Annotated in this window: 44 protein-coding genes, 1 tRNA gene and 3 pseudogenes (1 of these 48 running past the window's edge); 26 read left to right on the top strand and 22 right to left on the bottom strand. The window is 72.0% G+C overall.

Features of this window, described 5'->3' with window-relative positions; translation table 11 throughout:
- Positions 1-2 precede the first annotated feature (2 nt).
- The 12 genes and pseudogenes from prmC to ACFU95_RS03865 form a co-directional block, all read right to left on the bottom strand.
- Complete coding sequence (prmC, locus tag ACFU95_RS03920) at positions 3-842, bottom strand: peptide chain release factor N(5)-glutamine methyltransferase (protein ID WP_383821421.1); 840 nt, start codon at positions 840-842, stop codon at positions 3-5.
- A gap of 89 nt (positions 843-931) precedes the next feature.
- Positions 932-2,008 carry a peptide chain release factor 1 gene (prfA, locus tag ACFU95_RS03915; protein WP_383821257.1) on the bottom strand — a complete coding sequence of 359 codons (1,077 nt, stop codon included), beginning with the start codon at positions 2,006-2,008 and terminating at the stop codon, positions 932-934.
- Between the two features lie 108 nt (positions 2,009-2,116).
- Entirely contained in the window at positions 2,117-2,335 is a 219-nt protein-coding gene (rpmE, locus tag ACFU95_RS03910; protein ID WP_126274372.1) for a 50S ribosomal protein L31, read from the bottom strand.
- Positions 2,336-2,471: 136 nt separating this feature from the next.
- Positions 2,472-3,608, bottom strand: a complete 1,137-nt coding sequence (locus tag ACFU95_RS03905) for an LCP family protein (RefSeq protein ID WP_383821254.1) — start codon at positions 3,606-3,608, stop codon at positions 2,472-2,474.
- Positions 3,609-3,827: 219 nt separating this feature from the next.
- Positions 3,828-4,416 (bottom strand): annotated as a pseudogene (locus ACFU95_RS03900) (trypsin-like serine protease); the annotation flags it as partial.
- Between the two features lie 139 nt (positions 4,417-4,555).
- Positions 4,556-6,610: a transcription termination factor Rho gene (rho, locus tag ACFU95_RS03895; protein WP_383821251.1), complete on the bottom strand. Its 2,055-nt coding sequence runs from the start codon at positions 6,608-6,610 to the stop codon at positions 4,556-4,558.
- Positions 6,611-7,030: 420 nt separating this feature from the next.
- A complete protein-coding gene (thrB, locus tag ACFU95_RS03890) occupies positions 7,031-7,951 on the bottom strand; it encodes a homoserine kinase (RefSeq protein ID WP_383821249.1) in 921 nt (306 codons plus the stop codon).
- 316 nt (positions 7,952-8,267) lie between these two features.
- Entirely contained in the window at positions 8,268-9,326 is a 1,059-nt protein-coding gene (gene thrC, locus ACFU95_RS03885) for a threonine synthase (protein ID WP_383821247.1), read from the bottom strand.
- A 6-nt stretch (positions 9,327-9,332) separates the two neighbouring features.
- On the bottom strand, positions 9,333-10,631 hold the full coding sequence (locus ACFU95_RS03880) for a homoserine dehydrogenase (protein ID WP_383821418.1): 1,299 nt from the start codon (positions 10,629-10,631) through the stop codon (positions 9,333-9,335).
- Between the two features lie 152 nt (positions 10,632-10,783).
- The gene (gene lysA / locus ACFU95_RS03875) at positions 10,784-12,175 is read right to left on the bottom strand and encodes a diaminopimelate decarboxylase (protein WP_383821245.1); all 1,392 of its coding nucleotides are present in this window, start codon (positions 12,173-12,175) and stop codon (positions 10,784-10,786) included.
- Between the two features lie 17 nt (positions 12,176-12,192).
- Positions 12,193-13,296 carry an ArgS-related anticodon-binding protein NrtL gene (gene nrtL, locus ACFU95_RS03870; protein WP_383821242.1) on the bottom strand — a complete coding sequence of 368 codons (1,104 nt, stop codon included), beginning with the start codon at positions 13,294-13,296 and terminating at the stop codon, positions 12,193-12,195.
- Positions 13,297-13,453: 157 nt separating this feature from the next.
- Complete coding sequence (locus tag ACFU95_RS03865; RefSeq protein ID WP_383821239.1) at positions 13,454-14,014, bottom strand: response regulator; 561 nt, start codon at positions 14,012-14,014, stop codon at positions 13,454-13,456.
- A gap of 174 nt (positions 14,015-14,188) precedes the next feature.
- On the opposite strand from ACFU95_RS03865, the gene ACFU95_RS03860 reads away from it, so the two are divergent.
- From ACFU95_RS03860 to ACFU95_RS03850, 3 genes and pseudogenes are all read left to right on the top strand, one after another.
- Positions 14,189-14,260, top strand: a tRNA-Arg gene (locus ACFU95_RS03860).
- 375 nt (positions 14,261-14,635) lie between these two features.
- A pseudogene (locus ACFU95_RS03855) lies at positions 14,636-14,764 on the top strand (DUF664 domain-containing protein); the annotation flags it as partial.
- 187 nt (positions 14,765-14,951) lie between these two features.
- Positions 14,952-15,332, top strand: coding sequence for a VOC family protein (locus tag ACFU95_RS03850; RefSeq protein ID WP_383821237.1), 381 nt, complete (start codon positions 14,952-14,954; stop codon positions 15,330-15,332).
- Between the two features lie 72 nt (positions 15,333-15,404).
- On the opposite strand, the gene ACFU95_RS03845 is transcribed toward ACFU95_RS03850, so the two are convergent.
- The 3 genes from ACFU95_RS03845 to ACFU95_RS03835 form a co-directional block, all read right to left on the bottom strand.
- Complete coding sequence (locus ACFU95_RS03845) at positions 15,405-15,599, bottom strand: hypothetical protein (protein WP_383821234.1); 195 nt, start codon at positions 15,597-15,599, stop codon at positions 15,405-15,407.
- A gap of 29 nt (positions 15,600-15,628) precedes the next feature.
- On the bottom strand, positions 15,629-15,979 hold the full coding sequence (locus ACFU95_RS03840; protein ID WP_383821231.1) for a hypothetical protein: 351 nt from the start codon (positions 15,977-15,979) through the stop codon (positions 15,629-15,631).
- A 237-nt stretch (positions 15,980-16,216) separates the two neighbouring features.
- Positions 16,217-16,780, bottom strand: coding sequence for an ATP-binding protein (locus ACFU95_RS03835; protein WP_383821228.1), 564 nt, complete (start codon positions 16,778-16,780; stop codon positions 16,217-16,219).
- A 196-nt stretch (positions 16,781-16,976) separates the two neighbouring features.
- On the opposite strand from ACFU95_RS03835, the gene ACFU95_RS03830 reads away from it, so the two are divergent.
- Both ACFU95_RS03830 and ACFU95_RS03825 read left to right on the top strand, forming a co-directional pair.
- Entirely contained in the window at positions 16,977-17,207 is a 231-nt protein-coding gene (locus ACFU95_RS03830) for a DUF397 domain-containing protein (protein ID WP_383821225.1), read from the top strand.
- A gap of 186 nt (positions 17,208-17,393) precedes the next feature.
- Complete coding sequence (locus tag ACFU95_RS03825) at positions 17,394-18,314, top strand: helix-turn-helix domain-containing protein (protein WP_383821222.1); 921 nt, start codon at positions 17,394-17,396, stop codon at positions 18,312-18,314.
- Positions 18,315-18,320: 6 nt separating this feature from the next.
- On the opposite strand, the gene ACFU95_RS03820 is transcribed toward ACFU95_RS03825, so the two are convergent.
- Positions 18,321-19,139, bottom strand: a complete 819-nt coding sequence (locus ACFU95_RS03820; RefSeq protein ID WP_383821220.1) for an SAM-dependent methyltransferase — start codon at positions 19,137-19,139, stop codon at positions 18,321-18,323.
- A 247-nt stretch (positions 19,140-19,386) separates the two neighbouring features.
- Here ACFU95_RS03820 and ACFU95_RS03815 point away from each other — a divergent pair, with 247 nt between their 5' ends.
- The 10 genes and pseudogenes from ACFU95_RS03815 to ACFU95_RS03770 all read left to right on the top strand — a co-directional run.
- Positions 19,387-20,868: an MFS transporter gene (locus tag ACFU95_RS03815; RefSeq protein WP_383821217.1), complete on the top strand. Its 1,482-nt coding sequence runs from the start codon at positions 19,387-19,389 to the stop codon at positions 20,866-20,868.
- Positions 20,869-20,870: 2 nt separating this feature from the next.
- Complete coding sequence (locus tag ACFU95_RS03810) at positions 20,871-21,077, top strand: MbtH family protein (RefSeq protein ID WP_383821214.1); 207 nt, start codon at positions 20,871-20,873, stop codon at positions 21,075-21,077.
- A gap of 28 nt (positions 21,078-21,105) precedes the next feature.
- Positions 21,106-24,669 (top strand): amino acid adenylation domain-containing protein, encoded by a 3,564-nt coding sequence (locus tag ACFU95_RS03805; protein ID WP_383821415.1) that lies wholly within the window; start codon positions 21,106-21,108, stop codon positions 24,667-24,669.
- Positions 24,660-25,730: a MupA/Atu3671 family FMN-dependent luciferase-like monooxygenase gene (locus ACFU95_RS03800; RefSeq protein ID WP_383821212.1), complete on the top strand. Its 1,071-nt coding sequence runs from the start codon at positions 24,660-24,662 to the stop codon at positions 25,728-25,730. Before ACFU95_RS03805 ends, ACFU95_RS03800 begins: the two co-directional genes overlap by 10 nt.
- The gene (locus tag ACFU95_RS03795) at positions 25,727-30,424 is read left to right on the top strand and encodes an amino acid adenylation domain-containing protein (protein ID WP_383821209.1); all 4,698 of its coding nucleotides are present in this window, start codon (positions 25,727-25,729) and stop codon (positions 30,422-30,424) included. The genes ACFU95_RS03800 and ACFU95_RS03795 overlap by 4 nt, the downstream gene beginning before the upstream one ends.
- Positions 30,424-34,314 (top strand): amino acid adenylation domain-containing protein, encoded by a 3,891-nt coding sequence (locus tag ACFU95_RS03790; RefSeq protein ID WP_383821206.1) that lies wholly within the window; start codon positions 30,424-30,426, stop codon positions 34,312-34,314. Before ACFU95_RS03795 ends, ACFU95_RS03790 begins: the two co-directional genes overlap by 1 nt.
- The gene (locus ACFU95_RS03785) at positions 34,298-37,594 is read left to right on the top strand and encodes an amino acid adenylation domain-containing protein (protein ID WP_383821203.1); all 3,297 of its coding nucleotides are present in this window, start codon (positions 34,298-34,300) and stop codon (positions 37,592-37,594) included. Before ACFU95_RS03790 ends, ACFU95_RS03785 begins: the two co-directional genes overlap by 17 nt.
- Positions 37,591-39,663, top strand: a complete 2,073-nt coding sequence (locus ACFU95_RS03780; protein WP_383821201.1) for a beta-ketoacyl synthase N-terminal-like domain-containing protein — start codon at positions 37,591-37,593, stop codon at positions 39,661-39,663. The genes ACFU95_RS03785 and ACFU95_RS03780 overlap by 4 nt, the downstream gene beginning before the upstream one ends.
- A 35-nt stretch (positions 39,664-39,698) precedes the next feature.
- Complete coding sequence (locus ACFU95_RS03775; RefSeq protein WP_383821198.1) at positions 39,699-40,412, top strand: thioesterase II family protein; 714 nt, start codon at positions 39,699-39,701, stop codon at positions 40,410-40,412.
- A gap of 130 nt (positions 40,413-40,542) precedes the next feature.
- Positions 40,543-41,805, top strand: a pseudogene (locus ACFU95_RS03770) (beta-ketoacyl-[acyl-carrier-protein] synthase family protein); the annotation flags it as partial.
- A gap of 68 nt (positions 41,806-41,873) precedes the next feature.
- Here the strand turns inward: ACFU95_RS03770 and ACFU95_RS03765 are convergent.
- On the bottom strand, positions 41,874-42,926 hold the full coding sequence (locus tag ACFU95_RS03765) for a Ku protein (protein ID WP_383821195.1): 1,053 nt from the start codon (positions 42,924-42,926) through the stop codon (positions 41,874-41,876).
- Between the two features lie 71 nt (positions 42,927-42,997).
- Between ACFU95_RS03765 and ligD the strand changes: the two genes are divergently transcribed.
- Positions 42,998-43,879 carry a non-homologous end-joining DNA ligase gene (gene ligD, locus ACFU95_RS03760; RefSeq protein ID WP_383821192.1) on the top strand — a complete coding sequence of 294 codons (882 nt, stop codon included), beginning with the start codon at positions 42,998-43,000 and terminating at the stop codon, positions 43,877-43,879.
- A 114-nt stretch (positions 43,880-43,993) separates the two neighbouring features.
- On the opposite strand, the gene ACFU95_RS03755 is transcribed toward ligD, so the two are convergent.
- Positions 43,994-44,800, bottom strand: coding sequence for a nuclease-related domain-containing protein (locus ACFU95_RS03755; RefSeq protein WP_383821190.1), 807 nt, complete (start codon positions 44,798-44,800; stop codon positions 43,994-43,996).
- Between the two features lie 109 nt (positions 44,801-44,909).
- On the opposite strand from ACFU95_RS03755, the gene ACFU95_RS03750 reads away from it, so the two are divergent.
- From ACFU95_RS03750 to ACFU95_RS03725, 6 genes are all read left to right on the top strand, one after another.
- The gene (locus ACFU95_RS03750) at positions 44,910-45,416 is read left to right on the top strand and encodes a dual specificity protein phosphatase family protein (protein ID WP_383821187.1); all 507 of its coding nucleotides are present in this window, start codon (positions 44,910-44,912) and stop codon (positions 45,414-45,416) included.
- A 93-nt stretch (positions 45,417-45,509) separates the two neighbouring features.
- Complete coding sequence (locus tag ACFU95_RS03745; RefSeq protein WP_383821184.1) at positions 45,510-46,268, top strand: hypothetical protein; 759 nt, start codon at positions 45,510-45,512, stop codon at positions 46,266-46,268.
- Positions 46,265-47,500 carry an ATP-binding protein gene (locus tag ACFU95_RS03740; protein WP_383821181.1) on the top strand — a complete coding sequence of 412 codons (1,236 nt, stop codon included), beginning with the start codon at positions 46,265-46,267 and terminating at the stop codon, positions 47,498-47,500. Before ACFU95_RS03745 ends, ACFU95_RS03740 begins: the two co-directional genes overlap by 4 nt.
- A 103-nt stretch (positions 47,501-47,603) precedes the next feature.
- Positions 47,604-48,986, top strand: a complete 1,383-nt coding sequence (locus ACFU95_RS03735; protein WP_383821178.1) for an FtsW/RodA/SpoVE family cell cycle protein — start codon at positions 47,604-47,606, stop codon at positions 48,984-48,986.
- The gene (locus ACFU95_RS03730) at positions 48,983-50,458 is read left to right on the top strand and encodes a penicillin-binding transpeptidase domain-containing protein (protein ID WP_383821175.1); all 1,476 of its coding nucleotides are present in this window, start codon (positions 48,983-48,985) and stop codon (positions 50,456-50,458) included. The genes ACFU95_RS03735 and ACFU95_RS03730 overlap by 4 nt, the downstream gene beginning before the upstream one ends.
- A gap of 69 nt (positions 50,459-50,527) precedes the next feature.
- Positions 50,528-51,046: a DUF3291 domain-containing protein gene (locus ACFU95_RS03725; RefSeq protein ID WP_383821172.1), complete on the top strand. Its 519-nt coding sequence runs from the start codon at positions 50,528-50,530 to the stop codon at positions 51,044-51,046.
- Here ACFU95_RS03725 and ACFU95_RS03720 read toward each other — a convergent pair.
- Positions 51,043-52,152 carry a ferritin-like domain-containing protein gene (locus ACFU95_RS03720; protein WP_383821169.1) on the bottom strand — a complete coding sequence of 370 codons (1,110 nt, stop codon included), beginning with the start codon at positions 52,150-52,152 and terminating at the stop codon, positions 51,043-51,045. The genes ACFU95_RS03725 and ACFU95_RS03720 overlap by 4 nt on opposite strands.
- Before the next feature lie 126 nt (positions 52,153-52,278).
- On the opposite strand from ACFU95_RS03720, the gene ACFU95_RS03715 reads away from it, so the two are divergent.
- From ACFU95_RS03715 to ACFU95_RS03700, 4 genes are all read left to right on the top strand, one after another.
- Positions 52,279-53,217 (top strand): diiron oxygenase, encoded by a 939-nt coding sequence (locus ACFU95_RS03715; protein WP_383821167.1) that lies wholly within the window; start codon positions 52,279-52,281, stop codon positions 53,215-53,217.
- 311 nt (positions 53,218-53,528) lie between these two features.
- On the top strand, positions 53,529-54,179 hold the full coding sequence (locus ACFU95_RS03710; RefSeq protein WP_383821164.1) for a TetR/AcrR family transcriptional regulator: 651 nt from the start codon (positions 53,529-53,531) through the stop codon (positions 54,177-54,179).
- Between the two features lie 10 nt (positions 54,180-54,189).
- Positions 54,190-54,492, top strand: coding sequence for a hypothetical protein (locus tag ACFU95_RS03705; protein WP_383821161.1), 303 nt, complete (start codon positions 54,190-54,192; stop codon positions 54,490-54,492).
- Between the two features lie 102 nt (positions 54,493-54,594).
- Positions 54,595-55,674 carry a C40 family peptidase gene (locus ACFU95_RS03700; RefSeq protein WP_383821158.1) on the top strand — a complete coding sequence of 360 codons (1,080 nt, stop codon included), beginning with the start codon at positions 54,595-54,597 and terminating at the stop codon, positions 55,672-55,674.
- 1 nt (position 55,675) lies between these two features.
- Here the strand turns inward: ACFU95_RS03700 and ACFU95_RS03695 are convergent, their stop codons facing one another.
- The 3 genes in view from ACFU95_RS03695 to ACFU95_RS03685 are tightly spaced (at most 28 nt apart) and all read right to left on the bottom strand, a layout consistent with a single transcriptional unit that may run on beyond the window.
- Positions 55,676-56,929 carry a styrene monooxygenase/indole monooxygenase family protein gene (locus ACFU95_RS03695; RefSeq protein ID WP_383821155.1) on the bottom strand — a complete coding sequence of 418 codons (1,254 nt, stop codon included), beginning with the start codon at positions 56,927-56,929 and terminating at the stop codon, positions 55,676-55,678.
- A gap of 28 nt (positions 56,930-56,957) precedes the next feature.
- Positions 56,958-57,596 (bottom strand): ATP/GTP-binding protein, encoded by a 639-nt coding sequence (locus tag ACFU95_RS03690; protein WP_383821152.1) that lies wholly within the window; start codon positions 57,594-57,596, stop codon positions 56,958-56,960.
- Positions 57,577-57,671, bottom strand: partial view of a DUF742 domain-containing protein gene (locus ACFU95_RS03685; protein WP_383821149.1) — the end only. 334 nt of this gene lie beyond the right edge of the window; 95 of the gene's 429 nt are visible here — the last part of the coding sequence; its start codon lies beyond the right edge, outside the window — the gene reads right to left on this strand; it ends in the stop codon at positions 57,577-57,579. The genes ACFU95_RS03690 and ACFU95_RS03685 overlap by 20 nt, the downstream gene beginning before the upstream one ends.

Below are 57,671 nucleotides of genomic sequence, written 5' to 3'. Positions count from 1 at the left end.
GCTCACGGCAGCGCCTTGCGGGCGGTCGCGAACCTGGGGCGGTTGTTGAGGTCGGGGTGGTCGGCCGCGTCGGCCCAGCCCCGCTCCTCGGTGAAGATCCACGGCACCTGGCCGCCCTGGGTGTCGGCGTGCTCGATGACGACGACACCGCCCGGACGCAGGAGCCGGTGTGCGGTCCGCTCCAGACCGCGGATGAGATCGAGACCGTCCTCGCCCGAGAACAGGGCGAGGTCGGGGTCGTAGTCCCGCGCCTCGGGAGCGACGTACTCCCACTCGGTGAGCGGGATGTAGGGCGGGTTGGAGATGACCAGGTCGACCTGGCCGTCCAGGTCGGGGAAGGCGTCCAGGGCGTTGCCCTGCCGCAGGTCGACCCTGGACCCCTCGACGTTCCTGCGGGTCCACTGCAGGGCGTCCTCGGACAGCTCCACGGCGTGCACGCGGGAGCGCGGCACCTCCTGGGCCAGGGCGAGCGCGATGGCGCCGGAGCCGGTGCACAGGTCGACGATGCAGGGCTCCACGACGTCCATCGCGCGCACGGCGTCTATGGCCCAGCCGACCACCGACTCCGTCTCGGGGCGGGGCACGAACACCCCGGGCCCGACTTGGAGTTCGAGATAGCGGAAGTAGGCCCGCCCGGTGATGTGCTGGAGCGGCTCGCGCTGCTCACGCCGGGCGATGACCTCCCAGTACCGGGCGTCGAAGTCCGCGTCCTTCACGGAGTGCAGCTCGCCCCGCTTCACGCCGTGCACGAACGCGGCGAGCTCCTCCGCGTCGTTGCGCGGCGAGGGCACGCCGGCGTCGGCCAGCCGCTGGGTGGCCTGGGCCACCTCCGCGAGCAGCACGCTGCGGGGGCTCGGGGTTCGCCCCCCGATGAATTGCTGCACGCAAGTCCTCCGTGTCGTACTCGTACGTGCGTACGTCCCTGACGGCCTTACGCAGCCGCCAGCTTGGCCGCCGAGTCCGCGTCGACGCACGCCTGGATCACCGCGTCGAGGTCGCCGTCCAGGACCTGGTCCAGGTTGTAGGCCTTGAAGCCGACGCGGTGGTCCGAGAGGCGATTCTCCGGGAAGTTGTAGGTGCGGATCTTCTCGGAGCGGTCGACGGTGCGGACCTGGCTGCGGCGGGCGTCGGCCGCTTCCCGCTCGGCTTCCTCCTGCGCCGCTGCGAGAAGCCTGGAGCGCAGGATACGCAGTGCCTGCTCCTTGTTCTGCAGCTGGCTCTTCTCGTTCTGGCAGGAGGCGACGACTCCGGTCGGAATGTGCGTGATGCGCACGGCGGAGTCGGTGGTGTTGACGGACTGGCCACCCGGACCGGACGACCGGTACACGTCGATGCGGAGGTCGTTCGGGTTGATCTCGACGTCGACCTCCTCGGCCTCCGGAGTGACGAGGACTCCCGCGGCCGACGTGTGGATACGGCCCTGGGACTCGGTGGCCGGAACGCGCTGCACCCGGTGCACCCCGCCCTCGTACTTCAGCCGGGCCCAGACACCCTGGCCGGGCTCGGTCGCGCCCTGTCCGCCCTTGGTCTTCACCGCGACCTGGACGTCCTTGTAGCCGCCCAGCTCGGACTCGGTGGCGTCGATGATCTCGGTCTTCCAGCCGACCCGCTCCGCGTACCGCAGATACATCCGTAGCAGGTCGCCGGCGAACAGCGCCGACTCGTCGCCGCCCGCGCCCGCCTTGATCTCCAGGATGACGTCCTTGTCGTCGCTGGGGTCGCGCGGGACGAGAAGAAGCCGCAGCTTCTCCGTCAGCTCCTCGCGCGTGCGCTCCAGCTCCTTGACCTCGGCCGCGAAGTCCGGGTCGTCGGCGGCGAATTCCTTCGCCGTCTCGATGTCGTCGCCGGTCTGCTTCCAGGAGCGGTACGTGGCGACGATCGGGGTGAGCTCGGCGTAGCGCTTGTTCAGCTTGCGCGCGTTGGCCTGGTCGGCGAAGACCGACGGGTCGGCGAGCTTCTTCTCCAGGTCGGCGTGCTCACCGACGAGTTCCTCGACGGCCTCGAACATCTCAGGGCTCCTGTACTGCGGATGAAGGGGGAAGGCGGGCGACCAAAAACGCCGGTCCCGGTGCGCCCTGGAAGGGGGCGCGACCGTGGACCGGCGAAATGGGGCTCGCTACTTCTTGGCAGCAGCCTTGCCGAAGCGGGCCTCGAAGCGGGCCACACGGCCACCGGTGTCGAGGATCTTCTGCTTGCCCGTGTAGAACGGGTGGCACTCGGAGCAGACCTCGGCGCGGATGGTGCCGCTCGCGATGGTGCTACGGGTGGTGAACGACGCGCCACAGGTGCAGCTGACCTGCGTCTCGACGTACTCGGGGTGGATGTCGCGCTTCAAGGTGTCTCCTAGTTTCGGGAGGGCGCCGGGTCGCTGACGCGGGGTGCGGGAGCGTGAACCGGAGCCGACGTACCAGTCTGCCAGGACTGGGGCCATCCCCCAAAACCGGGGGTACCCGTGATCTATTCCCCGAAGCTCACGAAGCGCTCACGACACCGTTGGCGTCGCCCTTGGCCGTGCCCTGCGTGGCCGACTTCGGGATCGGCCTGTCGTTCTTCAGGGCCGTCCACACCTGCTGCGCCTTCGCCTTCGCCACGATCACCCGGTTCGGGTCGGCCGGGTCGTACTGGACCGGCATCGTGACCATGTTCATGTTCTTGGAGCTGATGCCCTTGAGGCCGCTCGCGAAGGACATGAGCTTGTTGACGGAGCCCAGGTCGGAGTCGGTGGTCACCGTCTTGGTGGCCGTGTTGGCCAGGTCGTAGAGCCTCTTGGGGTTGCCGAAGAGATTGATGTCCTTGATCTGGTTGATCAGCGCCTTGATGAACGCCTGCTGGAGCTGGATACGGCCGAGGTCGGAGCCGTCGCCGACGCCGTGCCGGGTGCGCACGAGGCCGAGGGCCTGCTTGCCGGTGAGCTCGTGGGCGCCGGCCTTGAGGTTGAGGTGGCTGTCGGGGTCGTTGATGTTCTTGGTCGTGGTGACCTTGACCCCGCCGAGCTCGTCGATGAGCTTCTGGAAGCCGGAGAAGTCGACCTCCAGGTAGTGGTCCATGCGGATGCCGCTGATGGACTCGACAGTCTTCACCGCACAGGCGGCGCCGCCCGTGCCGTACGACTCGTTGAACATCACGCCGGACGCGGCGTCGTGCGTGTCCCCGTTGGTGTCGGTGCACTGGGGGCGGTCGATGAGGGTGTCGCGCGGGATGGAGACCACGCTGGCCTTCTTGTGGCCCTCGTAGACGTGCACGATCATCGCCGTGTCCGAGCGGGCGCTGCCGTCGTCGGTGCCGCCGCCGAGCTTCTTGTTGCTGCCGGAGCGGGTGTCCGAGCCGAGGACGAGGATGTTCTCGGAGCCGTTGTCGACCTTCTGCGGCCGTTCGGTGCCGAGGGCCTGGTCGATGTCGACGCTCTTGAGGTTGCCGTTGAGCTTGAAGTACAGGTACCCGGCGCCGGTGCCGCCCAGGACCACGATCCCGGCGGCCGTCCAGGCCGTGATCAGCAGGCCCTTGCGCTTGTCGCGGGGCTTGCGGCGGCGGCCCTTGGCTCGGTGGCGCGGACCTGTGCTGCCGGTCTCACCCGGTATGCCGGGCTCCGGCGTGCTCTCGGCGGACACTGTGCTCCTCGGTTCTCGTCCGGTCGGTTACCCCCTGCTTTCAGGGTCAGGCGTGGCCATTTGGCCCGTACCACACCATCGTCACCCCGTCCGGTCAGACGGGGAAACTCGGAGAAGGGTTGCACAACGGACCGTGCCCACCGCCGAGGAGCGGTGGGCACGGACCGTAGTCGGTGTGTACCGGGCAGGCCCGTCTCACCTGCTGTTTCAGCCGAAGATGTCGTACTGCGCCAAGTCCGTGCCGACCGAGATCCTTGTGGCAAAGATCTCGCTGGTGGCCTTTCCGGTGTCCTTGTAGAGGTACAGGTAGCCGCCTGAGTCGACCGAGAGCAGGTCGCCGTCGGAGCCGCGCCGGTGGATCGGGTCCTGGTAGCCGTCCCGGTCGAGGTCGGTCTGGAGGACGACGTCGACGCCGCTCCAGCTGCCCCAGGACTCGCGCGCGGCGAAGGAGCCACCCTTCGAGTCCTTCGAGTAACCGGTCGTCGTGGAGCTGTCGTCGACCCGGGGGTAGACGGCGCCTACGTACGAGGTGACCTTGGCGAAGACGCTGTACGCGCCCTCGGCGACGAAGTCCTGGACGCCCCAGGAGACGACGCCGACGATCCGGCCGTTCACGACGAGCGGCCCGCCGGAGTCGCCGTTGCAGGCGGAGGTCGTACCGCTGTCGCTGCCGCTGGCCGGCCCGGCCCGCGCCGACCATGTGGCCCTTGACGAACCCGCTGCCGTAGAAGCCCGTGCAGGTGCTGTCGGACTGGAGGGGCAGCGTGGCCGACTTCAGCGTCTCGGACACCATCCAGGGCGCCGAGCTGATGCCGGTCGTCGTGCCGCCGATGACCAGGGGACCTCTCTTGAAAAGGCCGCCCCACGTCACTGATGTGACGTGGGGCGGCCTCAACGCCCTCCAGGGGCCCAACCGCGGCCGGCGAACAGCCGCCGCTCAACGGCGACTAGTCACCGTTACCCGGCGTCGGCGTCGTCTTCTGGATCTGCATCAGGAACTCGGCGTTCGACTTCGTCTGCTTCATCTTGTCGAGGAGCAGCTCGACCGCCTGCTGCTGGTCGAGGGCGTGCAGCACCCGGCGCAGCTTCCATACGATGGCGAGCTCGTCGGGGGCGAGCAGGATCTCTTCCTTACGGGTACCGGACGCGTCGACGTCCACCGCGGGGAAGATGCGCTTGTCGGCGAGCTTGCGGTCGAGCTTGAGCTCGGCGTTGCCCGTGCCCTTGAACTCCTCGAAGATCACCTCGTCCATGCGGGACCCGGTGTCCACCAGCGCGGTGGCGAGGATGGTCAGCGAGCCGCCGTCCTCGATGTTGCGGGCCGCACCGAAGAAGCGCTTCGGCGGGTACAGGGCGGTCGAGTCGACACCACCGGACAGGATGCGGCCGGAGGCCGGGGCGGCGAGGTTGTACGCACGGCCCAGACGCGTGATCGAGTCGAGCAGCACGACGACGTCGTGACCCAGCTCCACCAGCCGCTTGGCGCGCTCGATGGCGAGCTCGGCGACCGTGGTGTGGTCCTCGGCCGGGCGGTCGAAGGTCGAGGAGATGACCTCGCCCTTCACCGACCGCTGCATGTCGGTGACCTCTTCCGGACGCTCGTCGACGAGGACGACCATCAGGTGGCACTCGGGGTTGTTGTGGGTGATCGCGTTGGCGATCGCCTGCATGATCATGGTCTTGCCGGTCTTCGGCGGGGCCACGATCAGACCGCGCTGGCCCTTACCGATCGGCGACACGAGGTCGATGATGCGGGTGGTCAGCACGCCCGGGTCCGTCTCCAGGCGGAGGCGGTCCTGCGGGTAGAGCGGGGTGAGCTTGTTGAACTCCGGGCGGCCGCGGCCGTGTTCGGGCGCCATGCCGTTGACGGAGTCGAGACGCACCAGCGCGTTGAACTTCTCGCGCCGCTCGCCTTCCTTCGGCTGACGGACCGCGCCGGTGACGTGGTCGCCCTTGCGCAGGCCGTTCTTGCGCACCTGAGCCAGGGAGACGTACACGTCGTTGGGGCCCGGCAGGTAGCCCGACGTACGGATGAAGGCGTAGTTGTCGAGGATGTCCAGGATGCCCGCGACGGGGATCAGGACGTCGTCGTCGGCGAGCTGCGGCTCGCTGCCCATCTCGTCGCGGCCGCGACGGCCACGGCGGTCCCGGTAACGACCGCGACGGCCACGGCGGCCGCCCTCGAAGTCGTCGTCGTCCTGCGGGCCGTTGTCGCGCTGGCGGTCCTGGCGGCCACCGCTCTGCTGCTGGCCCTGCTGGCGGTCCTGCTGGCGGTCCTGACGACCGCCGCCCTGCTGGTCGTCGCCCTTGCGGCGGTCGCCGCGGTCACCGCGGTCACGGTCCCGGCCGCGCTCACGGCGGTCGCGACGACGGCCCTCGCCGCCGTCACCGGCGTCACCCTTGGCGTCGCCCTGCTGGGCCTGCGACTGCGCGGGCGTCTCGGCCTTCGGCTCGCTCTTCGCCTCGGCGGCGACCGTCTCGGGGGCGGCCGCAGGGGCACCGGCGTCGGCGGTGGCGCGGCGACGGCGGCGCTCCGCCGGGGCGTCGTCTCCCCCACGTTCGAATTCGCTCGCGCGGGAGGGGCCCCCAGCCGGCTGGCCGGGGATCTCGATCTGCTGCTGGGCCACGGCCTTCTCGGCGGGGGCCTCGGTGGCCTTCTCCGCCTTCTTCGCGGCGGCGGCCTCGTCGCCCGTACGGGCCCGGGATGTGGCGCGGCGCTTCGGCTTGGTCTCGGTGGCCGTCTCGGCCTTGGCCGGGGCGGCACCTCCGCCGGCCTGCGCCTCCTTGATGACCTCGATCAGCTGGCTCTTGCGCATGCGCGCCGTGCCCTTGATACCGAGGCCGGATGCGACCTGCTGAAGCTCGGCCAGCACCATGCCCTCAAGGCCGGTACCGCGGCGCCGCCGGGAGCCGGCACCGGTGGCAGGCGCGGAGGCGTCCGTGGCGGGCGCGGCAGCGGTCTCCTCGACACGTGCGCCCATCAGATCGGTGGTGTCGCTCACGAAGGGTCCTTCCCTGGAGCGGACGTCGGCCTGTCTGGCTCGGCGACCGTTTGTGCTGTCCGGCTTCGATCCCTGGTGTACGGACCGTGCCGGGGCGGTGGTCCGCCAAAGCGGCGGAGGAAATTTCTGGTGATGACGCTTCCCAGAGCCGTGCCACTGAGTGCCTGTGTCACTCGGCTCGGTCGCGCCGGTTCCGGAGCGTGCCCGGCAAGTCGCTCAGTGCCCGCGTACGAGGTACTGCCCGCGTACGTCGTACGGAACACAGTGCGGCTTGGGAGGCTCCCGGAAGAATGTCTGTCCCGGACGGGGACAACAAGCACCTCGCCATGGTGGGGTCGGGTGCAGACTTGAGGTTAACACTACCGGATCCAACAAACATTCCCCCTCTCGAAATCCGGCAAGCGCATGTTCTTAATCGACTCAGGAGGGCGCAAGCGGCAACACGCTCGCTCCCTGCGCGTCGAGGTCGAGCCGGTTCGCGGCCCAGCCCTCGCCTGCCAGATGGGCCACCTTGTCGGCACTGTCGGCATCGGCCAGCGCGAGCACGGTGGGTCCCGCTCCTGAAATGACTGCCGGGACTCCGTCGGCCCGCAGTCGCTCCACCAGCGCGGCGCTCTCCGGCATGGCCGGCGCGCGGTACTCCTGGTGGAGACGGTCCTCGGTGGCGGGCAGCAGCAGCTCGGGGCGCCGCGTCAGGGCCTCGACGAGCAGGGCCGCTCGGCCCGCGTTGGTGGCGGCGTCGACATGCGGGACGGTGCGCGGGAGCAGACCGCGCGCGGTCTCGGTGAGCACCGGCTTTCCGGGCACGAAAACCACCGGAACGATGGAATCGGCGGGCTCCATCCTGATCGCCCGGGCGGCCCCCGCCTCCATCCAGGAGAGGGTGAACCCGCCGAGCAGACAGGCCGCGACGTTGTCCGGGTGGCCCTCGATCTCGGTGGCGAGCTCCAGCAGGGCCGCGTCGTCGAGCTTGGTCTCGCCGCCTATGGTCACGGCGCGGGCCGCGACGATGCCGGCGCAGATGGCGGCGGAGGAGGAGCCCAGACCGCGGCCGTGCGGAATGCGGTTGGCGCAGACGATCTCCAGGCCGCGCGGCTGGCCGCCCAGCAGATCGAAGGCGGTGCGCAGGGAGCGTACGAGAAGGTGCTTCTCGTCACGCGGCAGCGTCTCGCTGCCCTCACCCGCGATGTCGATGTGCAGCCCGGAGTCGGCCACCCGGACGACCACGTCGTCGTACAGCCCCAGCGACAGGCCGAGGGCGTCGAAGCCCGGGCCGAGGTTGGCGCTGGTGGCGGGGACGCGCACCCGGACGGCGGCGGCGCGGAACGCTGGACCGGCCATCGCTTGATGACTCTCCTTGAGCTGCGTGATGGTCGAAGACATTCGATGACGTACGAGAACCCCTGGGGCCGCTTCCGGGCCACGGGGACGGCGCGGCACCGCGCCCCATGCGGAGGCATATGCGGCGGGCGGGTTCAGTACAGCCTATCGAAGGTAGGTTCTGTGGCGACATAGGGCGCACAGGAGGCGCACGATGCGTGTCGTATGCCCCCTGTGCACCCACGGTAGGGAAATTCCCCAGGCGAGCGCCCTCTTACTCGCGTGCGCGAGTCCCGTACGACGGGGTGGGCACCGCCATGACGGGGTGCGGCGTCGCCTACGCCAGCCCGAGCCGCTCGGCCGCCGTCGCCGCGTCGACCGGGACGGTGACGGGCTGCGGGGCGCCGGCGACGGCCCAGTCGGGGTCCTTGAGGCCGTTGCCGGTGACGGTGCACACGATGCGCTGGCCCGGGTCGACCTTGCCCTGCTCGGCGGCCTTCAGCAGACCGGCGACGGACGCGGCGGAGGCGGGCTCGACGAAGACGCCCTCCTGCGCGGCCAACAGGCGGTAGGCGCGCAGGATTTCACGGTCCGTCACCTCGTCGATGAAGCCGCCGGACTCGTCCCGCGCGGCGAGCGCGTACTGCCAGGACGCGGGGTTGCCGATGCGGATGGCGGTGGCGATGGTCGACGGGTCCTTGACGACCTCGCCGCGCACGATGGGCGCTGAGCCGGAGGCCTGGAAGCCCCACATGCGCGGGGTCTGCCGGGAGACGCCGTCGGCGGCGTACTCCGTGTAGCCCTTCCAGTACGCGGTGATGTTGCCCGCGTTGCCCACCGGCAGAACATGGATGTCGGGGGCGTCGCCCAGCATGTCCACGATCTCGAAGGCGGCCGTCTTCTGCCCCTCGATACGCACCGGGTTGACCGAATTGACCAGCGCCACGGGGTAGTTGTCGCTCAGGTCGCGGGCGAGCGTGAGGCAGTCGTCGAAGTTGCCGTCGACCTGGAGGATCTTCGCGCCGTGGATGAGGGCCTGGCCCATCTTGCCGAGCGCGATCTTGCCCTGCGGGACGAGGACGGCCGACACCATGCCCGCGCGGACGGCGTAGGCCGCGGCGGAGGCCGACGTGTTGCCGGTGGAGGCGCAGATGACCGCCTTCGCGCCCTCCTCCTTGGCCCGCGTGATGGCCATGGTCATACCGCGGTCCTTGAAGGACCCGGTGGGGTTGGCGCCCTCCACCTTGAGGTGGACCTCGCAGCCCGTGCGCTCGGAGAGCACCTGCGCGGGCACGAGGGGCGTGCCGCCCTCGCGGAGCGTCACGACCGGCGTGGTGTCGGAGACGGGCAGCCGGTCCCGGTACTCCTCGATGATTCCGCGCCACTGGTGGGTCATTGCTGGTTACTCTCCTTCAACCCGCATGATGCTGGCGACACCCCGCACGGTGTCGAGCTTGCGCAGCGCCTCGACGGTGCCGTTCAGGGCCGCGTCGGACGCACGGTGGGTGACGACGACGAGGGAGGCGTCGCCGACCCCGTCTTGTCGACCTTGCTGGCGAACCGTATCGATCGAGACACCGTGCTCCGCGAACACGGTCGCCACCTGGGCGAGAACACCCGGTTTGTCCGCCACGTCGAGGCTGATGTGATAGCGCGTGACGACGTCGCCCATCGGCGAGACGGGCAGGGCGGCATACGCCGACTCGCCGGGCCCCGTTGCCCCGCTGAGCCGGTTGCGACAGACGGCGACGAGGTCGCCGAGCACGGCGGACGCGGTCGGGGAACCGCCCGCGCCGGGGCCGTAGAACATGAGCTGACCGGAAGCGTCCGACTCCACGAACACGGCGTTGTACGCGCCGCGCACGGAGGCAAGCGGGTGGGTCAGCGGGATCATGGCGGGATGCACGCGCGCGGTGACCGACGCCCCGTCCTTGGCCCGCTCGCAGATGGCGAGCAGCTTGATGGTGCAGCCCATCTCCCTGGCGGAGGCGAAGTCGGCCGCGGTCACCTCGGTCATGCCCTCGCGGTAGACGTCGTCCAGACGCACGCGCGTGTGGAAGGCGATGCCGGCGAGGATGGCTGCCTTGGCGGCGGCGTCGAAGCCCTCGACGTCGGCGGTCGGGTCGGCCTCCGCGTACCCCAGGGCGGTGGCCTCGTCGAGGGCCTCCTGGTACCCGGCGCCCGTCGAGTCCATCTTGTCGAGGATGAAGTTCGTGGTCCCGTTGACGATGCCGAGCACCCGGTTGACCTTGTCGCCGGCGAGGGACTCGCGCAGCGGCCGGATCAGCGGGATGGCGCCGGCGACGGCTGCCTCGTAGTAGAGGTCGCGGCCGTGCTGCTCGGCGGCCGCGTGCAGGGCGGCGCCGTCCTGGGCGAGGAGCGCCTTGTTGGCCGAGACGACGGACGCGCCGTGCTCGAAGGCGGTGGTGATGAGGGCGCGGGCGGGCTCGATCCCCCCGATGACTTCCACCACGACGTCGATGTCGCCGCGCTTGACCAGGGCGGTGGCGTCGGTGGTGACGAGCGCGGGGTCGATGCCCTCACGGACCTTGGAGGGCCGCCGTACGGCCACGCCCGCGAGCTCCACGGGTGCTCCGATCCGGGCGGCGAGGTCGTCGGCGTGCGTCGTCATGATGCGCGCCACCTCTGAGCCGACAACTCCACAGCCCAGCAGCGCCACCTTCAGCGGACGCGTACGCATCATCCGACCTCGTTTCCTAATACCGTCTACGGTTGCACCAGTCTCACTCACCGGACGGGACTTTCTGCCCTTCGTCCGGATCGTGAGACATCGATTTCATTTGTACCGGGGTGGATGACAGGAGATCTTCCACCCCGGGTCCTGCTCCGCCGTTACCCGACGTCGAGACGCAGGAGGTCCTCCTCCGTCTCACGGCGGACGATCACCCGGGCCGCGCCGTCGTTCACGGCGACGACGGGCGGGCGGAGCACATGGTTGTAGTTGCTGGCCATGGACCGGCAGTAGGCACCCGTGGCCGGTACGGCGACGAGGTCACCCGGTGCCAGGTCGGCGGGAAGGAACGCGTCCTTCACGACGATGTCCCCGCTCTCGCAGTGCTTGCCGACGACGCGGGCGAGCATGGGCTCGGCGTCGCTCGTCCGGGACACCAGGGCGACGCTGTACTCGGCGTCGTACAGGGCCGTACGGATGTTGTCCGACATGCCGCCGTCGACGGAGACGTACGTCCGCAGTCCGTCGAGCGGCTTGATGGTGCCGACCTCGTAGAGCGTGAAGGCGGTCGGCCCGACGATGGCCCGGCCGGGCTCGACGGAGATGCGCGGGGTCCGCAGTCTGGCGGCCTCACACTCACGGGTGACGATCTCGGTGAGCGCCTTGGCGATCTCGTGGGGTTCGCGGGGGTCGTCGTCGCTGGTGTACGCGATACCGAGCCCGCCCCCGAGGTCGATCTCGGGAAGCTCGACGCCGTGCTCGTCGCGGATGTCCTTGAGCAGCCCGACGACGCGGTGCGCGGCGACCTCGAAGCCGGACATGTCGAAGATCTGGGACCCGATGTGGCTGTGGATCCCGATGAGCTCCAGCCCGTCGAGCTTCAGCGCACGCCGCACGGCCTCGGCGGCCTGTCCCCCGGCGAGCGGGATGCCGAACTTCTGGTCCTCGTGGGCGGTGGCGATGAACTCGTGCGTGTGCGCTTCCACGCCCACGGTGATCCGGATCTGGACCCGCTGCCGCTTGCCGAGTGCCTGCGCGATGTGGGCGACGCGGACGATCTCCTGGAAGGAGTCGAGGACGATACGGCCCACGCCGGCCTCGATGGCACGGGTGATCTCGTCGACGGACTTGTTGTTGCCGTGGAAGGCGATGCGGTCGGCGGGCATGCCGGCGGTCAGGGCGGTGGCGAGCTCACCCCCGGAGCACACGTCCAGGTTGAGCCCTTCCTCGTGCAGCCACCGCACGACGGCACGGGACAGGAACGCCTTGCCGGCGTAGAAGACGTCGGCGTCGGCCCCGAAGGCACCGCGCCAGGCCCGGGCGCGGGCCCGGAAGTCGGCCTCGTCGAGGATGTACGAGGGGGTGCCGTGCTGTTCGGCGAGGGTCTTCACGTCGATGCCGCCGACGGTGACGACTCCGTCGGCGTCGCGGGCGACGGTCTGGGCCCACACCTTGGGGTCGAGGGTGTTGAGGTCCGCGGGCGGGGCGGAGTAGTGACCCTCGGGAAGGACGTCGGCGTGACGGGGCCCGGCGGGATGTGCGGAACGGCTCATGACTGTCGTGTGCTCTCTCAGAGGTGATCGGGTGCGTCGATGCCGAGCAGGGACAGGCCACCGGCCAGCACCGTCCCGGCGGCTTCGGCGAGCGCGAGCCGGGCACGGTGGGCGGCCGAGGGTTTCTCCGCGCCCCGGGGCAGGACGGCGGGCACGAACGCGAGCACGGCATCGGCGACGGTGACGAGGTGCCGGGCGAGACGGTCGGGAGCCTGGTGGGCAGCCGCCCGGGCCAGGACGCGGGGGTGATCCGCGAGCAGGGCCACGACGTCATGCCGTACGTCCCCGGGCTCGGCGTCGAACCCCAGGTCGGCGGCGTTGCGGCTGAGGGCCCGAGTACGGGCGTGGGCGTACCGGACGCGGAAGAGGGGGTTGCCCTCGCACTGGACGAGATGATCGTCGCTGATCCGGGGCCGGTCGTGACCGGCGGGGTGGAGCAAGGCCCAGCGGGCGGCGTCGCGGCCGAGCGGGAGGGGGTCGGCGGGCGCCGGCACGGGCCGTACGCCGACTTCCAGGGGGGCCGGTGCCCCGGGCCTGCCGTGGGCATCGACGCGCACGCCGAGCACGGCCTCCCACTCCGGCTCGGGCCGGGCCTCGCAACTGGTACGGACGAGGGCGCCCTGGGAGCGCAGCAGTCGGGCGACGGCTTCCATGACGACGACGGCACGGATCTCGTGGGCACAGTGCAGCTGCCGGATCTGCCCGTGGAGCCCGTGGGGCTCGGGGTGGCGGTCGGAGCTGTGGGGCGGGCGAGGTTCGTGCGGCGGGCGAGGCCCGTCGGTGAACCCGTACCGCGTTCCGCGCCGCAGGATCTCCTCGACCAGGGCCGCGGGCGCGGTGTCCAGCAGGCTGATGTTGATGAATCCCGGCCCGGTGACGACGACGTCGCCGACGCCGTCCGCGTCGGCGAGGTGCGGCCGCAGGATCTCCGCGACACGCAGCGACGGTTCTCCGGCCGGGCGGGCGAGCTGCAGGGCGATGTTGGTGGCGTAGTCGCCACAGCCGCCGGGGCCGGGAACGGTGACCACGGCACGCTCCGGCACGGTGACGCGCAGCTCCCCCTCGTCGACAGCACGACGCACCGCGCACAGCACGGTACGGGAGAGCTCGACGGGGGTCACGGGACAAGCGTAGGGGAGGAAGGGGGCGGGTATGCGAATGGGTTTGGGCGGTCCCGGGATGTGGACGGCGTGGGGTGGCGGGGCCGGTAAGGGGCGGTGCGGACGGCGCGGCGTGGTGGTGGGCCGGGGAGAGGTGGCCGAGGGGAGCGGCGCGGTGTCAGCCGCCGGTGCGCCCGGCGGCCTCCCCGGCCGCACCGAGGACGCCCCCGACGACGGCCGCGCTGGTGTCCCGGTCCCTACCCCTGCCCCTGTCCGCCGCGCTGTCCGCGCCCCTGCCCTCTCCCCTGCCCTCTTTCCCGCCTTCGCGCTCGCCGCTGCGATCCCCGCTCCGTCCTCCGTTCGGGTTCCGCTCGATCAATCGCCGTACGAGGCTGACGAGTTCGGCCGGCTCGAAGGGCTTGGCGAGGAAGGCGTCGACGCCGACGTCGACGCCGGTGTCGACCTCGTACTGGGTACAGGCGCTGACGATCGCGAGGGGAAGGTCGCGGGTACGGGGGTCGGCGCGGAGGCGCGCGGCGGTACGCAGACCGTCGAGGCGGGGCATGACCACGTCCAGGGTGATCACATCGGGGCGCACCTGATGAACGACTTCCAGACACTCGGCACCATCGGCCGCGGTCACCACCTCAAGCCCCTCCAGCTCGAGATTGACCCTGATCAGCTGCCGGATGACCTTGTTGTCGTCCACAACAAGCACCCGGCCCGACGCGCCTGGCACAACTCGAGAGTAGGTCGGGACCGGCCACCGCGTCCGGCTTTTGCCCACTTCCACCCCGCGCGAGGGACCCACCCCAGGTCACGCCGGGTGCCACGGCCCCGGAAACCCGTTCATGAACACCCTCCAAGAGCTGGTAGGGTTCTACCCGTCGCCGCCAAGCAAGGCGCCCGACACGCCCCCGTAGCTCAGGGGATAGAGCAACGGCCTCCGGAGCCGTGTGCGCAGGTTCGAATCCTGCCGGGGGCACCTTGTATGAGGTGCCCAAAGACCCCGTCATCAGCGGAAACGCTGAGTGCGGGGTCTTCGCGTATGTGCGGGCGGGTGCCGCCTGGAGCGGCTGTCGGGTCACCTCATGTGGTGCTGTCCGGCCCGTCCGAGCTCGGGCTCACGCGAGCGAGTGGGTACTCGACTCGGTTCTGCCGGCGTTCACCGTCCCAGACGATGAGTTGGACATCTCGTAGCCGCGTCCTGGGTGAAGCGTGCCCGGCGAAGCTGCCGGAGAGTTCACGGTGGACCTGGGCGTCTATGCGGTCTCGTGCACGAACGGGTAGAGCACGGTGACATGGGCGGGGAATCCGGCCCGTACCAGCGGATCGGTTTCGGGGATCCTGATGGTGAACGTCGGCGTACGACATCCGCCGCCCGCTGACACCGACCGGGACCAACCTGCTGGGCCTGGTCAAGCACGCGGCGTGCGTCGAGTTCGGCTACCTGGGCGACACGTTCGGGCGGCCGTCCGGCGAGCAGCTCTGGTTCGGTCTTCGTGGCCCGCCGCCGGCTGCACGTGGCGGTGGTTGCCGCTGCGAGGACGTCACAAAATCCTTCGCGTCTGATCGTCTCGCCCAGTACGGTCTCGACCGTGATCCCGCTGCCGGGAGGCTTGGTGCTCCCCGCGCGGCCGCCCTGACAGTTCCCACGCCGAGAGCAGGTTTCGTCCATGGCATGTCGCATCAGTGAACTCGTGCTCGGTTGCCGTGATCCCGAGGTGCTGGCGCGGTTCTGGTGCGAGGTCCTGGACTTCGTGGTGCTCGACCGGGAAGAGGACGGCACCCTTGAGATCGGGCCGCGCGAAGGGTTCGGCGGGCCGCAGCCGACGATCATCCTCAGCCGCAGGGACGAGCCGGAGCAGGGGAAGCCCCGGCTGCACATCGACGTCAACGCAACCGACCGCGATCAGGACGCCGAGCTCGAACGCCTGCTGAAGCTCGGGGCGCGCCCGGCCGACATCGGGCAGACCGGCGAGGAGCAGTGGCATGTTCTCGCCGACCCCGAGGGCAACGAGTTCTGTCTGCTCAAGGCCCGCCTCAAACCGCTCTGACGGGTCAGGACTCAGCGGATCGCAAGACACGGCGTCCGACGTCGCCGAGGCGCGCGGCGGCCGTTCACCTTGTCAATGGAAGTCATGCCGTTGATGGTGTGCCGCCTGCTGGTTCCGGTGGGTCGTCTCCCCCTCGGGAAGGAGTTCCGCCGCCTGGTGCTGGGTGTGTGCGGCCGCCATCTGCGCTTCCGCCACGGCGTCTCCGCGTTCGCGCACGAGGTCTTCATAAATCGGCAGGTGATCGTTTTCGGTGCGAGTGCGTGTCATAGCGCCGGTCCTTCCGGTGGGTAATGCCGTCAGGCCCGGTTGATTCGGGCGGCGATTCCGTGCCCGAGAAGCAGATAAAGGGCGGCAGGAAGACCGTAATTGAGGATGACGCGTAGGCCTTCCGTGTCCATCGTGAAAATGTCCTGTGCCCATCCTCCGAGCCAGTTCGCCGCTCCGCGCACGAACTCCACGAACACGTTCGCCTGATTCGCGTCGAGCAGGTACAGCACGATCCACAGGCCGAGCAGACCGGCCGAGACGTCGGCGATCGTGCAGATGGTGAGGGCGGCTCTTCGGCCGGCGTCCGGGTTCCGCCGGGAGCGGTCGGGGCCCGTGGGCTGGTCGTACGGCTGATATCCGGAAACCGGGTCGGTGTTCACGAGAAATCCGATCTGACGCGTGGCTGGGCGGACTGGTTCGGACTGGTTACCCCGGGAGCCGAATACGGCCTCTGAGGCGACCCGCTTCTTCCTTCACCTAGTCCTGCGCCACGCTCTCGTGACCGTGTTACACCCACCGGTCGGGTCGCCCCAAATATGGCGGCCTATTCGGGCACTTGCCCAAATGTTCACTCGCTGCGGCACATGTGCGGATGCAGTGCCGCGGTGGAATCCGGATCAGTCCTGCCGGTCGGTTCGGAGCATCGCCCAGACCGTCTTGCCCGAGGGCTGGCGCCGCGTCCAGCCCCAGTGCTCGGACAGGGCGTCGATGATGCGCAGCCCGCGGCCGTGCTCGTCGAAGGGGTCGCTCGTGTGCGGATACACCGGCGGGTGGTCGCTCGGGTCGGCGACCGCGCAGACCAGGTGGGCCGGGCGGCGGAGGCTGAGCTTCAGCCAGATCTCGGCCTCGCCGCAGGACGAGGGGCGGGCCGCGGAATGCGGTGCGGCGTGCAGTACGGCGTTGGCGAGCAGTTCGGCGACCACCGTGAGGGCGTCCGCGCGGCAGTGGTCCAACGCCCAGTCGGCAAGCGTGCGACGGACGAAGTCGCGGGCCTGGCCGCAGCCCTGTTCGGCGCCGACCAGGCGCAGGGCGACGGAGCGGGGCGAGGTGCGCGGGGGTTCGGTCCTGGTGAGCCGGGCCGCCGCCGGGGCTCCGGGGCGGGCTCCCGGTGGCACCGCCAACCCCGCGGAGGAGGCAGTGCTGCCGGGCAGCCGAAGCCCTTCGTACGCAGGTAAGGACACAACGTCTCCCTGATACACGGTCAGGACGGGGCGTCCGCACTGCCGTTGACGCCACGGACTATTATCCACGCCGACGGCGCCTCCGTGCAATTTCACGGGAAATTGCGCGAACGGTGTCGGCGCAGAGCACGTGGTGCGCTCCGGGCGCGGAAGCGTCGGGGCGCGCGCGTGGCGGAACGTGAGCAAGGAGAGTGCAGTGGCGACAGCACCGAACGGCGTGCGGGCAAGCTCGTTGGGCGTCCGCTGGACCAAGAGCCGGCACAGCAACGCCGAGGGCAACTGCGTCGAGGTGGCCCCCCTGGGCGATGGCAGCATCGCGATGCGCAACTCCCGCGACCCCGACGGACCGGCCCTCGTGTACACCCCGGCCGAGATCACCGCGTTCCTGGCGGGCGCGAAGGAGGGAGAGTTCGACCACCTCGTCTGACCTGTTCGACCACCTCGTCCGACCCGCGGGTGGGACGGGTCCGCCGCGCGGGAACGGAAGGCCGGCGGGGAGCGAAACGCCGCCGCGAAGCGGAAGTTGAGCCCCCCAGTTTCCGCGGTTCCGGCGGCACGAGGCGGCGGGATGCGATAATGCTGTCTGTCGTATGCCGGTCTACGGGGAGTCAGGATGTCCGCCGAGTCACCTCGCATCTCCCGCCTCGAGCCGTATCTGAACCGGACCGAACCCGCGCCGACCCTGCTGAAGATGCTGGTCGGCGTCCAGCTGGCGGGTATCCGCGAGGACGTGGGCCTCTCCCAGGACCAGGCGGCTCGCGCCGTCGGGTTCAGCCCGGCGAAGTTGTCGCGCATCGAGGCGGGCAAGGGCCGTCGGCCGCCCACGGAGGCCGACATCCGCAAACTGCTGGAGCGGTACGGGGCCGCGGAGTACGAGGCCTCGGTCCTGCTCCAGTTGCTGCAGCGCGCCGGTGAGCCCGGCTGGTGGCAGCGCTACGACAAGCGGCTGATGCCGGAGTGGTTCGACCGGCTGGTCGGGCTTCAGGAGGCCGCGACGGCCATCCGTACCTTTGAACTCCAGTACGTGCCCGGCCTGTTGCAGACCGAGGACTACACCCGGGCCGTCGTGGAGCGCGGGCTGCCGACGGCGCCCGGCCGTGAGGTGCAGCGGCGTGTGGAGCTGCGGACGCGCCGGCGGGAGCTGTTGCACCGGCCGGAGGCGCCGCAGCTGTGGGCGATCGTCGACGAGTCGGTGCTGCTGCGCGTCCTGGGCAGCCGTGCGGTGATGCGGGCGCAGCTGGAGCATCTCGTGGAGATGGCGCAGCGGCCCCATGTGACCGTACAGATCGTGCCCCTGGACGTGACCAACGCCTCCGCGCCCGCGATGCCGATCACCTATCTCCGGTTCGGCGGCGCCGATCTGCCCGACATCGTCTATCTGGAGCACATCAAGAGCGCGGCCTTCCTGGAGGACCGCGACGAGACCGAGGAGTACCGCCTCGCCCTGGACCGGCTGGGCGACGAGGCCCTCAACCCGCGCGAGTCCCTGAGGCGGCTGCGCGAGACGATGGAGCGGTACTCCCCGACGGCGTGAGCGCTCCTAGGGGAGCCGGCCCACGCCGCCGAACTCGATCCACTCCTGGGTGAGCTGACGCGGTGCCACCTCGGTGTCGGGGCGCCAGGTGGAGACCTCCACCAGCCCGGGTTCGAGGATCTCCAGCGCCTCGAAGTACTCCGCCACGTCCTTCGGCTCGCGCACCCGGCCCCAGTGTCCCTGGGTCGCCTGGTCCATGAAGTCGGTGACGAACTTGCGGACCTCGGCGTCCTCGCTGACCAGCTGGCACATCACCATGCAGCTGCCGGGCGCGAGCCGTTCGCGCACTCGGCGGGCCACGGCCAGCGGGCCGTCGGTGTCGCTGTCGGGGATGCAGTGGAACACCGAGTTGAAGAGGACGGCCACCGGCTGCGAGAAGTCGATCAGGCGCTCGGTGTCGGCGTGGGCGAAGATGGCGTCGGTCTCGCGCATGTCGGCGTGGATGACGGCCGTGTTCTCGTTCTGCTCCAGCAGGGCGCGGCCGTGGACCAGGACCATCGGGTCGTTGTCTACGTAGACCACGCGCGAGGACGGGTCGACGGTCTGCGCGACCTGGTGGACGTTGTTCTGGGTGGGCAGGCCTGAACCGTGGTCGAGGAACTGCCGGATGCCGTAGTCCTCGGCCAGCGTCCGGACCACCCGCTGCAGGAAGCGGCGGTTGTTCAGCGCGAGGGCGCGGGTGCTGGGGACGACCTTGTCCAGCTCCTCGCAGGCGGCTCGGTCGGAGGCGTAGTTGTCCTTGCCGCCGAGGTAGTAGTCGTACATGCGCGCGGCCGTCGGAATCGTGGCATCGATCGACGTGGACAGCTGCTTTCCAGGCTCCATCGTTTCCCCCAGTCACAGGGCCGGCCGAGGAGATCACCTCGCCGACAACACATCCTAGGGAGGCGGCAGTTGCTCCGGCCAGTCCATCGGTCAACCGCCTGGTGAACCACCACTGGGGAGTGGCCCCGTCGCGTGCCGGGGCGTCGTCGGTCAGGCTTCTGGGACGCCTTTCATGATCAGGGCTGCGCCGGGCGTGACTTCGAACTAAGGTTCTCGTTCGAAAGCCACATTCGACGGGGGTACGCACGTGGCCGATTCAGCGCGCTCGCTGGACGAGACCGCGCGGCACGGGGGGAAAGCCGGCCGGTTCAGCGGCATGGGTCCCTTCATGCTCGTGTGGAGCGGGCAGGCGATCTCCCTGGTGGGCAATTCCGTCCTGCGGTTCGCCTTTGTCTTCGAGACCTGGTCGGCCACCGGCCGGGCCACCGCGCTGACCACTCTGTCGCTGTGCGCGCTTCTCCCGCAGGTGCTGCTCAGCCCGCTCGCCGGGGCGTTCGTCGACCGGGTCAGCAGGCGTACGGCGCTGCAACTCGCGGACGGGGGCGGCCTGCTGATCGTGGCGCTGCTCAGCGTCCTGCACTTCACGGGCGGGCTGCGCACCTGGGAGGTCTACGCGGCCGTCATGCTGCTCGGCTCCGCCGCCGCCTTCCAGTTCCCGGCGCTGGGCGCCGCCGTGCCGTTGCTGGTGGACAAGGGGCAGCTCCAGCGGGCCAACAGTCTGCTGGCGAGCGCCAAGAGCACGGCGGATGTCGGCGGTCCCGCGCTGGGCGGGCTGCTGGTGGCGTTCTCCGGGCTCGGTTTCATCCTGGTCGCCGACCTGGTGAGCTTCGCCCTCGCGCTGGCCGCCGTCCGGGTCGTACGGATGCGAGGGGACACCGGTCCCGCGAAGAAGGCGGCGGGCGGGCCGCGCAAGCGGCTCACCGCCGAGGCCCTGGAGGGGATGCGGTTCCTCTTCCGGTATCCGAGCCTGCGGGATCTGATGCTGGCCTTCTGCGTGGTCAACCTGGTCATGGTCTTCGGATTCGCCGCCGTACAGCCCATGGTGCTGGCCCGGTCCGGCGGCGAGACCGCGGCGCTGGCGAGCGTCAACACGGCCATCGGGGTCGGCGGGGTCGCGGGCGGGCTGTTGATGGCGGCGTGGAACGGGCCGAGGAACCGGGCCCGGGGCATGCTGCTCGGGATCATCGGCATGTGCCTGTCCGCCCAGGTGGCGATGGCGCTCGCGGGCGGGGTGGCCGGGTGGTGCGCGGCCATTCTGGTGGGCGCGGCGCTGATGCCGATGATCAACGGCACGATGCAGGCGATCGTGCAGACCAAGGTCCCGCAGGAGTGGCACGGGCGGGTCTTCGGCGCCGTGATGTTCCTGTCGCAGCTCTCCGTTCCGCTGGCGACGGCGGTCTCCGGGCCGCTCGCCGACCATGTCTTCGAACCGCAGGCCGCGGACGGCACCGGGATCTTCGTGGTGCTGGGGCCGCTCGTGGGCGACGGGCCGGGCAGCGGCATGGCCGCCATGCTGCTGATCGCCGGTCTCTGCGGCATCGCCGTCGGGGTGCTGAGCATGACCCGGCGCACGGTACGGGAGATCGACACGCTGCTGCCCGACGTGGCCGACGACACCCCCGACCCCGCCGAAGACTCCGCGCGCCCCGGCGATCCCGAGGCGTCGGAGAACCCTGATGTCCCCGACAACCCGGACAACCCCGGGAGCAGAGAACTCGTGGAGGGCTGACCATGACCACCAATCCGTTCGAGGACGAGAACGGGACCTATCTCGTACTCACCAACGCCGAGGGCCAGTTCTCGCTGTGGCCCGACGGGATCACCGTGCCGGACGGGTGGGACGTGGCCCTGACCGCGAGCAGCCGCGCCGACTGCCTCGCCTTCGTCGAGGCCCGCTGGACGGACATATGTCCCACCCGCACGGGCGCAGACGCCTGAGATGGGGACGACGGGGGCGTTGCACGGTGTGCATGAACTCTTCGAGGAACAGGCTCGGCGGACACCCGCGGCGACCGCGCTGGTGTACGGCGGCCAACGGCTGACCTACGGCGAACTCGACGCCCGCGCCGACCGGTTCGCCGGGCTGCTGCGACGGCGCGGTGTGCGGCCGGGGGCCCTGGTGGGCGTATACCTGGAGCGGTCCGCCGAGATGGTGGTCGCCCTGCTCGGCACGCTCAAGGCCGGGGCCGGCCATGTGATGCTCGACCCGGACTTTCCGGCGGAGCGGCTGCGCGGGATGGCGGCCGACGCGGGTGTCGCCCTGGTGGTGTCCCGACGCGGCACCCGACAGCCCGTGGGCGAGGCCGAGTCGATCGCGGTGGAGGACGCCGGGCGGACCGAACCGCTCCGGCGCGGCACCGTGCGGGTACGGCCCCAGGACCCGGCCTGCGTGATGTTCACCTCCGGCTCCACCGGCCGCCCCAAGGGCATCGTCGCCTCCCATGCCGCGATCACCGGGACGCTGACCGGGCAGGACTTCGCCTCCTTCGGGGCGGATGCGGTGTGGCTCCAGAGCTCCCCGGTGTCCTGGGACGCGTTCGCGATGGAGCTGTGGGGCCCGCTGCTGGGCGGCGGCGTGTGCGTACTGCACCCGGGGCAGCGCCCCGACCCCGTGGTGATGGCCGACCTGCTCGACCGGCACGCCGTCACCTCCCTGTATCTCTCCGCGTCCCTCTTCGGCGTGATCGTCGACGAGTACCCGCGCGCCCTCACCGGACTGCGCGAACTGATCGTCGGAGGCGAGCCGTTGTCGCCCGCGCACGCGGCCCGCGCCCTGGAGCGCCACCCCGCGCTGAGGCTGAGCAACGGCTACGGCCCGGTCGAGGGCATGGTCTTCCTGAGCGTCCATCCGGTCACCGCCGAGGAGGTGCGCGACGGTGCTCCGGTACCGATCGGCCGCCCCCTGGCCGGCAAACGGCTCCGGGTGCTCGACGAACGGCTGCGGCCCGTCGCGGACGGCGAGACCGGTGAGCTGTACGCCGCCGGGGCGGGCGTCGCCCTCGGCTACTGCGGCCGTCCCGAACTGACCGCCGAGCGGTTCGTGGCCGACCCGGACGGGGCCGCCGGGGAGCGGATGTACCGCACCGGTGACCTGGTGCGGCGGCGGGCGGCGGACGGGGTGCTGGAGTACCGGGGACGGGCCGACGGCCAGGTCAAGATCCGCGGGTTCCGGGTGGAGCCCGGCGAGGTGGAGACCGTGCTGGCCCGCCATCCGGGGGTGGTCCGGGCCGCCGTCGTGGCCCGTCCCGACGCCGCGGGTGAGAAGCGGCTGATCGCCTACGTCGTCCCACGCGAGGGACGCCGGCCGCGCCCGTCCGAGCGGGAGTTGCGCGAGCACGCCGCTCGTGTGCTGGCCGACTACCTGGTCCCGGCCGCCTTCGTCGTCCTGGACGCACTGCCCCTCACGGCCAACGGCAAGCTGGACCGGGCCGCGCTTCCGGAGCCCGGCCCGATCACCGGCTCGCTCGCCTCGGCGACGGCACGGCAGCCGTCCGACCCGGTCGAAGAGGCGCTGTGCGGGCTCTTCTCCGAGGTGCTGGGGGTGGCGTCGGTCGGCCCCGAGGACGACTTCTTCGCGCTCGGCGGCAACTCGCTGATGGTGGCGCGTCTGCTGGGGCGGATCCAGCTGACGCTGGGCGCCCGGGTCGGCGTACGGACGCTGTTCGAGGGCCGGACGCCGGCGGCGCTGGTGCCCCTGGTGGCGAAGGCCAGGACGGCGGACAGGGAGGGCGCGGCAGCACAGGGCGACCGGGCCCCGGTGCCCGCACCCTTGACGAACGACGGCCCGCTGCCCCTGTCGTACGCCCAACGCCGCCTCTGGTTCCTGGACCGGGTCGACGCGGGGACGGCGTACACCCTGCCGGTGCTGGTGCGGCTGCGCGGCGAGGTCGACGCGGAGGCGCTTCGGGCCGCCCTCGGGGACGTGGCCGCCCGGCAGACAGCGCTGCGTACCGTCTTCGAGGAGCGCGACGGAGAGCCCGGTCAGCGGGTGCTGGACGGCGTCGCGGCACGCCCCCGGCTGCGGCAGGTCGAGGTCGATTCCGGTGAGCAGGCGCGAGCCGTCGCCGAATCGGCCCGGCACCGGTTCGACCTGGCCGCCGAACTCCCCCTGCACGCCGTGCTGTTCGGTGTCCGGGACCGGCCGGGTGAGCACGCGCTGCTGCTCGTGCTGCACCACATCGCGGGCGACGGCTGGTCCCTGCCCCCGCTCTTCCGGGACCTGTCGCGTGCCTACGCCGCCCGGGTCCGCGGTGTCGAGCCGCGGCTCGCCCCACTGCCCGTCCCGTACGCCGACTTCGCCCGGCGGCAGCAGGAGCGGCTCGGCTCGGCGGACGATCCGGGATCCCTCGCCGCCACCCAGCTCACCTTCTGGCACAAGACCCTGGCCGATCTCCCGGCCGGCGGCCCCCTGCTCCCGCGGCGCCCCGGGCGGCCCGCGGTACCGGGCCGGGACGCCACCACCGTCGTACGACGGCTGGACGCGGCCGCGCACGCGCGGATCGTCGAGGTGGCGCGGGCCGAGGGGGCGACGCTGTTCATGGCGTTGCACGCCGCCCTCGCCGCGGCGCTGGTGCGGGCCGGAGCGGGCGCGGATCTCGCGGTCGGCTCGCCGGTCGCGGGGCGGGGGCACGACGGCACGGTCGACGACGTCGTCGGGTTCTTCGTCAACATGCTGGTGCTGCGCACCGACGCGTCCGGCGATCCGACGGCCCGGCAGTTGCTCGCGCGTACCCGGGAGGCGGCGCTGGACGCCTTCGCCCACCAGGAGGTGCCGTTCGAGGACGTCGTGGGAGCGCTCAACCCGGTACGGCCACCGGGGCGGCAGCCGTTCACCGAGGTGGTGCTGGCGCTGCAGAACAACGCCCGCGCCGAGGTGGACCTGCCCGGTGCCGCGTCCGGCGTGGAGCCGTTGCGGACCGGCACGGCCCGGTTCGAGCTGCTGGTCGACGTCACGGACGAGTACGGGCCGTCGGGCGCGCCGGACGGTATGACGCTGGTGATCGAGTACCGGACCTCGTGTCTGGAGGCGGAGTTCGCGGCATGGCTGGCGGACGCCGTCGTCGAGGCGCTGCGAGCGGCGGCCGCCGATCCGGACGTACCGCTGTCCCGGCTCCCCCTGCCCGAACCGCCCCGGCGGGCCGACCCGACCCTGGACGCGCTCCGCGCCCCCGAGCCCCCCGCCGGCACCCCGGGTCCGGCCGGCTCCGCCCTGCGCCGGGAGATCGCCGCCGTCTGGTCCGACGTCCTCGGCGTCGAGGGCATCGCCCCGGACGACGACTTCTTCCAGCTGGGCGGCAACTCCCTGCGCGCGGTGCGGGTCGCGGCCCGGCTCACCGGCGCCGGGCGCACGGTGACGGCCGCCCAGCTGTTCACCTCCCCCACGGTCGCCGCCCTCGCCGCCGAGCTGGAGCGGGCACCGGCCGAGGCGCCCGATGCCGCCGCGCCCATCCTGCGGCGGCCGCGCGTTCCCCGGCAGCAAGGCCGCGACAGCCGTACCGACACCAGTCAGAAGGAGGTGCCATGGACCTGAGCGTGATGTTCTTCGGCGCCGACACGCCCGCCGGGACCACGGCCGGGGGCGGCGCAGCGCCGCACAGCCGGGCCTACGACGACATCCTCACCGTCGCCCGCGTGGCGGACCGGCTCGGCTTCCACGCGATCTGGACGCCCGAGCGGCACTTCCAGCAGGTGGGACAGGTGTTCCCCAGCCCGCCGGTGCTCAGCGCGGCGCTCGCCGTGGCCACCGAGCGGATCAACATCCGGGCGGGCAGCGTGATCCTGCCGCTGCACCATCCGCTGCGGATCGCGGAGGACTGGGCCGTCGTCGACAACCTGTCGCACGGCAGGATCGGGCTGTCGGCCGCGACCGGCTGGCACTCCGCCGACTTCGTCCTCGCCCCCGGCCACTACGAGGACCGCCGCGAGCGGACCCTGCGGGACATTCCGCTGCTGCGCCGGCTGTGGGCGGGCGAGGCGGCCGAGTTCACCGACGGCACCGGCGCCTCGGTCGCCGTCCTGCCGCAGCCCCGGCCCGTGCAGGACACCCTCCCCCTGTGGCTCACCAGCTCCGGCAACCCCGCGACCTGGGAGGCCGCCGGAAGCCTGCGCGCCGGGGTGCTCGGGGCGACCGTCGGGCAGAGCCGGGAGGAACTGGCCGAGCGGATCGCCCGCTATCGCGCGGCCTGCGCGGCCGCCCCCGACCAGGGCGGCACCGACGCGCACGGCCGGGTGACGCTGATGGCGCACACGTTCGTCGGCGCGGACGACGCCGAGGCGCGCCGCCTGACCGCCGTACCGCTGAAGAGGTATCTGCGGTCGTACGTACGGCAGACCACGGCGAACCGCACGGCCGACCGGGCGACGGCGGAGCTGACGGCCGAACAGACCGCGATGCTCGCCGAGTTCGCCTTCCACCGCTATCTGACCTGGGGCAGTCTGCTCGGCTCCGCCGAGACCTGCCGGAAGATGCTCGCCGACCTGCGCGAACTGGGCTGCGACGAGGTCGCCTGCTTCGTGGACTTCGGGCTCGGCCGCGACGAGGTGCTGGCCGGGCTGCACCGGCTGGCCGAACTGCGGGAGGACGTGGCGTGACGGCGACAACGGGGGCGGCCGGCGCGTCGATGGCCGAGCGGTTCAGCGCGCTCAGCGGTGAACAGCGGGTGCGGCTGATGCGGCGGCTGGTGGAGTCCGGGCAGGCGGGGCTGATCCCGGCGGTCGTGCCGCCGCGCGACGGGGACGGGCCGGTGCGGCTCAGCCCGGCGCAGGAGGACCTGTGGGTGTACGAGTCGCTGTACCCGGGCACCCCGGCGCTGAACCTGTGCTGTGCCTACCACTTCGACGAGACGGTCGAGCCGGTCGACCCGGGGCGCCTGGAGACGGCACTGACCCTGGTCCGGGGGCAGCACGACATTCTGCGGGCCCGCATCGACGGCGAACCGGGCGCGCTCACCGTCACCTTCCCGCCGGAGGAGCGTTTTCGCCTGGAGCGGGAGGACCTGCGCGGCACCGGCACCACCATCGCCGAAGCCTTCGAGACCTTCCGGCGCCGCCCCTTCGACCTCGCGGGCGCGCCCCTGATGCGGGCCCGGTTCGTCACGGTCGACGAGCGGCGCACCACGCTGATGCTGAGCCTGCACCACGTGATCGCCGACTGGTGGTCCTTCGACGTGCTGCAGGCCGAGTTCGCCGAGGTGCACCGCGCGCTGCGCGCCGGTACCGTCCCGGCCCCGGCCCGTCCCCGGATCCAGTACGCCGACTTCGCCTCCTGGCAGGGCGAGTTGGCGGAGTCCGGGGTCTTCGAGGCGCGGCTGGACTTCTGGCGCCGCTATCTCGCCGAGCCGCCGGGGCCGCTCGCCGTGCCGGGCGCCGGGAACGGGCTCGCGGAGGGCATCGCGCAGATCCCCTTCAAGGTCGACGCGCCGACCGCCGAGGCGGTACGGGCGCTGGCCCGGGAGCGCGGCGCCTCCGTCTACGTCGTCCTGATGGCGGCCTTCGCGGTCCTCGCGCACCGCCTCAGCGGCGCCGACGACCTGGTGCTCGGCACCCCGACCGCCAACCGCGCCGCCCAGGGCCTGGAGCGGGTCATCGGGTACGTCATGAACGCCATCCCGACGCGCTGGCGGATCCGCCCCGGTGACTCCTTCGCCGACGTGCTCGCCCGGTTCGCCGCGGACTTCCCCGAGCTGATGGCCCACTCCGACGTGCCCGTGGGCCGGATCGTGTCGGCGGTCGCGCCCGACCGCAGCGCCGGGCGCTCCCCGCTGTTCCAGTGGGTGTTCATGCACCTCACCCAGCAGCGCAGCGTGGCCGCTCTGCGGGAGTTCAGCGAGCCCGAGCGCATCCACACCGGTGGCGAGCACGACCTCGTCGGCATCGTCCGGGACGCCGACGACGGCACGATGGACGGCAGTTTCGAGATCCGTACGGCCCTCTTCGACGCCGACTCCGTACGGCACTGGACGGACGCCTACCTGGAGCTGCTGCGCCGCTTCACCGCCGATCCCGGGGTGCCGCTGGCCGAGGTCGGGCTGGTGCCGGAGGCCGACCGGAGCCGCGTGGCTCAGCTCGCGTCCGGCGCTCCCGCCCCGGTGCCGCGCGCCCTGCCCGACCTGGTGGCCCGGCAGGCGGCCCGTACCCCCGACGCCCTGGCGCTGGAGGCGGACGGCCTGCGGCTGACGTATGCGGAGCTGACCGACCGCGTGAACCGGCTGGCCGCCCGGCTGGCCCGGCACGGGTCCGGTCCCGGCCGCGTCGTGGCCCTCGCGCTGGGCCGCACGGCCGCCATGGTCGAGGCCCTGCTGGCGGTGCAGCGCACGGGCGCCGCCCATCTGCCGGTCGACCCGGACCATCCGCCGGAGCGCATCCGTGGGGCGCTGGCGGACGCGGCGCCGGTGCTGGTGGTGGTCGGCGGGCCCGGGGCACTGCCGGAGACGGACGTCCCGGCGCTCGTCCTCGACGACCGCGCCTATGACGAACAGCCGCTGACGGCCGTGGAGTTGGACCCTTCGACGCCCGCCTACGTCATCCACACCTCGGGCTCGACCGGCCGCCCCAAGGGCGTCGTCGTCCCGCACACGGGCCTGACGGCCCTCGCGGAGGGCCTCGTGGAGGCGCTGGCGCTGGACGCGGACAGCAGGGTGCTCCACCTGGGCTCGCCCGCATTCGACATCTCCGTGGGCGAGCTGTGCATGGCCTTCGCGTCCGGCGGCACTCTCGTCGTACCGCCGCAGGGCCCGTTGGCCGGCCAGGAACTCGCCCAGATGCTGACCGGTCGGCGGATCAGCTGTGCGCTGCTGCCGCCCTCGGTGCTGGCGACCGTGCCCGCCGGGGAGTATCCGGAGCTGCGGTCGCTGGCCTCGGGCGCCGAGGCGTGCCCGCCGGACCTGGTGGCCCGCTGGGCCGTCGACGGGCGCCGCTTCCACAACGCGTACGGGCCGACCGAGTACACCGTCGGCGCCACCGTGTCCGGCCCGCTGACCGGCGACGGCACCACCCCGCCCATCGGCTCCCCGCTGCCGGGCACGCGCGCGTACGTCCTCGACGGACGGCTGCGGCCGGTGCCGCCCGGGGTGTGCGGCGAGCTCTATCTGGCGGGGCCGGGCGTGGCGTACGGCTATCTGGGCCGGCCGGGGCAGACCGCCGAACGGTTCGTCGCCGACCCCTGCGGTGCGCCCGGCGACCGCATGTACCGCACCGGGGACCTGGCCCGGCGCCGGGACGACGGGCAGCTGGAGTATCTGGGCCGGTCCGACGACCAGGTGAAGATCCGCGGCCATCGCGTCGAGCCGGGCGAGATCGAGGCCGTCCTCACCGGGCATCCCTCGGTCGGGCAGGCGGTGGCCGTCGTACGGGAGGACCGGCCGGGCAGGGCGCGGCTCGTCGCGTACGTCGTGGGGTCCGGCGAGGGCGTGCCGGTCCCGGACGCGCTGCTGGCGTACGCCGCCGGGCGGTTGCCCGCCGCCCTGGTGCCGTCCGACGTGCTGGTGCTGGGCGCGCTGCCGCTGGCCCACAACGGGAAGCTGGACCGGGCGGCGCTGCCCGCGCCGGGGATGCGGCCGGGCGACTCCGGGCGACTCCCGGAGGGGGCCCGCGAGGTCGCTCTGTGCGGCCTGTTCGAAGAAGTGCTGGGCGTCGAACGGGTCGGCGCCGACGACGACTTCTTCCGGCTGGGCGGCGACAGCATCATGGCGATCCAGCTGGCGGGGCGGGCGTCGGGGGCGGGGCTCGGCATCTCGCCGCGTGACGTCTTCACGGCTCGTACGCCTGCCGCGCTCGCGCTGACGGCCCGGGAGGCGACAGGACTTGGCGCCGGCGACGACGCCGGTACGGGGCGCTTCCCGCTCACGCCGGTCATGCGCTGGTGGCGCGAACAGGGCGGGGACGTGGCCGCGTTCACGCAGTCGATGGTGTTCCCGGTGCCGGCGGACGCGGGCCCGGAGCGGGTCGAGGCGGCGGTGCGGGGCCTGGTGGAGCGGCACGGTGTGCTGCGGATGCGGCTGGCGGACGGGGACCTGGAGGTTCCCGGGACCGTCCCCGAGGTCGCGGTCGGCCGGGTCGAGGTGCCCGTCGGTACCGACCCGCGGGAACTGGCCGAGGAGCTGGCGGCGGCGGTGCGGCTCGACCCGGCGCGGGGGGACATGCTGCGGGCCGCCTGGCTCGACGCGCCCCTGGGGCAGCAGGGCCTGCTGTTGCTGACGGTGCACCACCTGGCGGTGGACGGGGTGTCCTGGCGGCTGCTGGGTCCCGAGCTGGCGGCGGGGCTGGCCGGGGCGCCGCTGCCGGGGAACACCGGAACGTCCTTCGCCCGCTGGGCTCGGCTGCTGGCGCGGGAGGCGGTCCGGCCCGGACTGGCGGACGTGGAGTGCGCCTGGTGGGAGCGGATGCTGACCGGCCCGGACGCGCGGATCGCGGGCGGGCGGGGTGCCGGAGCACGCCGCGCCGTGCTCGGCGTGGAGCTGACACCCGAGGTCACCGAGGCGGCGCTGTCCGAGGTGACGGCGGCCTTCCACTGCGGCGCGGACGCGGTGCTGCTCACCGCCCTGGCCGCGGCGGCGGCACGGCGGCGGGGCGCGGATCCCCGGGCGGGCACCGGTCTGCTGGTCCACCTGGAGGGCCACGGTCGCGAGGTGCTGTCCGCGCCCGCCGACATCTCCCGCACGGTCGGCTGGTTCACCACCCAGTACCCGGTCCGGCTGGACGCGGGCGGTGCGCTCGGCCCGGACTTCTGGCAACCCGCGCGGGACGCGGCCGGTGAGGCGCTCAAGCAGATCAAGGAGCAGCTGCGCGCGGTCCCGCAAAGCGGTCTCGGCTGGGGGCTGCTGCGCCACCTCAACCCGGACACGGCCCCGAAGCTGGCCGCACTGCCCGTCCCGGACCTGCGCTTCAACTACCTGGGCCGGTTCTCCGGCGGCGACACGGCCGACGGCGAGCTGCTCGGCATGGCCGCTCAGGCGCTGCCGCTCGGTCACGCGGTGGAGGTGGACGCGGTCGTGCTGGAGCAGGACGGCGGGCGGCTGCGCCTGAGCGCCGGCTTCTCGTACGCGAGCGGGGTGCTCGGCGAGGACGAGGTGCTGGAGCTGGCCCGGCTGTGGTCCGAGGCGATCGAGGTGCTGGTCGAACACGCCCGCCGGGACGGCACGGGCGGCCACACCAGCTCCGACTTCCCGCTGGTCGACCTGTCGTCGGATCAACTCGCCCTACTGGAGGGCGACTTGGAGTTCGGACTGGACGACGAGGACTACGAGTACGACGAAGAGGACGACGTGTACGACAAGGGGGACCACTGATGGGCGGCCGTATCGCGGACGTGCTGCCGCTCTCCCCCGCCCAGGAGGGCCTGCTCTTCCACGCCCTGCGCGATCCGGAGCGGCCCGACCCGTATCTGGTGCAGGCCCGGTTCCGGATCGCCCCCGGCATCACGGCCGAGGCGGTGCGGGCCGGGGTGGCCGGGCTGCTGGAGCGGCATCCGAACCTGCGGGCGTGCTTCCGGCACGAGAACGTCGACCAGCCGGTGCAGGTGATCCCGCGCGCCGCGAAGCCGTCCTGGACGCAGATCGACCGCACCGGCCGCACCGCGGACGAGACGGAGGCGGAGCTCGCCCGTCTCGTGGCCGAGGACCGGGGCCGCCGCTTCGACCCGGCCCGGCCACCGCTGGTGCGGGCCACGCTGGTGCGGCACGACAAGGGCGCCGACCTGCTGTTGACGATGCATCACATCCTGCTGGACGGCTGGTCGCTGCCGTTGCTGGCACAGGACCTCCAGGCGTTGACGCAGGGCGCCGGGATGCCGCCCGCCGTGCCCTTCAAGCAGTTCCTGATCTGGCTGAACGGCCAGGACCAGGTGCGCGCGCAGGCCGCCTGGCGGGAGGCTCTGGACGGCCTGACGCCGCCCGCCCTGCTGTCCCCCGCCGGACCGGACGGGCCCGAGGACACGGTCGACATCGAGCTGACCGCCGGGCTGACGGGGGCGATCACCCGGCGGGCGGCGGACGCCGGGGTCACCGTGAACACCGTGGCGCAGACCGCCTGGGCCCTGGTGCTGGCCCGGATGACCGGTGCCGACGACCTCGTGTTCGGCGCGGTCGTCTCCGGGCGGCCGCATGATCTGCCCGGCGTGGAGCGCATGGTGGGGTTGTTCATCAACACACTGCCGGTGCGGATCGTGCTGCGCCCCGACGAGCGCGTCGACGAGTTGCTGGCCCGCGTCCAGGACGAGCAGCTGCGGCTGGCGCCGTATCACCACGTACGGCTGTCGGAGGTGCAGCGGGCCGCCGCGGTGGGCGAACTCTTCGACACGGTCCTGGCGTTCGAGAACTTCCCCCGCGCCGAAGGACCCGCTCGCGCCGTCGAGCTGGTCGAGACGCGGGACGCGACGCACTACCCGGTGACGGTCGCCGTGGTCGCCGGGGAGCGGATGCTGCTGCGGGTCAGCTGCCGCCGGGGCATCTCCGCGGCCACCGTCGGCGCCCGGCTGGCGCACGCCCTCGACGCGCTGGCCCACGCGCACGAGACGCCCGCCGACCGGCTCGACGTCCTTCCCCCGCAGGAACGGCGGCAGTTGCTCGCCCTGGCCGAGGGGCCGGTGCGTTCGGGGCGGCCGGGGCGCGAGACGCTGAGCGTCCCCGGGCGCTTCGCCGAGCAGGTGGCACGTACGCCCGACGCGCCGGCCGTCGAGTCCGACGGCGAGGTGCTGACGTACGGCGCTCTCGACTCCGCGTCCGACGGGCTGGCGGGGCGGCTGCGGGAGGCGGGGGTGCGGCCCGGCGAGAGCGTCGCGCTGCCGCTGGCCCGGTCCGTGGCCATGGTCGTCGCCCAGCTGGCGGTGCTGAAGGCCGGCGCCTACTGTCTGCCCCTGGATCCCGAGGCTCCGGCAGGGCGGCTGGCGACGCTGGTGGAGGCGGCGGGGGTGCGGGTGGCGGTCGCGACCGGACAAGGACGACTTCCCTCCGGAATACGGGTGTTGAGCCCGAGCGGACCTGACGTCGCCGCGCCGCCCAGGCCGGCCGTGCACCCCGAATCACCCGCCTACGTGATGTACACCTCCGGCTCGACGGGCGAGCCCAAGGGCATCGTCACCCCGCACCGGGCCGTCGCCGAACTCGCCGCCGACACCCGCTTCACGGGCGGCGCCCACGAGCGGGTCCTCCTGCACAGCCCGCACACCTTCGACGCCGCCACCTACGAGACCTGGGTGCCCCTGCTGAACGGCGGCACGGTCGTGGTCGCCCCGCCCGGCCCGGTCACCCCCGACCTGCTGAAGAGGCTGCTGCCCGAGGCACGCGTCACCGCCCTGTGGCTGACCGCCGAACTCCTGCGTACCGTCGCCGAGATCGCGCCCGAGGTGCTCGGTACCGCGCGCGAGGTGTGGGCGGGCGGGGACGTCCTCGCGCCCGAGGCGGTGCGACGGGTGCGCGAGCACTGTCCCGGCACGCGGGTCGTCAACGGCTACGGCCCCACCGAGACGACGGTGTTCGCCACGGCCCACCCGGTGACGGGGGACGTCGGCGCGTCCGTGCCCGTCGGGCGGCCCCTCGACCACACCCGCGCCTACGTCCTCGATCACCTGCTGCGTCCGGTACCGGACGGAACGGTGGGCGAGCTGTACGTCGCCGGCACCGGGCTCGCCCACGGATACCTCAACCGTCCGGGCCAGACCGCGGAGCGCTTCGTCGCCGACCCGCACGGACCGCCCGGCGCCCGGATGTACCGCACGGGCGACCTGGTGCGCCGGACGGCCGACGGAGCGCTGGAGTTCGCCGGTCGCGCGGACCGCCAGCTGAAGGTGCGCGGCGTCCGGATCGAACCCGCGGAGGTGGAGGCGGCCCTGACCGGCGGCCCCGGAGTGGTGCGCGCGGTGGTCGGCGCGGCCGCGGACCCGGCCGGGGGCAAGCGTCTGGTCGCCCACCTGGTCCTGGAGGACGGTGTCACGCCGGCCGCCGTACGGGAACACGCGGCGCGGATCCTCCCCGCGCATCTGCTGCCCTCCCTGTGGTCCCGCATCGACGCCGTCCCTCTCACCGCGCACGGCAAGGTCGACCGGGCGGCGCTGCCGGACCCGGCGGCGGTCACCCCACCGTCGCGGGCGCCGCGCACCGAGCTGGAGCGCGATCTGTGCCGGCTGTTCGGCGAGGTGCTGGACGTGCCGGCGCACCCGGACACGGACTTCTTCACGGCCGGCGGCCACTCCCTGCTCGCACTGCGCCTGGCCTCCCGCATCAAGGTCGAGCTGGGCTTCCGGGTGCCCGTCCCGCGTCTCTTCGAGGCGTCGCGGCCCGCCGCGCTCGCCGACTGGCTGAACGGCCCCGGACCGAACGCGGTCGACGACAGCCTCGCCCCGCTCCTCACCCTGCGGGCGGGCAGCGCGGACCGTACCCCGCTGTTCTGCGTGCACCCGGGGTCCGGCTTCGGCTGGTGGTACCGCGGACTGGTCCCGCAGCTCGGTCCGGACCGCCCGACGTACGTCCTCCAGACGCCGGCCCTGAGCACGGGCGTTCCCCAACTGGCCGAGACCATCGGGGAGATGGCGAAGTCGTATGTCGAGCGCATCCGGGCCGTCCAGCCGCACGGGCCGTATCTGCTGATCGGCTGGTCCTTCGGCGGGCCGCTCGCCTACGAGATCGCGGTGGCGCTGCGCCGGGCCGGCGAGGAGGTCGCCCTGCTCGGCGTGGTGGACACCCTGCCCAAGCCTCCCGAGGTCGCCCGGGTCCCGCTGGACCCGGCGGTCGTGGAGGCGAAGGTGCTGAGCATGCTGCTGCGCATCACGGCGCCCGGCGCGGCCGTGCCGGCGACCCGGGCGGAGACGTTCGCGCTGGCCCGGCACGACGAGAGCCTGATCGCCGGGTTCGACGACGCGCGGACGCACGCGCTGGTGGACACCATGGCCCACCACATCCGGCTGCACCGCGCGTGGAGCCCTCCGCCCTACGACGGACGCGTGACCCTCTTCTCCGCGACCGAGGACCCGGAGGGTGTCACGACGGCCGAGAAGACCGCGGGCTGGCTGCGCGGCGCCGTCGGGGTCGACGCCCACGAACTGCCGGGCACGCACTACGACGTCTTCAAACCGCCCCAGGCGGCACGGATCGCGGCGGTCGTCGAGAAGGCGGACCGCGACGCGACGCACGAGGCGACACGGAACCGCACACAGGGGGAGCGAACCGTTGGACACAGGGACTGAACCCGCGGACACCACCGGCGCGGGGGCCGGGAACGACGAGGAGTACGAGTTCCCGACGTCGGACGCGCAGGCCCGGCTGCTCGTCCTGGACCACATGGACCCGGGCAGCGCGACGTACCACGTGCCGGCCGCCTTCGCCGTGCGCGGGCCGTTCGACCCGGCCGCCTTCGGGCGGGCCCTCGACACGCTCGTCGCCCGCCACGAGTCGCTGCGCACGGTCTTGCGCACCGGCCCCGACGGGGTGCCCCTCCAGATCGTGTCCGCGGCCGGACGGGTCGAGCCGCGCGTGGAGCGCGACGTGCCCGTGGCCGAGGTGGACGCCCGGATGCGCGCGGCCGCCGCCCGCCCCTTCGACGTGGCGGCGGGCCCGCTGTTGCGCTGCACGCTGTACGCCGTGGCCGACGGCAGCCACCGCATCCTGCTCGTCGCCCACCATCTGGTCTGCGACGGCTGGTCGCTGGGCGTGCTGCTGCGCGAGCTGTCGGCCGGGTACGAGAACGAACTCAAGGGCCTGCGCCACACCGGGCCCGAACTCGCCCTGCAGTTCCCGGACTTCGCGGCCTGGCAGCGGGAGCGCCAGGCGGACGGCGAGTACTCCGGCTCGGTCGCCTACTGGGCCGGGCGGCTGCGGGGCGCCCCCGAGACGGTCGCGCTGCCGCTGGACCGGCCGCGCGGGGCGGTCCGTACGGCGGCGGGCGGCACCGAGCGGTTGACGCTGCCGGCCCGGGTCCGCGACCGGATCGCCGAGACGGCCCGGACGCGCGGCGGTACGCCGTTCATGGCGGTGTTCGCCGCCTACGCCGCGTTCGTGAGCCGGTTGTCGGGCTCCGAGGACCTGGTGATCGGGTTCCCCGTCTCCGGCCGGGACCGCCCCGAACTCCAGGACATGGTCGGCATGCTGACCAACACCCTGGCCCTGCGGATCGACCTCTCCGGCGACCCCTCGTACCACGACCTCGTCGCCCGCCTGCGCACCGCGCTGCTGGACTCCCAGCCGTACCAGGACGCCCCCTTCGAGGCGGTCGTGAACGCGGTCGCCCCGGCGCGCGAGATCAGCCACGACCCGGTCGTCCAGGTGGTCTTCGGCTACGACGACGACACCGAGCTGACGCTGCGGCTGGCCGGTGCGGAGGTCGAGCGGGTCCATGTGGGGCTGGACACCGCGAAGTTCGACTTCCACCTCCAGGTGGAACGGTGGGGGGACGATCTCGCCGCGTACCTGATCTACCGCAGCGCGCTGTTCGAGGCGGAGACGGTACGGCGCTGGGTGCGCTGCTTCGAGACGCTGCTGGGGGGCTTGCTGGACGATCCGGACGCCCCGATGTCGACGGTCGACATGCTCCCGGAGGACGAACGGGACGGGCTACTCGCCCTGCACGACAACGCGCCCCCAAGGGGCGCGGGGAACCGCGCGACCGGCCACAACGGACCCGCAGCCGCCAGTCAACGAATTGCGGCGCCCCCGAGGGCGCACCTGGTGCCCACCCTCGTGGCAGACCAGGCCGCCGCCCGGCCGGAGGCCACCGCCCTGGTCTGCGGCGACCTACGCCTGACCTACCGTGACCTGCTGCAACGCGCCGACACCCTGGCGGCCCGCCTCCAGGCACGCGGCGTACGCCGAGGAGACCGCGTCGGCCTCCTCCTCCCCCGCGGCGCCGACATGGGCATCGCCGCCCTCGCGGTCCTGCGCGCGGGCGCCGCGTACGTACCCCTGGACCCGGCGCACCCCGCGGCCCGCCTCGCCTACATGGTCGAGAACTCGGGCACGTCCCTGCTGCTGACGGCGCGGAGGACCACGGGCCTGACCGAGACGGACGTACCGGAACTGCGGGTGGACGAGACCGCGGACGAGGTGGCTCCGGTCACCCCCGTGACCTGCACGCCCGACGACCTCGCCTACGTCCTGTACACCTCCGGCTCCACCGGCGTCCCCAAGGGCGTGGCGGTGGAACACCGCGCACTGCTCAACCTCGCGGTCAACGTACGGCCCGTGTTCCCGGTGACCGGGACGGACCGCGTCCTGCAGTTCGTGTCGTTCGGCTTCGACGTGGCCGTGTCCGACCTGTTCTTCCCCTGGGTCGCGGGTGCGGAACTGCACATCGCGCAGGAGGACGAGCGCCTCGGCGAGGCACTTCAGGCGCGGCTGCGGGACTCCCGGATCACCTACGTCTTCCTGCCGCCGTCGGCCGCGATGACGCTCCCCCGCACCCCCGGCGCCCTGCCCGAGCTGCGCACGCTCGCGGTCGGCGGCGAGGCGTGCCCGGCCGAGCTGGTCGAGCGGCTCGGCGAGGAGGGGCGGCGGATCGTCAACGCGTACGGCCCCAGCGAGGCCACGGTGTACTCGACCACGGCCGAGCTGCGCCCGGGCGAGCCGGTGGTGATCGGCCACGCGGTCCCGGGCACCCGCGCCTACGTCCTGGACCGGCGTCTGCGCCCGGTCCCGGTCGGTGTGACCGGCGAGCTCTACGTCGCCGGCGCCTCCCTGGCCCGCGGCTACTTCGGCCAGCCCGGCATGACCGCCGAGCGCTTCGTCGCCGACCCCTACGGCCCGCCCGGCAGCCGGATGTACCGCACCGGCGACCTGAGCCGCATCGACGCGCACGGCGTGCTGCACTACCTCGGGCGCGGTGACTCCCAGGTGAAGCTGCGCGGCTACCGGATCGAACTCGGGGAGATCGAAGCGCTGCTGGCGGGCCATCCCGACGTCACGATGGCCGCGGCGGCGGTGCGGGGAGAGGGGGCCGAGCAGCAGCTGGTGGGGTACCTCGTCACCACGGCCGACGTCCCGGACGGGGTGCTGCGCGCCCACCTGGCCGGGCGGCTCCCCGGCTACATGGTCCCGGAGGTCTTCGTGCGCCTGCCGGAACTGCCCCTGAACCGCTCGGGCAAGATCGACCGGCCCCGGCTCCCCGAACCGCCCTCCTCCCGGCCCGAGTTGAGCCAGTCGTACGCGGCACCGGGCAGCGCCTCCGAGCGGCGCGTGGCCCGGGTCTGGCAGCAGGTGCTGACCCTGGACCGGGTCGGCGTCCACGACAACTTCTTCGACCTGGGCGGGAACTCGGTACGGCTGCTGGCCGTGCTCGCCGGGCTCCAGGACCACCCGGAGTACCGCGACCTCACCCTGATCGACCTGTTCCGGCACCCGACGGTCGCCGCCGTGGCGGCCCATCTCGACCGTACGGCCGAGGACACCGCACCCCGTGAAGAGGCGGCCCGGCGTGGCACCGACCGCCGGGCGGCCCTGCACAAGCTCCGTTCCAGGAAAGGCACGACGCGATGACGACCGACGAAGCAGCACCGCACGACCTGGAGTCCGCGGTGGCCGTCGTGGGGATGAGCGGGCGCTTCCCCGGTGCCCCCGACCTCGACGCCTACTGGGCCAACCTGCGCGACGGGGTCTGCTCCCTGTCCGCCTTCACCGAGAAGGAGCTCCTGGCCGACGGGGCGGACGCGGCGGAGCTGCGCAATCCCGCGTACGTCGCCGCGCAGGGCCGTCTCGCGGACGCGGACCGCTTCGAGGCGGACCTCTTCGGCTTCAGCCGCACCGAGGCGGCGGCGCTCGACCCGCAGCACCGCGTCCTGCTGGAGACCGCCTGGTCCGCCCTGGAGGACGCGGGGTACGCCCCGCTGACCGCACCGTCTGCCGCCGCCGCGGCGGGCCCGCCGCGCACCGGCGTCTACGTGGGCGGCAGCCCGACCGAACACGCCCTGGCGGCCGGCACCGACCCGGCGCTCGCGGCGTCGATCGGCGCCCTCCAGGTCCGGATCCTCACCGACCGCGAGTTCCTGGCGCCGTGGATCTCCTACCGCCTGGGCCTGGACGGCCCGAGCATGACGGTCCAGACGGCCTGCTCCACCTCCCTCACGGCCGTCCATCTCGCCGTGCAGGCCCTCCTCCTCGGCGAGTGCGACGCGGCGCTCGCGGGCGGCGTGGCCATCGGCAGTGTGCGCAGGCAGGGCTATGTCCACTACCAGGGCGGGATCTTCTCCCCCGACGGCCGCTGCCGCCCCTTCGACGAGAAGGCGGCCGGCACGGTACCGGGCAGCGGGGTGGGCGTACTGGTGCTGCGCCGACTGGAGGACGCGCTGGCCGACGGTGACCCGGTGCGTGCGGTGATCCGGGGCACGGCGGTCACCAACGACGGTTCCGGCAAGGTCGGTTTCACCGCGCCGGGGGTGGCCGGGCAGACGGCCGCGATCACGGAGGCGTGGGCGGCGGCGGGGCTGGAGCCGTCGGCGGCGCAGTACGTGGAGGCGCACGGGACCGGGACCGAGCTGGGGGACCGGATCGAGCTGGAGGCGGCGGGCGCGGCCTTCGCGGGCGGCGCCGACGGCCGGATCGGCATCGGCTCGGTGAAGTCGAACATCGGGCACGCGGACGCGGCCGCCGGAGCGGCGTCGCTGATCAAGACCATCCTGATGCTGGAGCACGCGACACTGGCGCCGACGGTGGACGTCACGAGCCCGGTCGCCGGTCTGCGGGAGTCGCCGCTGCGGCTGGTGACCGAGGCGCAGACGTGGCCGAGCCGGGCGGGTCTGCCCCGGCTGGCGGGTGTGACCTCGGTGGGGATCGGCGGCACGAACGTGCACGTGGTGGTGCAGGAGGCGCCCGAGCGCGGGGCGCCCGCGCCCATCGCCGCGCACCCGCTGGTCCTGCCGCTGTCGGCCCGCACCGCGTCCCGACTCAGCGCCCTCGCCGGGCGGCTGGCGGCACGCCTGCGCTCGACGGACGCCCCGTCGGTGCCTCTGGCCGACGTCGCCCACACCCTGCGCACGGGCCGGGTCGGGATGCCCGTACGCGCCTATGTCGTGGCCGCCGACGCACGGGAGGCGGCCGACCGGCTCACGGCACTGGCCGAGGGCCGCCGCGACACCACGACCGACCCCCTGGGCGAGGCGTGGCTGAGAGGCGGGGAGGTGAGCTGGCCGGACCTCGGCGGCGACGTGCGGCGGGTGTCGCTCCCGACGTACCCGTTCGCGGGTGAGAGCCACGGCTCGCTGACCCTGCGCGGGCCCGCGACGCCGGAGCCGCAGGCCCCGCACGAACCGCACGAGCCGGCGCGGAGCGGACTCGAAGCGCGGGTGGCCGAGTTGGTGACCGAGGCGCTGGATCTCACCGGTGCCGCCGATCTGACGCAGACGTACTTCGAGGCGGGCGGTGACTCGCTGACCGCCGTCCACCTCGCCGGAAGGCTCCGCGACGAGCTGGGCGTCGACGTGCCGATCCAGCTCTTCCTCGAACCGGTCACACTGAAGGACATGACGCACCGCATCGTCGACATGAAAGAGAACGGCCACGCCGACGGCGCCCTGGACGCGCTCCTCGCCGAGTTCGAGGCGGAGTCGTGACCGTGCCGGACAGTCGGACCCGATGGCTCCGGGGCGTGAGCGCGCCCGGCGCGAGGGTCCGGCTGGTGTGCTTTCCGCACGCGGGCGGCGGGGCGGTCTCCTTCCACGACTGGGCCACGCTGACGCCACCGGAGATCGAGGTCGTGTCGGTGCAGTACCCCGGCCGCCAGGACCGGCTGTCCGACCCGTGCGCGACCACGATGGAGGAGCTGGCGGACGCGGCCACGGCGGCCCTGCTGCACGAAGTCACCGACGACCTGCCGCTGGCCCTCTTCGGCCACAGCATGGGGTCGGCGGTGGCGTACGAGGTGGCCCGCCGGCTGGAGGACGTCCCCGGCCGTACCCTCGCCCGCCTGATCGTCTCGGGCCGGAGCAGGCCCCGCGTCCCGCACGAGCAGCCGCCCTGCCCGGCCCCGACCGACCGCGAGATCCTGGACCGCGTCCGCGTCCTGGATCCCGACGGCGCCGACGTCTACGACCACCCCGACCTGCGCCCCCTGATCATGCCGTCGCTGCGCGCGGACTTCGGCCTGCTGGCGGCGTACCGCCCGGCCCACCTGCACCGGCTGGGGATTCCCGTCACGGCCTGCGGCGGCGACCGCGACCCCGCGTGCGCGGTGGAGGACCTCGCGTCGTGGTCGGACGTCACGACGAAGGGGCTGGACGTCCGGGTCTTCGAGGGGAACCACTTCTATCTCAACCCGTGGAAGCGGGAGTTGGCCGGGTTCATCGCCTCGCACCTGCTGTGAGGCGGCCGCGGTGGAGCGGCCGCTTCGAGACAGCCCGCCTTCCGCATGTGCACGCCATGAAAAAGCTGGGCATGTTTCCCCTTCAACAACCAGAGGGGACATGCAGATGAGCGTGGCCGCCGCGTCCCAGCCCCGCAAGGTCGTCGTCACCGGACTCGGGGCGGTCACGCCGCTGGGCGTCGGGGTCGGGGAGTTGTGGCGCGGGCTGCTCGACGGGCGGCACGGGATAGGAGAGCTGGAGGGGGAGGAGTTCGCCGGGCTGCCCGTGCGGGTCGCCGGGGTCGTACCCGTGGACCCCGGCGAACTGCTGCCCAGGCCGGTGGCCCGGCGGATGAACCGGGCCGCGCGCTTCGGGGTGCTGGCCGCCCGGGAGGCATGGGTGGACGCCGGGTTCACCGAGGGCGGCACACGGCAGAGCGGGGTCGATCCGGAGCGGGTGGGGGTCAGTCTGGGCGCCATCCTCGGGGACGCGTCCGTACTGGTGGGCGGGGACCGGAAGTTGCGGGAGCAGGGGCCGCGGGCCGTCTCGCCGCTGACCACGCCGATGACCGTGCCCTCGCAGGCCGCCTCCCAGATCTCGCTCGACCTGCATGTCACCGGCGAGGCCAGGACCGTGACGAGCGCCTGCGCGTCGGGGACGGAGGCCATAGGGCAGGCGATCGACCGCATACGGTACGGGCAGCTCGACGTCGCTCTCGCGGGCGGCGCCGAAGCGGTCGTCACACCGGCGATCATGGCGTCCTTCGCGGCGATGCGGGCGCTGGCCGACGGGGATCCCTCGAAGGGCTCCCCCTCCCGGCCCTTCGCCAAGGACCGGAACGGGTTCGTCAACGGCGAGGGCGCCGGGATCCTCGTACTGGAGGCGGAGGAGCACGCGCGGGCCCGTGGCGCCCGGATCTACTGCGAGGCCGCGGGCTGGGGCCTGTCCGCCGACGCCCACCACATGGCCGCCCCCGACCCGTCCGGCACCGGCGTCGCGCTCGCCCTGCGACGGGCGCTGCGGGACGCCGGGGGCGAGGTCGGAGACGTCGTCCATGTGAACGCCCATGCCACGGCGACGATCGAGGGCGACCTCGCGGAGGCCGGGGCGCTGCGGGCGGTACTCGGGCGACGGAGGGTCCCCGTCACCGCGCTCAAGGGGCACCTGGGGCATCTGCAGGGGGCCGCGGGCGGGGTGGAGGCCGTCGCCGCCGTACTGACACTGCATCACGGGGTGGTGCCGCCGACCGTGGGGACCGGGGAGGTCGACGACGCGATCGACCTGGACGTGGTGCGGGGAGCACCGCGCGCGTTGCCGGCGGACGGGGACCTGGTGCTCAGCAACTCGTTCGGGTTCGGCGGTCACAACGCGGTGTTGGCGTTGCGGCGGACGGCTGGAGGCGCTGACCGGTGAGGCCGGCCGGGGCGGGGCGTGGTGGGGCCGGGTGGGGCGAGGCCCGGTGAGCGATCGCGCGCGGCGGGTCAGGCCGAGCGCTTACGGACCGTGGCCTTCTTGGCCGTCGTCTTCTTCGCCGTGCTCTTCGCCGTGCTCTTGGCGGTGCTCTTTGCGGTGCTCTTCGCCGTCGTCCTCTTCGCTCCCTGAGCCGTCTTCGACGTCGACTTCTTCGCGGACGCCGTCTTCTTCGCCGCGGTCTTCTTCGTCGCGGTCGACTTCTTGCCGGACGTCTGCTTCGGTGCCGCTCGGGACGTCTTGCTCCGGGGCATGCGCCGGACCTCCGCCTCCTCCTCCGGCTCCTCGCCGCGCGACTCCTTCGCCGCCCGGACGCTCTTCTCCAGGGCCGCCATCAGGTCGAGGACCTTGCCGGACTTCGCCGGTTCGGGAGACTCCGGCGGGGCCTCGCCGGCCGCCTTCGCGGCGACGACCTCCTCCAGGGCCTCGCGGTAGGCGTCGTGCAGCTCGTCGAGCTCGATCTCGCCGAGGGTGTCCATCAGGGCGTCCGCGAGGTCCAGCTCCTTGTCGTTCACGGTGACATGCGTGTCCGGCGCGACACCCTCGGGCGCCCGGACCTCGTCCGGCCACAGCAGCCCGTGCATGGCGATGGCGTCCTCGACCACCCGCAGCATGCCCAGGCGTTCACGGCCGCGCAGCGCGAACTTCGCGATCGCCACCTTCTGGCTCCGCTTCAGCGCCTCCCGCAGCAACGTGTACGGCTTGGCCGCGGGCGCCCCGCCCGCCGCGAGGTAGTACGCGCTCTCCATCTGGAGCGGGTCGATGCGGTCGGCCGGCACGAACGCCACGATCTCGATCGTCTTCGCGGTCGGGAGCGGCAGGTGGGACAGGTCCTCGTCCGTGATCGGGATGATGGTGCCGTCCGCGTCCTCGTAGCCCTTGCCGATCTCGGCCTGGGTGACCTCGCGGTCCTCCAGCTCGCAGACCTTGCGGTAGCGAATACGGCCGCCGTCCTCGGTGTGGATCTGGCGGAAGGAGATCGTGTGGCTCTCGGTCGCGTTCACGACCTTGATCGGGATGCTGACCAGGCCGAACGAGATGGCGCCGTTCCAGATGGATCGCACGTGCAGCACCCTTTCGATCGCCATGCCAGGCTTGCCCGGACATCCACCGTGTTTTCTGGAATTCTCATCGTATGACGCCGATCACAGAGGTGGAGGGGCGACGGCTGGCGCTCAGCAATCTGGAGAAGGTGCTGTATCCGGCGACCGGCTTCACCAAGGGCGAGTTGCTGCACTACTACGCCACCACGGCCGACTTCCTGCTGCCGCATCTGCGGGACCGGCCCGTGTCCTTCCTGCGCTACCCGGACGGCCCGGACGGCCAGGTGTTCTTCACCAAGAACGTCCCGCCGGGCACCCCCGACTGGGTCACCACGGCCGAGGTCCCCCGCGTCGAGGGGCCGGCCCGCATGGTGTTCGTGCAGGACCTCGCGAGCCTGATGTGGGCCGCGAATCTCGTCACCGAGTTCCATACGCCCCAGTGGGTGATCGACGCGCCCGGCGAGGCCGACCGGCTGGTCTTCGACCTCGACCCCGGAACGCCCGCGACCGTGGTCGAGTGCTGTGAGGTCGCCCTCTGGCTGCGGGAGCGGCTGGCCGCCGACGGCATCGAGGCGTACGCCAAGACCTCCGGCTCGAAGGGCCTCCATCTCGCCGCGACCATCCGGCCGGCGCCTTCCGCACAGGCCACCGAGTACGCCAGGGAACTCGCCGTGGAGGCCGAGAAGGACCTGCCCCGGCTCGCGATCCACCGGATGACCAGGAGCCTGCGGCCCGGCAAGGTCTTCGTCGACTGGAGCCAGAACGCCGCCCGCAAGACGACGGCGACGCCCTACACCCTGCGCGCCCGCCGCGAGCCCACGGTCTCCGCGCCGGTCACCTGGGAGGAGGTGGCGCAGTGCCGCTCCCCCGCCGCCCTCACCGTCCTCGCCCCGGACCTGGCCCCGCGCCTCCAGAAGTACGGCGACCTGCTGGCTCCGCTTCTCGACGCGGACGGTGCGGGCGCGCTGCCGTAGACCTTCCTCGCCCCCGCCGCCCCTACCCGTCCCATCCTCCCGGGGCTCCGCCCCGGACCCCGCTCCTCAAACGCCGGAGGGGCTGGATTTCCCGCGCCGGGCGGACCGCGTGGCTCAGCCGGCGGTGAGCCACGCCCGTCGGTCCCTCGCCATCGCGTGCAGCGCCTCCACGTCCGCCGGCTTCAGCACCCCGCCCAGCCGGGCCAGTCCCGCCAGCTCCGTGTCCCGCAGGACACGGAGGTCCCGCGGCGGTGCGGTGACCGTCACGTCGGCCGGGGCGACCAGGGCGAGGACCGGGTGGACCTCGGCGGTCAGGGCGTAGGAGGCGCGGTCGGCGTCGGCGCGGACGCGGCGGAGCAAGGGGTACGCCTCGCGGCGGCCGAGGGAGACCACCGGGTCGGCGACGGTCACCTTCCGCCTGCGGGCGTACAGGGTGTGCAGCGCGAACAGCCCGCCGGGCCCGATCACCAGATGGTGGATCCGGTCGCCGCCGGGCAGCGGCACGGAGTGCAGCGCGTGCCAGCCCGCGCCGTCCAGCCGGTCCAGAGCCTCCCCGACCGTCTGTTCCGCCGTCAGCGCCCGGCGCCTCGGGTCGGCACGGACCCGGTGGGAGGGCCCCGGGTCCCGGTCGAGGGCGACCAGGAGCGCCTCGCCGGGACGGTTGGGCGCGAGGTCGTCGTCCGGGTGCAGGCTCAGCCGGGCCAGCTCGGCGGGGGTGGGGACCGGGGGCGGGCCCACGGTCACCGGGCCGGTGACGAAGGGGCCGAGGGCCTCCAGGACGTCGTCTCTGCGGTCGTCGGAGAGCAGGTTGATCCGGGCCGCCTCACGGTCGTACCAGGCGATGTTCCGCCCGTCCGCGGCGCAGACGTAGAGCCGTTCCTGGCCGTGCCGCCAAGCCGGTATGACGCGCAGTCCGCTCATGCACCATCACCCCACTGACCATGGGAACAGGCGGGGTGCTGCGGGGGCAAGAACCCGGCTACCTTTGAGAGGAGTTGGGCAGGCCCCAGGGGTGGCCGGGGAGGCGCCGTTGCATAGCCGCAGGAAGCAACCCGACGTACCGGCTCCGGGCAGCCCGTGGAGCGAGATCGTGCCCGGTCTGTGGATGGGCGGGCACGAGTTCCGGGGGCAGTCGGGGCAACTGGAGTTCGCGGTCGTCCGGGACGAGTTCGATCTCGTGCAGACGCTGCTGCGCCTGCCCGGACACGGGCCGGATCCCGGTGTCCCGCACCAGGTGTGGCCGATTCCCGACGGGCCGCTGGACGGCACCCAGCTCTCGGGGGTGATCCGGCTGGCGGAGGCGGCGTGCGAGGCGCTGGACGAGGGCCGCAGGGTCCTCGTCCGCTGCTATCACGGGTACAACCGCTCGGGACTGGTCATCGCCCACGCCCTGACCCGCCGGAGTCACTCCGCCGACCAGGCGATCCGGCTGATACGCTCCCGCCGCTCTCCGTGGGCCCTGCACAACGAGCTGTTCGTCGACTACCTCGGAGCCGGCCTGTCGACCGCCCGGCTCCTTGAGGAACTCGCCGAGTAACCGTTTCGCCCGTCCGCTCCCCGAGTGCGCAAAAAGGACTTCCGTCCGAATAGTGTGTACGGGCCGACACCCGCCCCGAGCCCCAGGAGAACCGTGCCCCGCAGCCGCCCCGCGCGCACCGCCGCGCTCGGTGTCCTTCTCGCACTGCTGCTGGCGGCCGCCACGGCGTGCGGTGACGCCGGGGAGCTCAAGGGCGCGGGCCCGACCGAGACCGCGGTCAGCCCGGACAAGCTCTGGCCGAAGCTGACGCCGGCATCCCGCCCCGCCTACGAGATCGGCGAGGTGAACCGGGAGGTCGTCAAGGGCGTCACCGTTCCCGGGGGTGACCTCCGCGACGTGAGCCCGGTGGCGGTCGTGCGCAAGGAGATCGCCAAGAGCCCGGGGGACTACGTGGGCGACGACGCCCCGTACCGCGACACCGGCCGGCTGATGGCCGACTGCGCCAAGGGCGCCGGCCACGGGAAGTGCCCGGTGCTGCGGCCCTACCTCCGGGATCTGACCGGCGACGGACAGCCCGAGCTGACGGTGGGCTTCCGGCTGATGCCCGGCAAGACGACCGCGGTGCGCGTCTACACCATCGAGAAGCACCGGCTCGTACAGGTGATGACCTGGGACGACGCCGTCTCCAGCGTCGAGCTGGCCGGGCGGTCGGTGATCATACGTTCGCCGTCCGAGGTGGCCGGCTACGAGTACCGGCTCCAGTGGACCTGGGACGCGGACCAGAAGGCGATGCTGCTCACGCACGACGAGATGCTGCGCACCGGGCCGCACAAGTCCCCCCGCCCCTCCGCCTCGCCTTCGGCCTCGCACTCCGCGTCCCGTTCGCCCTCCTCCCCGGCGAGCACGCCATGAGGCTCGGACTCCCCCGGTGGGCCGGCGCGCTCGCCGTGAAGGCATCCGCCTTCATCACGGTGATGTGCTGCGCGCTCGCCGTGATGCTCGGCATCCTCGTACACGTCTCGGTGACCAACCAGACCGTCGGCCAGGCCCGCGACCTCGCGCTGTCCCGGCTGGAGGACGCGACGGCGGCGTTCGAGGCCGGGGACACCCTCCGGCACGGCGTCGCCCTCGACCCGCCGGAGCTGCCCGAGTCCCTGCGCGAACTGGCCGTCGCCGGGGAGCGCGGCACGATGGTCGCCGAGTACCGGGGGCGGCCCACGATGTGGGCGGCGGGCCCCGCCGATGGGGAGCGGGCCCTCGCGGTCGAGGTCGACTACTCGCAGCAGGCCCGCACCATCGAGGGGCTGGACCGGGCGATCGTGTGGTCGTCCGGGCTGGCGATCGGGGCGACGGTGCTGGTGGGCGCGTTCGCGGTGACCCGGGTGACGCGCCGGCTGCACGCCACGGCCCGGGTGGCCCGGCGGATCAGCGCCGGCGACCTGGACGCGCGCGTCGACGATCCCCGTACGAAGGATCCGACCCGGCCGCAGGACGAGGTGGCCGCCGTGGCCGCCGCCCTCGACTCCATGGCGTCGTCGTTGCAGAGCAAGCTGCTCGCCGAGCAGCGGTTCACGGCGGACGTCGCGCACGAGCTGCGTACCCCGCTGACCGGGCTGCACGCGGCGGCCGAGTTGCTGCCGCCGGGGCGGCCCACGGAGTTGGTGCGGGACCGGGTGGCCGCGTTGCGCACGCTGACCGAGGACCTGCTGGAGATCTCGCGGCTGGACAGCGGGCGGGAGCGGTCGGAGGTGGACACCGAGCCGTTGGGGGCGTTGGCCGAGCGGGTGGTGCGGGCGTCCGGGACCGAGACCGAGGTCGCCGTGGTGCGGGACGCCGTGGTGGACACCGACCGGCGGCGGCTGGAACGGGTGCTGGGGAATCTGGTGGCGAACGCGCACAAGCACGGGCGGGGGCCGGTGTCCCTGACGGTGGACGGACCGGTGGTCACCGTGCGGGATCACGGCGTGGGCTATCCGGAGTACCTGGTCGCGCACGGGCCGCAGCGCTTCCGTACAGAGGGCGGGTCCAAGGGACACGGGCTGGGGCTGACCATCGCGTTGGGGCAGGCGGAGGTCCTGGGTGCGCGGCTCACCTTCGCCAACGCGGCGGACGGCGGTGCGGTCGCGACCCTGGTCCTGCGGTAGCCGACCGCCCTCCTTCCGGGTGATCCGGACGACATCGGGCACAAGCCACGCTGGCGCTGAGCCGTAAGACACACAAGACGGACTAATTAGGTAAGTTCCGGACATGACCAAGGCCGGAACCACCCTGGTGGCAGCGGACACGCCCGCTCCCGCCGTACGTCTCCCCCGGCGCCGTGGCATCGAACTGGCCCTCATCGTCGTGGCCGTGCTGCTCTCCGTGTACGGCTACTGCGCGGTCGGCCTCGCCAGGCACGGCACCGTCCCGCCCGGAGCCGCCGGCTACGGCGCCGGGCTCGGCGTACTCGCGCTGGTCGCGCATCTGGCGGTGCGCCTGCGCGCCCCCTGCGCCGACCCGCTGCTGCTGCCGATCGGCGTACTGCTCAACGGCCTCGGCCTGGTCCTGATCTACCGGCTCGACCTGGAGACACCGGACGACCTGGCGGCCCCCGCCCAACTCGTCTGGTCCACGCTGGGCGTGGCGCTGTTCATCCTGGTCGTCCTCCTGCTGCGCGACCATCGCGTCCTCCAGCGCTACTCCTACGTCTGGGTCGTCGCCGCACTCGTCCTCCTCACCCTGCCGATCTTCTTCCCCTCCGTGAACGGCGCCCGCATCTGGATCAGGATCGCCGGATTCTCCATCCAGCCCGGCGAGTTCGCGAAGGTGCTGCTCGCGGTGTTCTTCGCGGCGTATCTGGCCGCCAACCGCAGTGCGCTGGCGTACACGGGCCGTCGTGTCCTCGGGATCGAGCGACTGCAACTGCCCACCGGCCGCGTCCTCGGCCCGATCGTCGCCATCTGGCTGCTGAGCGTGGGTGTGCTGGTCCTCGAACGCGATCTCGGCACCTCCCTGCTGTTCTTCGGCCTGTTCGTGGTCCTTCTCTACGTCGCCACCGGCCGCACCGGCTGGATCGCGCTCGGCCTGCTGCTCGCGGCACTCGGCGCGGTGGCCGTCGGGCAGTTGGAGCCGCATGTCCACGGCAGGGTCGAGGACTGGCGGCATCCGTTCGCGTCGATCGAGGCGGGCGAGGGCCCCAACCAGCTGTCCCAGTCGCTGTTCGCCTTCGCGGCGGGCGGCATGGCCGGCACGGGACTGGGCCTCGGCCACTCGACCCTGATCGGCTTCGCGACCAAGTCGGACTTCATCCTGGCGACGGCCGGGGAGGAACTGGGCCTGGCGGGCCTGTCCGCGATCTTCCTCCTCTACGGCCTGCTGGTGGAGCGCGGCTACCGTGCCGGGCTCGCCCTGCGCGACCCCTTCGGGCGGCTGCTCGCCGTGGGGCTCGCCTCGATCGTGGCGCTCCAGGTGTTCGTGATCGCGGGCGGGGTGACGGGTCTGATCCCCCTGACCGGCATGGCGATGCCGTTCCTCGCACAAGGAGGCTCGTCGGTGGTCACCAACTGGGCGATCGTGGCGCTGCTGATCCGGCTGAGTGACAAGGCACGCAGCCGACTCGGCGTGCCCAGGGGCGAGGAGGCGACCCGATGACCCGGCACATCCGGCACGCCGCCTTCTTCTGCGCCCTGCTGCTGGTCGCGCTGCTCGTGAACGCCGCCCGCATCCAGGTCTTCGAGGCGCCGTCCTACGACGACAACATCGCCAACCGGCGCACCACGATCTCCCGTTACGGCCAGCCGCGCGGCGACATCCTGGTCGACGGCGCCCCGGTCACCGGATCCCGCGACACCCGCGAACCCCTCCGCTACGAACGGACGTACACGAACGGCCCGATGTACGCCCCCGTCACCGGCTTCGCCTCGCAGGTGTACGGCACGACCCTCCTGGAGCATTCGGAGGACGGCGTCCTGTCGGGCACGGACCCGCTGCTCTCGCCCTTCCCCCTCTGGAACGGCGGCGTCCGCGACCGCTACCCCAGCGGCGACGTCGTCACCACCCTCCGCCAGGCCGCACAGCGCGCGGCGTACGAAGGTCTGGCGGGCCGCAAGGGCGCGGTGGCGGCCGTCGAGCCGGCGACGGGCCGGATCCTGGCCCTGGTGTCCGCCCCCTCGTACGACCCGTCCGTCCTGTCCGGGAACCGCTCGGCGGTGGCCCGGTCCTGGGCGACGCTGAACCGCGATCCGGACAAACCGATGCTCAACCGGGCGGTGCGCAAGACGTATCCGCCGGGTTCGACCTTCAAGGTGCTCACGGCGGCCGCCGCCCTGGACTCGGGCGTGGTCGAGGACCTGGACAGGCCGACCGACTCGCCGGCCCCGTACACCCTGCCGGGCACCAGGACCTCCCTCACGAACGAGTCCGAGGGCTGCGAGGACGTCCCGCTGCGGAAGGCGTTCGAGTGGTCGTGCAACACCGTGTTCGCCAAGCTGGGCGTCAAGGTCGGCGTGGACCGGATGGCGACGACCGCGAGGGCCTTCGGCTTCAACGACGCGAACCTCAAGATCCCCTACTCGGTGGCCGAGAGCACCTTCGACACGACCGTCGACAAGGCACAGCTCGCCCTGTCGTCGATCGGCCAGTACAACACCCGTGCGACGCCGCTCCAGATGGCCATGGTCGCGGCGGCCGTGGCGAACGGCGGCCAGGTGCGCTCGCCGTACCTCGTGGAGCGCACGACCCGGGCCGGCGGCTCCACGGTGTCGACGGGCGGTTCCCGGCCGGCACGACAGGCCATGCGCCCGTCGACGGCCGTACTCCTGAAGGAACTCATGGTGGACGTGGTGCGGGAGGGCACCGGCTCGAACGCCTGGATCCCGGGCGCGACGGTCGGCGGCAAGACCGGTACGGCCCAGCACGGCCTCGGCAACTCCGGGACGCCGTACGCCTGGTTCGTCTCCTGGGCGAAGGGCGACACCGACCTGGAGCCCAAGGTCGCCGTCGCCGTGGTGGTGGAGGACGCGGACGCGGACCGGGGCGAGATCAGCGGCGGCGGGGACGCTGCGCCGATCGCACGGGCGGTGATGGAGGCGGTGCTGAACTCGCCCCCGAAGGACAGCCGTTGACGCGCGGCCGGCGCCCAAGCCCTGAGACACCCCTGGGACTTCCGCCCGCCCCGACCTATCGTTCGGTCCATGACGACATCAGCCGCGCGGGAAGCCGCCCACGAACTCGCACAGGTCAACATCGCCCGCCTCAAGGCCCCGCTGGACTCACCGCAGTTGAAGGACTTCGTCGACAACCTCGACCCCGTGAACGCCGACGCGGAGGCCGCGGACGGCTTCGTCTGGCGCCTGAAGGGCGACTCCGGCGACGCGACCGATGTGAGGGTGTTCGGTGACGAGTGGCTGATCATCAACCTGACGATGTGGCGGGACACGAACGCCCTCACCGCGTACATGTACCAGGGCCGCCACCGCGAGATGCTGGCCCGCCGCCGCGAATGGTTCGAGCGGGTGCAGGAGGCCATGACGGCCCTGTGGTGGGTGCCCGCGGGCCACCGCCCGACGGCCGCGGAAGCGGAGTCCCGCCTCCTCCACCTCCGCACGAACGGCCCGACGCCGTACGCCTTCACCCTGCGCACGTCGTTCCCGGCGCAGGGCGCGGAGCCGGTGTCCGGCGAGGTACCGGACGGACTGGGCTGCTCGGCCTAGGCCTCGTCCGCCCCCTCCTCGATCGCCTCCCCGACCTCGGCGACCCGCTCCCGCTCCTCCGCCGCGAACCGCTCCGCGTCCAGCTTCTCGGCGATCTCCTCGTCCTGCGCCATCAGCAGGTCCAGATTCGAGTCGCCCATCTCGAACACACCCATGTCCACATAGGCCTGTTGAAGGCGCGTGCCCCACAGCCCGATGTCCTTCACACAGGGAACGATGCGGGAGAAGAGCAGCCGCCGGAACAACTGCAAGAACTCGGACCGCTCACTGATCTGCTCGGCCTCGGCTCGCGGTATGCCGAAGTTCTCCAGAACCTCGACACCCCGCAGCCGGTCCCGCATCAGATAGCAGCCCTCGATGACGAACTCCTCACGCTCACGAAGCTCGGCGTCACTCAACTGCTTGTAGTAGTCCCGCAGCGCCATCCGCCCGAAGGCGACGTGCCGGGCCTCGTCCTGCATCACATACGCGAGGATCTGCTTCGGCAACGGCTTGGTGGTGGTGTCCCGGATCATCCCGAAGGCGGCCAGCGCGAGTCCCTCGATCAACACCTGCATACCGAGATACGGCATGTCCCACCGGCTGTCCCGCAGGGTGTCCCCCAGCAGGGCCTGCAGATTGTCATTGATCGGATAGACCATCCCGACCTTTTCCTGCAGAAAGCGACCGTAGATCTCGGCATGCCGCGCCTCGTCCATCGTCTGGGTCGCCGAATAGAACTTCGCGTCCATGTCGGGCACCGACTCCACGATCCGCGCCGCACAGATCATCGCGCCCTGCTCACCGTGCAGAAACTGGCTGAACTGCCAGGAGGCGTAATGCTTTCTCAGCTCGCCCCGCTCCCGCTCGCTCATCTTCGCCCAGTACGACGTCCCGTAGAGCGCCATCGCCTCCTCCGGCGTACCGAGCGCGTCGCACGGATCGACCTCGGCATCCCAGTCGATCCGCAGCCGACCGTCCCACTGCTTGTCCTTGCCCTTCTGGTACAGGGCCAGAAGCCGCTCGCGGCCGTCGTCGTACTCCCAGCTGAAACGGGCCGCGCCGGCCGCCGGCACCTGCCACTGAGACTCTCCGGGGTCCTTGGCGTACAGGTCGTATGTCGGCATGCCCCGCAGGCTCACACGCGGTAGACGCCGGGTCAACAAGTCCTGCGCGAGGGATTGACGACCTTGCTGACAAGCAGTCTCATAAGACTCGGACGACGTACCCCCGGTAACAGAGGTGAGAGACCGATGACGACCCTGACGGAAGGCGACGCGCTCGACGGGCTGCGCGACGCACTCGGCCTGCTCAAGGACCGCGAACAGGTGGCCGAACGCCTCCTCGCCTCTGCCGCCAAGCACTCCTTCGACCCCGACAAGGAACTGGACTGGGACGCGCCCTTCGAGGAGGGCAAGTGGTTCTGGCCCCCGGAGCTGGTCTCGCTCTACGACACGCCTCTGTGGAAACGCATGAGCGAGGACCAACGGATCCTCCTCTCCCAGCACGAGGCCGCCGCCCTCGCCTCCCTGGGCATCTGGTTCGAGCTGATCCTCATGCAGCTCCTGGTCCGCCACATCTACGACAAGGCGGCCACGAGCGCCCACGTCCGCTACGCCCTCACCGAGATCGAGGACGAGTGCCGGCACTCCAAGATGTTCGCCCGCCTGATCTCCCACGGCGACACACCCTGGTACCCCGTCAGCCGCGCGCACCAGAACCTCGGCCGCCTCTTCAAGACGATCTCCACCACCCCCGGCTCCTTCACCGCCACCCTCCTCGGCGAGGAGGTCCTCGACTGGATGCAGCGCCTGACCTTCCCGGACGAGCGAATACAGCCCCTGGTCCGCGGCGTCACCCGCATCCACGTGGTCGAGGAGGCCCGCCACGTCCGGTACGCCCGCGAGGAACTGCGCCGCCAGATGGTGACGGCCCCGAAGTGGTCCCAGGAGTTCACTCGCGTCACATCCGGCGAGTTCGCCCGCGTCTTCTCCGTGGCCTTCGTCAACCCCGAGGTCTACACGAACGTAGGCCTGGACAAACGAGAAGCGATGGCCCAGGTCAAGGCCAGCGCCCACCGCCGCGAGGTCATGCAGACAGGCGCCAAGCGCCTCACCGACTTCCTGGACGACATCGGCGTACTACGCGGAGTGGGCCGCCACCTGTGGAGGTCATCGGGCCTACTGGCATAGCCCGGGGATGTCGCGCGCCCCACGGGCCCGGCAGCCGCGTACGGCGGCAAGGGGACGCGTCGGGGGGTGTCCGCCCGCAGAGTCCGGTGTCAAGACACGGCACCTCCTGGCAAAAGCCCAACGCACCGGACCGAGGACGGACACCCCCCGACGCGGCCCCGACCCACAAACCAACCGAACCGCGCTACACAAGCCCCCACCGAACCCGCACAGGCGCCGCAGGCACAGACGCGCACCCCCACCCACCAGCAACAGGCCACGGCGGGCACCAACACGCACCCACCCCCCGGCACCCGACTACGCTGCTGGTCATGACGCCCTCGGCCACCCCCGCCTACCGCCGCCTAAGCGTCGAGGAACGCCGCACCCAGCTCCTCAACGCAGCCCTCACCCTCTTCGCACACCGCGCCCCCGAGGACGTGTCCCTGGACGACGTGGCAGAGGCAGCCGGCGTCTCCCGCCCCCTCGTGTACCGCTACTTCCCCGGTGGCAAGCAACAGCTCTACGAGGCCGCCCTACGCTCGGCCGCCGAAGAGCTCCAGCACTGCTTCGACGAACCCCGCGAGGGCCCCCTCCTCCCCCGCCTCTCCCGCGCCCTCGACCGCTACCTCACCTTCGTGGACGAACACGACGCCGGCTTCAGCGCCCTCCTCCAGGGCGGCAGCGTCGTCGAGACCTCCCGCACGACCGCCATAGTCGACGGTGTACGCCGAGCCGCCGCCGAGCACATCCTCAGCCACCTCCAGGCCACCGACCCCGGCCTCCGCCTCCGCATGACCGTGCGCATGTGGATCACCGCGGTCGAGGCGGCGTCCCTGATCTGGCTCGACGAGGGCAAGCAGCCCCCCGTGGAGGAACTACGGGACTGGCTGGTCGACCAGTTCGCAGCCGCACTCACCGTCACAGCGAACCGGGATCCCCAGACCGCCGCCCTGACCGAGCAGCTCACGGCGGATGGCTGACACTGGTGCCGTGAAGAGCGAAGACACCCCCTTCGAGGGCGGCCCCATGGACGGCCGCGTCCTGCCCGTACTCCTGGGCATCACAGGCCACCCGCCCAAGACGTACCGCATCCCCGTCCCCGACCCGCACGGCGGCCCGCCCACGGTCCTCGTCTACCGTCGCGTCCCGCGCACACCGGGCACCCGCGTGGGCCTCTCCCACCGCTGGAAGTACGAGTACGCCCCCGAGGGCACTCCGAGCCGCCGACCGAACTGGCCGTGGTCCAAGCCGGACACCACGCCGCAGGGCAAGCCACACGACACGAACGAGTGATGCTGCTCCGCCGACCCGCGCACACCTACCGCGCGAACAGGCCGTCATCGGCTCATGCTCGCGATGCGGAGCAGAGATCCTCTCCGCACCGGAGGTGATGACGTGTCAGGAAGGCTTCTGCGTCTGGCTTGTACAGCGGCGGCGACGACGGCGGCCGCCACGATCCTCGCATCCGCATCGGCGACCGCACCCGCGACGGCGGCCCCCGAACCCCGGGAGCGATCCGACCGTTCCACGGCAAGCCTCCTGACAGATCTCCAACGCCTCTACCGAAAGACCGAGCAGGCCACGGAGACCTACAACGCGACCGCCGAGAAGCTGAAGAAGCAGCGCACCGAGGTGGCCCGCCTGGACGCCGCCCTGGCCCGCGCCCGCGTCTCCCTGCACGACAGCCGAGGCGCGGCCGGCCGCCTGGCCCGCCAGCAGTACCAGAACACCACCGACATCTCCCCGTACGTACGGCTGCTCCTGGCCCGCGACCCCCAGCACGCCCTGGACCAGGGCCACGTCATCGGCCTGCTGGCACGCGAGCGCGCCGAAGCGGTCGGCCGGCTCACCGGCACGGAAAACAGGGCCGACGAGCTGGCCCACCGGGCGCGCAAGGCCCTCGACGCCCGACTCGCCCTGTCCGAACGGCAGAAGAAGGACAGGGACGCCGTGAAGAAGCGCCTCAAGAAGGTGGAGGAACTCCTGGCGTCCCTGACCGCCGCCCAGCTCAAGGCCCTGGCCGAATTCGAGAAGACCGACATCGCCAAGGCGCAGAGAGCCTTCATGGCGTCCGGCGCCCTGGCCAAGGAGGACCACAAGCCGTCCTCCGAGGCCCACCGGGCGATCCGCTACGCCAGGAAGCAGCTGGGAAAGCCGTACAAGTGGGGTGCCGAGGGCCCGAAGTCGTACGACTGCTCGGGCCTGACGTCCGAGGCATGGGCCCACGCCGGCACCCCGATCCCCCGCACGAGCCAGGAGCAGTGGGCCCGGCTCGACCGCGTCCCGCTGCCGGAGTTGCGTCCGGGAGACCTGGTCATCTACTTCCCGGACGCCACGCACGTGGCGATCTACGTCGGCCGGGGCAAGGTGATCCAGGCCCCGCGCCCCGGCGAGAAGATCAGGGTCTCGCCGATCGCGTCGAACCCGGTCCTGGGCGCCGTACGCCCGGACGTACGCGGGAAGGCGGACCGCTAGGTCAGACCCCGGAGACCTCGGCGAGATACGCCTGGGTCTTCTCCGGCTCGTAGAAGAAGTCCTCGAAGTCGGCCGGGTCGTTGAACCCGTTGGCGAACCGGTCGGCCACCGCCGGCAGCTGCCCCGCCGCGCCGATGAGGTTGAGGATGTGCTCCGGCGGCGGCGCCAGCATGGCATTCGTCCACTTGGTCACGTGCTGCGCGGTGGCCCAGTACCGGTCGAACGTGGCGCGCATCCACGCCTCGTCGAACTCCTTGTCCCCGTGCTCGACGATCGAGGCGAGATACGCGGCCGCGCACTTGGACGCCGAGTTGGACCCCTGCCCGGTGATCGGGTCGTTGGCCACGACGACGTCCGCGACGCCCAGCACGAGCCCGCCACCGGGCAGCTGCCCGACAGGGTTGCGGACGGTCGGCGCATACCGCCCGCTCAGCACGCCCCCCGCGTCCGTGAGCTCGACCTTGGTGGCCCGCGCGTACTCCCAGGGCACGTACTTCTCCATGAGTTCCAGGGTCAGGGAGAGGTGTTCCGCCGGGTCCTGCACGCCGTCGAAGACATCGAGCGGCCCGCCGGGTATGCCCTCCCAGAACAGGATGTCGGCGCGCCCGGAGGTCGTCAGGGTGGGCATGACGAACAGTTCACCGAGGCCGGGGACGAGGTTGCAGCCGACGCCCTCCTGGTCCGGGAGGTCCGGACGCGGGCCCAGGCCGTGGACGTACGACACGGCCAGCGCGCGCTGCGGCTCGCTGTACGGGGACCGCTCCGCGTCCCGCTCGAACATCTGGACGAGTTCGCCCTTGCCCGCCGACACCAGCACCAGGTCGTACGTACGGGAGAAGTAGTCGAGGTCGCCGACCGCCACGCCATGGATGACCAGCTGGCCGCCGCGCTGTGCGAACGTCTCCATCCAGCCGGCCATCTTCACCCGCTGGTCGACCGACTGCGCGAAGTGGTCGAGATGTCCGGTCCAGCCGATCGCCCGCGCCGCCGGGCCCTCGCTCCACGAGCCGGGGGCTGCCACCGAGAGCCCGAGTCCTTCGATCTTCGGGGCCTGGGACTCCCAGAAGTTCAGCTGGAGATCGCGCTCGTGCTGGAGTGCCGTGTGGAACATGCACTGCGTGGACATGACCCGGCCGGAGCGGATCTCGTCCGCCGTCCGGTTGGACATCAGGGTGACCTCGTATCCGTGCGACTGGAGTCCGAGGGCTATCTGGAGTCCGGACTGACCGGCTCCGACGACGAGTATCTTCCGCATCCGGGGCTGCTCTCCTACCTTCGGGGATCTACTCGGGGGTTTCGTCGAGCGCGTGACCGACCAGGGCGAGAAGGGTCTCGATCACCGTGATCCGGCGGCGCGCATCCATGATCATTACAGGTATGTGCGCCGGGATCGTCAATGCCTCCCGCACGTCCTCCGGGTCGAACGCCTCGCTGTCGTCGAAGTGGTTGACCGCGACGACGTACGGCAGCCCGCAGCTCTCGAAGTAGTCCAGCGCGGGGAAGCAGTCCTTCAGCCGCCGGGTGTCGGCCAGGACGACCGCACCGATCGCGCCGCGCACCAGGTCGTCCCACATGAACCAGAAGCGCTGCTGGCCCGGCGTGCCGAACAGGTACAGCACCAGGTCGTTGTCGAGCGTGATGCGGCCGTAGTCCATGGCCACGGTGGTGGTCAGCTTGCCGGGCGTCGAGGTGAGGTCGTCGGTCCCCTCGCTCGCCTCGGTCATCAGCGCCTCGGTCTGCAGCGGTGTGATCTCCGAGACGGCGGTGACCAGCGTGGTCTTGCCGACGCCGAAGCCACCCGCCACGACTATCTTCGTGGCGACGGGGGCCCGGGTACGGTCCGTCTGCCAAGGCTGTTCGGGCCCCTCTTCGGCGAGGAGCGGGTAGACACCGCGAGCGGCGTCAGAGACGACGGAGTCCACTCAGCACCCTTTCCAGCAGTGCGCGTTCCGGCCGGCCCGTGCCGTGGCCGGTTCCGGTGCCGTACACACGGATCT

It is taken from the genome of Streptomyces sp. NPDC057623 (assembly GCF_042800355.1).
Classification (GTDB): Bacteria; Actinomycetota; Actinomycetes; order Streptomycetales; family Streptomycetaceae; genus Streptomyces.
Note: the sequence above shows the minus strand (reverse complement) of the source record. Positions and strands in the feature narration are given on the sequence as shown.

Excerpts from the sequence above, each read along its gene's own strand:
- thrB (WP_383821249.1), bottom strand. The coding sequence starts at position 7,951 with ATGGCCGGTCCAGCGTTCCGCGCCGCCGCCGTCCGGGTGCGCGTCCCC.
- ACFU95_RS03740 (WP_383821181.1), top strand. The coding sequence starts at position 46,265 with ATGAGGCTCGGACTCCCCCGGTGGGCCGGCGCGCTCGCCGTGAAGGCA.
- ACFU95_RS03780 (WP_383821201.1), top strand. The coding sequence starts at position 37,591 with ATGACGACCGACGAAGCAGCACCGCACGACCTGGAGTCCGCGGTGGCC.
- ACFU95_RS03850 (WP_383821237.1), top strand. The coding sequence starts at position 14,952 with ATGGCATGTCGCATCAGTGAACTCGTGCTCGGTTGCCGTGATCCCGAG.
- ACFU95_RS03725 (WP_383821172.1), top strand. The coding sequence starts at position 50,528 with ATGACGACATCAGCCGCGCGGGAAGCCGCCCACGAACTCGCACAGGTC.
- ACFU95_RS03880 (WP_383821418.1), bottom strand. The coding sequence starts at position 10,631 with ATGCGTACGCGTCCGCTGAAGGTGGCGCTGCTGGGCTGTGGAGTTGTC.
- ACFU95_RS03825 (WP_383821222.1), top strand. The coding sequence starts at position 17,394 with ATGTCCGCCGAGTCACCTCGCATCTCCCGCCTCGAGCCGTATCTGAAC.
- ACFU95_RS03710 (WP_383821164.1), top strand. The coding sequence starts at position 53,529 with ATGACGCCCTCGGCCACCCCCGCCTACCGCCGCCTAAGCGTCGAGGAA.
- ACFU95_RS03810 (WP_383821214.1), top strand. The coding sequence starts at position 20,871 with ATGACCACCAATCCGTTCGAGGACGAGAACGGGACCTATCTCGTACTC.
- ACFU95_RS03730 (WP_383821175.1), top strand. The coding sequence starts at position 48,983 with ATGACCCGGCACATCCGGCACGCCGCCTTCTTCTGCGCCCTGCTGCTG.
- thrC (WP_383821247.1), bottom strand. The coding sequence starts at position 9,326 with ATGACCCACCAGTGGCGCGGAATCATCGAGGAGTACCGGGACCGGCTG.
- ACFU95_RS03735 (WP_383821178.1), top strand. The coding sequence starts at position 47,604 with ATGACCAAGGCCGGAACCACCCTGGTGGCAGCGGACACGCCCGCTCCC.
- lysA (WP_383821245.1), bottom strand. The coding sequence starts at position 12,175 with ATGAGCCGTTCCGCACATCCCGCCGGGCCCCGTCACGCCGACGTCCTT.
- prfA (WP_383821257.1), bottom strand. The coding sequence starts at position 2,008 with ATGTTCGAGGCCGTCGAGGAACTCGTCGGTGAGCACGCCGACCTGGAG.
- ACFU95_RS03755 (WP_383821190.1), bottom strand. The coding sequence starts at position 44,800 with ATGAGCGGACTGCGCGTCATACCGGCTTGGCGGCACGGCCAGGAACGG.
- ACFU95_RS03695 (WP_383821155.1), bottom strand. The coding sequence starts at position 56,929 with ATGCGGAAGATACTCGTCGTCGGAGCCGGTCAGTCCGGACTCCAGATA.
- ACFU95_RS03820 (WP_383821220.1), bottom strand. The coding sequence starts at position 19,139 with ATGGAGCCTGGAAAGCAGCTGTCCACGTCGATCGATGCCACGATTCCG.
- ACFU95_RS03845 (WP_383821234.1), bottom strand. The coding sequence starts at position 15,599 with ATGACACGCACTCGCACCGAAAACGATCACCTGCCGATTTATGAAGAC.
- ACFU95_RS03715 (WP_383821167.1), top strand. The coding sequence starts at position 52,279 with ATGACGACCCTGACGGAAGGCGACGCGCTCGACGGGCTGCGCGACGCA.
- ligD (WP_383821192.1), top strand. The coding sequence starts at position 42,998 with ATGACGCCGATCACAGAGGTGGAGGGGCGACGGCTGGCGCTCAGCAAT.
- ACFU95_RS03790 (WP_383821206.1), top strand. The coding sequence starts at position 30,424 with ATGGGCGGCCGTATCGCGGACGTGCTGCCGCTCTCCCCCGCCCAGGAG.
- ACFU95_RS03800 (WP_383821212.1), top strand. The coding sequence starts at position 24,660 with ATGGACCTGAGCGTGATGTTCTTCGGCGCCGACACGCCCGCCGGGACC.
- ACFU95_RS03720 (WP_383821169.1), bottom strand. The coding sequence starts at position 52,152 with ATGCCGACATACGACCTGTACGCCAAGGACCCCGGAGAGTCTCAGTGG.